Raw genomic sequence first — 55715 nt, 5'->3', positions numbered from 1 at the left:
GGATATAAAATCCCCTAAAATTAAAGCAATTTTTTTAATATTTTTATTTACCAAATAAAGAGCCGAGCAAGCCCCTTATGAGTTTTTGGCCGGTACTTCCTCCTAAACTGCGTGCAGCACTTTTGGCAAAAGTTCCCACAATGTCTTGTGTGAGTTTAGCTCGTTCACGGGCTGCCCTTTCTTCCTCTTTTAATTGCTCACGTGCCAAACGTTCCTGCTCTTTAGCTTGCTGTTTTGCTAAAGTTTCTTGTTCTTTAGCTTGTTGTTTTGCAAGTTCGGCGTCTTGCTGCTGTTGTTCGCGTTCAGCAACTTTATTCTGTAGCATTTCATAGGCACTATCACGATCTACAGCTTGTTCATAAACCCCAGCAATAATACTTTGCGAGATTAAAGTCTGACGCTCTTCTGGAGTGATCGGTGTAAATGCAGAGTACGGAGGCATAACCCAACCACGTTCTACAATCTGTGGTGTACCTTGCTCATCTAGACAGCTAATGAGTGCCTCACCAACACCAAGTTGGGTAATAGCTTCATCAACTTTAAACTCGGGATTAGCACGGAAAGTGTCTGCTGCGGTTTTTACAGCTTTTTGATCTTTAGGGGTGAATGCACGTAATGCATGTTGAACGCGATTACCAAGTTGACCAAGAACGCTTTCGGGTAAATCGAGTGGGTTTTGAGTAATAAAGTAGATACCCACCCCTTTGGAGCGGATTAAACGTACCACTTGTTCAATTTTGTCTTGTAGAGCTTGGCTGGCATTATCAAATAACAAGTGAGCTTCATCAAAGAAAAACACGAGTTTAGGCTTATCCATATCCCCCACTTCTGGTAGCTGTTCAAATAACTCTGAAAGCATCCATAAGAGGAAAGTGGCATATAACTTAGGTGTATTCATGAGCTTGTCAGCAGCAAGAATATTGATATAACCGTGTCCGTTTGCATCGGTTTGGATAAAATCCAGAATATTTAAAGCTGGTTCCCCAAAGAACTGTTCTCCACCTTGGTCGGCAAGTGCTAATAAATTGCGCTGAATAGCGCCTAGGCTTGCTGGAGATAAATTGCCATATTCAGCTTTAAATTCAGCTGCATGTTCACTCACAAAAGTGATCATGGCTTTTAAGTCTTTAAAATCGACTAAAAGTAAACCTTGGTCATCTGCAATACGGAATACAGCAGATAGAACACCTTCTTGGGTATCATTTAAGTTTAGTATGCGTGCTAATAAAATTGGCCCAATTTCAGAAATGGTGGTTCGGATAGGATGGCCTTGCTGACCAAATAAATCCCAAAAAACAACTGGATTCGCTGAGAATGGAACACTATCAATTTGTAAAAGTTTTAAGCGTTCATTAAATTTATCCGAAGCTTCACCAGCTTTTGCAAGACTCGAAACATCGCCTTTAGCATCGGCAAGAAATACCGGCACACCGATTCGAGAGAAACTCTCTGCTAGAACTTTTAACGTAACTGTTTTACCTGTACCTGTGGCGCCTGCAATAAGTCCATGACGGTTAGCAAACTGGGGAAGTAAAACAATTTCTTTTGATGTGTCCTTAATATTTTTAGCAATAACAATCGGTGTACCCATATATTTTTATCCTATGGTTTGAGTCACTATAATCTTGTCGTTTTACAGTTTTTTCAGTGCATTTTCGATATCTTGTATCAAATCTTGCGGATCTTCTAGTCCTATACAGAATCGAACCAATAATCCTTGTTGTAAATGTGTATTCTCAAGTTTTCTCATCATTTTTAAATCATAAAGCATAGTCAGGCTAACGGGTCCACCCCAGCTAAAGCCGAGCTTAAATAACTCTAATGCATCGCAGAAACGACGTACTGCTGTAATGTCATATTCAGATTTAAAAATAACACTCACTAAGCCAGCACTTTGACCGTCTATGCAGATTTCTTGCCAATATTGATGGCCTGGTGAGGATTCATCACTTGGGTGTAGAACTTGTGCAAATTGAGGCTGGTTCTTTAGCCATTTAAGTAGATTGTGAGCATTAGCTGACTGTTGTTCATAGCGTAAAGACATATGAGCAAGGCTGCGTTGAACTTGAGCTGCATCATCTCCAGAGATTGCGATGCCCAAAATAGCATGCGTACGGAATAAGCGGTGATGAAGTTTCTCATCACGAGTTACAATGCTACCCATTAAAATGTCACCACCACCACTTGGATATTTGGTTAGTGCGTGAACGGTTAAATCAACAGATAGATGTTCATCAGAAAAATTGAAAGCATTAAACGCAAGCCCCGCTCCCCAGGTGTTATCTAGAGCAGTCAATACACCATTTTTTTTAGCTTTTTTGACTAGATTTTTAAGATCAGGGAATTCTAAAGTAACTGAACCTGCAGCTTCTAACCATAATAGTTTACTTCTTTCGGTGGGTTGAAAACTTGCAGCGTCAATGGGGTTATATACTTTAACAATAATGCCATATTGACTTTGTAGATAAGTTAAATGTTCTAGATTTGGACCGTAAATATTGTCTGGAACCCATACTTCGTCATTAGTGCTTAAAAATGCTGAGTTCACAATATTAATTGCGGATAGGCCACTCGGTGCAAGTAAACAATGCAAGCCACCTTCAATTTGCGCAATATTGTCGCCTAAGGTGAATGTGGTAGGGGTGCCATGTGTTCCATAGCTATAGTCATACTTATCAGTCCAGTGACGATCAAAAAGGTGCGAAGTTGATTTGAAAATAATAGTTGATGCGCGAAATAAGGGAGGTTGCACTGTTTCAATGAATTGCGGAGCCTTTCTTGGGGCATGAATGAGTCGAGTCTGGAAATCGTTATGCTTTTTCATAGTGCGTTATGTTTTAAATGATAAAGTTAGATTAAGAGAAATTTAAATTCTTCGCTAGATTTATAAAGTTTTGTAAGACGTTTCGTTACAGTAGACCTATAAAACAAAAACTTGGCTTTATTTTTGCAAAGACCACTACAACATTCTAACAACAATAGGTTTAAGCGCATGAAGTCGCATTTAAGAGTTCATTATTTTCAACATATCGCGGGTGAGGGTTTTGGGAGTTGTTATTCATTTTTAAAAGCTCACCACGCGACTATTAGTTCTACGGAGTTTTTTGCACTTCCGGTTGATCGGTCACTTGAAATAGAAGCTTTACCACAAATTGATGAGGTTGACTTATTATTAGTCATGGGTGGCACCATGAGTGTAAATGATGAGGCGAATTATCCATGGCTTAAGATAGAGAAAAGATGGTTGCGTCGTTACTTAGCAGCTGGAAAGCCTGCAATAGGCCTCTGTTTGGGTGGGCAGCTAATTGCTAATGCACTTGGGGCGGCAGTTAGTCGAAACCGCTATCAGGAACTTGGCTGGTCGACAGTTCAAAGAGTAGCAAATTTACCTCAAGACAGCTTTCCTTTACCTGAAAAGATAAAGGTGATGCAGTGGCATAGCGAGACATTTGAAATACCCAAAGGTGCTATACACTTAGCCGAGAATATAGCTTGTCGTAATCAGATGTATCAAATTGGAAAAAATGTGCTCGGTTTTCAATTTCATCCAGAAATGACACCAGCAACGTTAGAACTGTTGCTTGAAAATGAAGAAGAGCTATCTATTTTTAATGGGGAATATGTTCAGCCTGTGAGTGAACTACAATATTCAGAAGCACAAAAATTTGAACAAGGTAATCAACTCTTAAATAAAGCGATTGAGTTTGTCATAAATGCCTAGATGAATTATGAATGCTAGGTTAAAGCACGTTTTGAACAAAAAATAGAAAAAGAGAATTGCATAAGACTTAAACAATCGTTATAATGGGCGACCCTCAAAAGGAGGGGCATTTACTGCGAAGAAAGTAGTAAATGTGCATTACAGTCGTGGCATCGATCATGACCTTAGTGATTTTCACTGCCTTTGACACTTACCAATGGGTGAGATGCGTCAAGGGTGATTCTTTATATGTTTGGCTTGGAGTTTACTGGTATGTCTAACCAGAGAATTCGTATCCGTTTGAAGTCTTTTGATCATCGTCTGATTGATCAATCTGCTCAAGAGATCGTAGAAACCGCTAAGCGTACTGGCGCACAAGTCTGTGGTCCAATTCCGATGCCTACTCGCATCGAACGCTTCAACGTTCTTACTTCACCGCACGTTAACAAAGATGCGCGTGACCAGTACGAAATCCGCACCTATAAACGTTTGATCGACATCGTTCAACCTACAGATAAAACTGTTGATGCATTGATGAAATTAGATCTTGCGGCTGGTGTTGATGTTCAGATCGCTTTGGGTTAAGGCTTTCGGTTGATTAACTTCTAAGTTAATTAGGCCGCTTTTTTAGAGGTTTATGCACATGGCTATTGGTTTAGTCGGTCGCAAATGTGGTATGACTCGCATCTTTACAGATGCAGGTGTTTCTGTACCTGTTACAGTCATCGAAGTCGATCCAAACCGCATTACGCAAATCAAAACACTTGAAACTGATGGTTATCAAGCTGTTCAAGTAACTACTGGTGAACGTCGCGAATCTCGCGTAACTAACGCTCAGAAAGGTCACTTCGCGAAAGCTGGTGTTGCTGCTGGTCGTTTAGTTAAAGAGTTCCGTGTTACTGAAGCTGAGCTTGAAGGCCGTGAAGTTGGCGGTACTATTGGCGTTGATTTGTTCGCAGTTGGTCAAATTGTTGACGTAACTGGTCAATCAAAAGGTAAAGGTTTCCAAGGTGGTGTTAAACGTTGGAACTTCCGTACTCAAGACGCTACTCACGGTAACTCAGTTTCTCACCGTGTATTAGGTTCTACAGGTCAAAACCAGACTCCTGGACGCGTGTTCAAAGGCAAGAAAATGGCTGGTCACTTAGGTGACGAACGCGTAACAGTACAAGGTCTTGAAATCGTATCTATTGACGCTGAACGTTCTGTTTTAGTTGTTAAAGGTGCAATTCCTGGTGCAACTGGCGGTGACGTGATTGTACGTCCTACCATCAAGGCCTGAGGGGAAATACCGTGAATTTGAAAACTGTTTCCGGCTCTGCTGTTGAATTGTCTGAAGTTGCTTTCGGACGTGAATTTAACGAAGCTCTTGTACACCAAGTTGTTACTGCTTACTTAGCAGGTGGTCGTCAAGGTACTCGTGCTCAGAAATCACGTGCAGACGTTTCTGGCGGTGGTAAAAAGCCATTCCGTCAAAAAGGTACTGGTCGTGCTCGTGCGGGTTCTATTCGTAGCCCTATCTGGGTTGGCGGTGGTAAAACTTTTGCTGCTCGTCCACAAGATTGGTCTCAAAAAGTAAACCGTAAGATGTACCGCGGTGCAATGCAATGTATCTTAGCTGAACTTGTTCGCCAAGATCGTCTTGTATTAGTTGAAGAGTTTGCAGTTGCAGCTCCAAAAACTAAAGAATTGCTTGCAAAGCTTAACGACTTAAATGCTGCTCGTGCATTAATCGTTACTGACGCTGTAGATGAGAACTTATATCTTGCAGCACGCAACCTTCCGCATGTAGATGTGGTAGATGCAACTGCAATCGATCCTGTAAGCTTGATCGCGTTTGATAAAGTTGTGATGTCTGTAGCTGCTGCTAAGAAAATTGAGGTAGAACTCGGATGAACAACGAACGTATCTATCAAGTCCTAAAAGGACCAGTCTTCTCAGAAAAGGCACAAGTATTAGGTGATACTGTTGGTGTTCAAGTATTTAAAGTAGACATCAATGCTACTAAACTTGAAATCAAAAAAGCAGTTGAAAAACTTTTTGGTGTAGAAGTTGTTAAAGTTAACACAACTATTACTAAAGGTAAGACTAAGCGCTTTGGTCGTACATTGGGACGCCGTTCTGATGTTAAAAAAGCATACGTCACCCTGAAAGCTGGCCAAGATGTTGAAATGGCTGACTTGGGCGATACCGCTGAAAGCGCAGCGGAATAAGGACGAAAATTATGCCGATTCAAAAATGTAAGCCAACGTCTCCAGGACGTCGCTTTGTAGAGAAAGTGGTTCATGACCATCTTCACAAAGGCGCTCCTTACGCACCGTTGGTTGAAGCTAAAAAACGTACTGGTGGTCGTAATAACAACGGTCACATTACTACTCGTCACGTTGGTGGTGGTCATAAACAACACTACCGTATCGTTGACTTCAAACGTAACAAAGACAGCATCCCAGCTGTTGTAGAGCGTATTGAATACGATCCAAACCGTACAGCACATATTGCTTTGTTGAAATATGCTGATGGTGAGCGTCGTTATATCATCGCACCTAAAGGCTTACGTGCTGGCGATAAAGTACAATCTGGTAACGATGCTCCAATTCGTCCAGGTAACTGCTTGCCACTTCGTAATATGCCGATCGGTTCTACACTTCATAACGTTGAACTTAAAATTGGTAAGGGTGCGCAATTAGCGCGTTCTGCTGGTGCTTCTGTTCAGTTGTTGGGTCGTGATGGTTCTTACGCAATTATTCGTCTTCGTTCAGGCGAAATGCGTAAAGTACATGTTGAATGCCGCGCTGTAATTGGTGAAGTTTCTAACCAAGAAAACAACCTTCGTTCATTGGGTAAAGCTGGTGCTTCGCGCTGGCGTGGTGTTCGTCCTACCGTACGTGGTATGGCGATGAACCCGATTGATCACCCGCACGGTGGTGGTGAAGGGCGTAACAAAGGTATTCAACCTGTAAGCCCATGGGGTCAAAAAGCTAAAGGGTACAAGACACGTACCAATAAGCGTACGACTAAGATGATTATTCGCGACCGTCGCGTCAAGTAAAGGAATCTGACTAATGCCTCGTTCTCTGAAAAAAGGCCCATTCGTCGATGCGCACTTGTTCGCTAAGGTTGAAGCGGCTGTTGCTAGTAACTCTCGCAAGCCGATTAAAACTTGGTCTCGTCGTTCGATGATCCTTCCAGATTTTGTTGGTTTAACAATTTCTGTTCATAATGGTCGTAACCACGTTCCAGTAATTGTTACTGAGCATATGGTTGGTCATAAACTCGGTGAATTCGCGCCAACTCGTACCTATCGTGGTCACGGTGTTGACAAGAAATCTAAACGTTAATAGGTGTCATGATGGAAGTAACTGCTAAATTACGCGGTGCCGCTATCTCGGCACAGAAAGCACGTTTGGTTGCAGATCTTATTCGCGGCAAATCTGTTGCGCATGCTTTAAATATCTTAAACTTCAGCAATAAAAAAGCTGCTGTTTTGGTAAAAAAAGCATTGGAATCTGCGATTGCAAACGCTGAACACAATAACAGTTTAGATGTTGACGATCTTAAAGTATCTACGATTTACGTTGACGAAGGCATGAGCCTTAAACGTATTATGCCACGTGCTAAAGGCCGTGCAGATCGTATTACTAAGCGTACTTGTCACATCACCGTTAAGGTAGGGGTTTGATATGGGTCAGAAGGTTCATCCAATCGGTATCCGCCTAGGTGTTGTGAAACGTCATAACGCTAACTGGTATGCGAATCCGAAACAATACGCTGAATACTTGCTTAAAGATCTTCAAGTTCGTGAGTTTTTAACTAAAAAACTTAAGAATGCGATGGTAAGCAACATTCTTATCGAACGTCCATCAGGCGCTGCTAAAGTAACTATTAGCACAGCTCGTCCTGGTATCGTAATCGGTAAAAAAGGCGAAGATATTGAGAAATTACAGCGCGAACTTACCAGCATTATGGGTGTTCCAGCGCAAGTAAGTATCAACGAAATTGATCGCCCAGACTTAGATGCGCGTTTAGTTGCTGAAGCAATCGCTTCTCAATTAGAAAAGCGTGTAATGTTCCGTCGTGCTATGAAGCGTGCGGTTCAAAACACTATGCGTGCTGGTGCTAAAGGTATCAAAGTTGAAGTGTCTGGCCGTTTAGGTGGTGCAGAGATTGCTCGTACAGAATGGTATCGTGAAGGTCGTGTACCTTTACATACGCTACGTGCAGACATTGACTATGCAACTATGCGTGCAGAAACAACTTACGGTACGATTGGTGTTAAAGTTTGGATTTTCCGTGGCGAGATTTTAGGTGGCATGAAACAAGTCATGAACCCTGCTCCTGCTGAAGATCGTCCAGCTAAACGTGGTCGTGGTCGTGGTGAAGGTCAAGAGCGTCGTGGTCGTCGCGGTGACCGTGCTGCTGACAAGGGAGAATAATCCATGTTGCAACCTAAACGTACCAAATTCCGTAAGGTGCACAAAGGCCGTAATACTGGTCTAGCGCATCGTGGTAGTACAGTATCATTTGGTTCGATTGCAATCAAAGCAACTGAACGTGGTCGTATGACTGCTCGTCAGATTGAAGCTGCACGTCGTACTATTAGCCGCCGTATTAAGCGTGGTGGTAAAATCTTTATTCGCGTATTCCCGGATAAACCAATTACTCAAAAGCCTCTTGAAGTGCGTATGGGTAAAGGTAAGGGTAGCGTGGAGTACTGGGTTTGCCAGATCCAACCAGGTAAGATCCTGTACGAAATTGAAGGTGTGAACGAAGAATTAGCGCGTGAAGCATTTGCTTTAGCTGCTGCTAAACTTCCGTTTAAAACCACTATCGTGACTCGGACGGTAATGTAATGAAAACTAAAGATCTACGTGAAAAATCGGTAGAAGAGTTGAAAGCTTTGCTTGATGAGCAACAGCTTAATCAATTCCGTCTTCGTATGGCGAAAGCAACTGGTCAGTTGGGTAAATCGCATGAAGTGCAAGTTGCTCGTAAGACAATTGCTCGTATTAAGACACTCCTTACCGAAAAACAGGGGAACGGACAATGAGTGAAAAAACAGTCCGCACGTTAACCGGCAAAGTAGTAAGCGACAAAATGGACAAGTCTATTGTTGTTCTTATCGAACGCCGCGTTCAACACCCGTTGTATGGCAAATCAATTCGCCGTTCAACTAAGTTACACGCTCATGATGAGAACAATGTTGCTAAACTTGGCGATGTTGTGACCATTAAAGAAAGCCGCCCAATTTCTAAAACTAAAGCTTGGACTTTAGTGGAAGTAGTTGAAGCAGCTGCTGAGTAATTCGACGTTCTTGTTGCATCATCGGTCAATTTCGAGTACTCTTTGAGCCTTTCGAAATTGTGACCGGTGATGCTCGGTTTTGGAGTAGGGCAATGATTCAAACCGAAACTATGCTCGACGTAGCAGACAACAGTGGTGCTCGCCGCGTACAATGTATTAAAGTACTTGGTGGTTCACATCGTCGTTATGCTTCTGTTGGCGACATTATTAAAGTTACTGTAAAAGAAGCAATCCCACGCGCACGTGTTAAAAAAGGTGACGTGATGAATGCGGTTGTAGTTCGTACTAAATTCGGCATTCGTCGTCCAGATGGTTCTGTGATCCGTTTTGATGATAATGCTGCAGTTATCCTGAACAACAACAAAGCTCCGATTGCTACTCGTATCTTCGGACCAGTGACTCGTGAACTTCGTACTGAACAGTTCATGAAAATCATTTCATTGGCTCCTGAAGTTCTATAAGAGGCAATCATGGCTAAGATTAAAAAAGGCGATCAAGTTATCGTGATCGCAGGTAAAGAAAAAGGCAAACAGGGTACTGTATTGTCTGTTTCTGAAGACCGCGTTAAGGTTGAAGGCCTTAACTTAGTGAAGAAGCATCAAAAGCCGAATCGTGTAACTGGCGCTGAAGGCGGTATCGTTACTCAAGAAGCTTCGCTTCATATTTCAAACGTGGCAATTTTAAATGCTACAACCCAGAAGGCTGACCGTGTTGGTTACCAAGTGATTGATGGCGTGAAAACTCGCGTTTATAAATCAAATGGTGAATCAGTGGCGGTAGCGAAGTAATAGGTTGAAAAGGCAATGGCCAGACTTAAAGCACGTTACAACGAAGAACTTAAAGCGAAGTTACAAGAAGAACTTAGCATTAAGAACGTGATGGAAATTCCACGCATCACAAAAATTACCCTAAACATGGGTGTAGGCGCAGCTGCAACTGATAAGAAATTATTAGATGGCGCTGTAGTCGACATGCAATTAATTGCTGGTCAAAAACCAGTAATTACACTTGCTCGTAAATCTATCGCTGGTTTCAAAATCCGTGATGGTTGGCCGATTGGTTGTAAAGTTACTTTACGTGGCGACCAAATGTACGAATTCTTGGACCGTTTGATCTCGATCGCAATCCCTCGTATCCGTGACTTCCGTGGTTTCTCTTCGAAATCATTTGATGGTCGTGGTAACTACTCAATGGGTTTGAAAGAGCAAATCGTTTTCCCTGAAATCGATTTCGATAAGATTGATCGTATTCGTGGTATGGATATTACTATTACTACGACTGCTCGCACCGATGACGAAGGCCGTGCGCTTATGCGTGCATTCGGCTTCCCGTTCAAATAAGAGGTCGATATGGCTAAGAAAGGTATGATTAATCGCGAATTGAAACGCGAAAAAACAGTTGCTAAATACGCTGCAAAACGTGCTGAATTAAAAGCTACGATTGCAAACGTAAATGCAAGTGAAGAAGAGCGTTTCGAAGCGATGTTAAAGTTACAAGCATTGCCACGTAATGCATCTCCGGTACGTCTTCGTAACCGTTGTGGTTTAACTGGTCGTCCTCATGGTTACTTCCGTAAGTTCGGTTTAAGCCGTAACAAATTACGTGACACAGTAATGCAGGGTGATGTGCCAGGCGTTGTTAAGGCAAGCTGGTAAGGAGCGACTAAATGAGTATGCAAGATACCGTTGCCGACATGCTAACACGTGTTCGTAACGCACAAATGGCTAAGAAACAAACTGTTTCTATGCCTTCTTCTAAGTTGAAAGTTGCAATTGCAAACGTACTTCAACAAGAAGGTTATATTTCAAATGTAGAAGTTGCTCAAGAAGAGACAAAATCTACTTTGACAATTACTTTAAAATATTTCGAAGGCAAACCAGTTATCGAAATGGTTAAACGCGTAAGCCGTCCAGGTCTTCGCCAATACCGTGGTAAAGATAAACTTCCAAGCGTTAAGCAAGGTTTAGGTATTGCAATTGTTTCTACAAGCAAAGGCATCATGACTGATCGCGCTGCACGTGCTGCGGGCGTTGGTGGTGAAGTTATTGCTTTTGTTTCTTAATAGGTGATTCCTCATGTCTCGTGTGGCTAAAGCCCCAGTAACTGTACCTAATGGTGTAGCAGTTACTCAGAACGGCCGGCAGGTCGAAGTGAAAGGCAGCAAAGGTACATTGTCTTTCAACCTGCATGCGCTGGTCGAGCTAAAACAGGAAGAAGGTAAACTTCAACTTGCTCCAGTTAAAGAATCGAAAGATGCTTGGATGCAAGCTGGTACTGCTCGCGCTGTATTGAATAACCTTGTTAAAGGGGTTAGTGAAGGCTTCGAACGTAAGTTGCAGCTAGTTGGTGTTGGTTATAAAGCTGCGGTTAAAGGTACTGTTGTAAACCTTAACCTTGGTTTTTCACACCCAATTGACTACGCTTTACCTGAAGGTGTAACAGCGGAAACTCCAACTGCTACTGAAATCATTTTGAAATCAGCAAACAAGCAGTTGTTAGGTCAAGTAGCGGCAGAAATCCGTGCATATCGTTCTCCTGAACCATATAAAGGTAAAGGTGTTCGTTATTCGGATGAAGTCATTCTTCGTAAAGAAGCTAAGAAGAAATAAGGCGCGAGGTTCTTATGAACGAAAAGAAACAATCCCGTTTGCGTCGTGCGAAAAGCACACGCTTGCACATTCGTGCATTGGGTGCGACTCGTTTGTGTGTAAACCGCACTCCGCGTCACATCTATGCTCAAGTTATTTCAGCAGATGGTGGCAAAGTTTTAGCGCAAGCTTCAACTTTGGATGCATCTTTACGTAGCGGTACTACAGGTAATGTAGACGCGGCTACTAAAGTAGGCGCTTTAATCGCAGAGCGTGCGAAAGCAGCTGGTGTAACTAAAGTTGCATTTGACCGTTCTGGTTTTAAATATCATGGTCGTATCAAAGCCTTGGCTGATGCTGCTCGTGAAAACGGCTTGGAGTTCTAATCATGGCTAAAGTTGAACAAAACGAAGGTCTTGTTGAAAAGCTGGTTGCCGTTGATCGTGTAGCCAAAGTTGTTAAGGGTGGTCGTATCTTCTCTTTCACAGCATTAACTGTTGTGGGTGATGGTAATGGTCGTGTTGGTTTTGGTCGTGGTAAAGCTCGTGAAGTTCCAGCTGCTATTTCTAAAGCACTTGAAGCTGCACGTCGCAACATGATTACTGTAGACCTTGCAGGTACTACTTTACAACACCCTGTGAATGCTCGTCATGGTGCAAGCCGTGTATATATGCAACCTGCTTCTGAAGGTACTGGCGTAATCGCTGGTGGCGCTATGCGTGCCGTTCTAGAAGCTGCAGGTGTACATAACGTACTTGCTAAATGTTATGGTTCTACTAATGCTGCAAACGTAGTAAACGCAACTTTCAAAGGTTTGCGTGATATGACTTCTCCTGAGAAAGTCGCTGCGAAACGTGGTAAATCAGTAGAAGAAATTCAAGGGTAATCAATCATGAAAACGATTAAAGTTACCCAGACTAAATCTTCTTCACATCGCTTGAAAAATCACAAGCTTTGCTTACAAGGTTTAGGTCTGCGTCGTATTGGTCATACTGTAGAAGTGCAAGATACGCCTTCTAACCGCGGTATGATCAACAAAGTCTACTATATGGTTAGTGTAGAGGAATAAGCCATGACTCTGCGTTTAAATGAACTTGCGCCTGCAGAAGGTGCAAAACGTGAACACCGTCGTTTAGGCCGTGGTATCGGTTCTGGCGTTGGTAAGACTGGTGGCCGTGGTGTCAAAGGTCAAAAATCACGTAAAAGTGGTGGCGTTCGTCCAGGCTTTGAAGGCGGTCAAACTGCGATTTATCGTCGTTTACCTAAATTCGGTTTCACTAGCCAAATCGCTTTAAAAACTGCTGAAGTACGTTTATCTGAGTTAAGCAAAGTTGAAGGCGACATCGTTAGCCTAGAAACTTTGAAAGCTGCGAATGTTGTTCGTCGTGACCAAATTCGTGCTCGTATCGTACTTTCTGGTGAAATCACTCGTGCATTCACTGTTCAAGGTGTTGCATTGACTAAAGGCGCTAAAGCTGCGATTGAAGCAGCTGGCGGTAAAGTCGAGGAGTAATCTCGAGTGTCTATGTCTCCTAGTTCTTCAGGTCATGTCAACATGATGAAAGGTCAGCCATTTCATGTGAAATACCGTGAAATTATTCGCCGGATGAGTTTTCTAATCGGTGCATTGCTGGTCTTTCGACTAGGAGCGCATATTCCAGTACCAGGCATTAATAATGCTGCGTTAGAAAATTTATTTCATGCGAACCAAGGAACTATTCTTGGGCTATTCAATATGTTTTCTGGCGGTGCTTTAGAGCGAATGTCTATTCTTGCTTTAGGGATTATGCCGTACATTTCTGCGTCAATTATTGTGCAGTTAATGTCTACTGTAATTCCATCACTTGAAGCCTTGAAAAAGGAAGGTGAGCAAGGTAAGCGTAAAATTAATCAGTATACGCGTCAGGGCACATTGTTGCTTGCAGTGGTTCAAGCAGTTGGTATGTGCGCAGGTTTGATTGGTCAGGGTATTACTCTGTCAGTTGGTCTTGCGTTTTATATCCCAGCAGTAACTTCACTTGTCGCTGGAACTATGTTCTTAATGTGGCTAGGTGAGCAAATCACTGAAAGAGGTATTGGTAACGGTATCTCAATGATTATTTTTGCAGGTATTGTTGCTGGTTTGCCTAAACTAATTATGCAATCAGTTTCTTCTGTAGATAATGGTCAGACAAGTTTAATTGGTCTTGTAATTTTTGGTCTTTTGTCTTTAGGTGTATTGGCAGCTATTGTGTTTATTGAAAAAGCACAACGTCGCATTCCAGTAAACTATGCGCAAAAGCAACAAGGGCGTCGTATATTTACAGCACAGCAGACGCATTTGCCATTAAAAATTAATATGGCCGGTGTTATTCCTGCGATTTTTGCAAGTTCTTTACTCTTGTTCCCAGCAAGTCTTGGTCAATGGGTGGGAAGTGCAGATCCAAATGCTGGTTTTATTAAAAGCAGCTTACAAGATTTAGCTTTAGTATTGTCGCCTGGACAGCCTTTGTATTTGGTGCTCTTTGGTGCGTTAATTATCTTTTTCTGTTACTTTTATACGGCTTTAGTATTTAGCCCTAAGGAAGTATCAGAAAATCTAAAACGCAGCGGAGCTTATGTGCCTGGTATTCGCCCAGGTGAGCAAACTGCTCGTTACTTAGATCATATTCTTAATCGTTTGACGTTTATTGGTGCGATTTATATTACGGTCATTTGTTTAATGCCAATGATTCTACAAAGCTCTTTTGGGATTCCATTCTATTTGGGTGGTACCTCATTATTGATCGTAGTTGTCGTGGTTATGGACTTTATGGCTCAGCTACAAGCGCATTTAACATCTCATCAATATGATAATCAAACATTAATGAGAAAAACGACTGCTCATCCTAAGGGATAAGCGCACTTAGAGGTTTCATCATGAAAGTACAAGCTTCTGTAAAGAAAATTTGTGGTAGCTGTAAAGTTATCCGTCGTAATGGGGTTATTCGCGTAATTTGTAGCGCAGAACCTCGTCATAAGCAGCGTCAAGGTTAATCTAATCAAGACCTGTTGATTTCAGTAGGCGAATTGGGTTAATATCCGCCCCTCAAGATTTTTGTGGGGCGGTTGATTATCTCTACTGCCTTTTTGGAGAAAGTGAATGGCTCGTATTGCCGGTGTAAACATTCCGGATAACAAGCATGCTGTTATCTCCCTCACTTACATCTTTGGTATCGGTCGCCACACTGCTAAGAATATCTTAGCTGCAGTTGGTATTACTGAAACTACTAAGATCCGTGAGTTGGACGATGCTCAGCTTGATGCGATTCGTGCAGAAGTTGCTAAGGTTCCTACCGAAGGTGACTTACGTCGCGAAATTTCCATGAACATTAAACGTTTAATGGATTTGGGTTGCTACCGCGGCCTTCGCCATCGTCGCAGCTTGCCTGTCCGTGGTCAACGCACCAAAACTAACGCACGTACCCGTAAAGGTCCGCGCAAACCGATTAAAAAGTAAGATTTCTGGAAGCTAAAAGATGGCTAAAGATACTCGCACACGCAAGAAGGTCACTCGTACCGTCTCTGAAGGTGTTGCACACATTCACGCGTCTTTTAATAACACCATTGTTACGATTACTGATCGTCAAGGTAATGCATTGGCTTGGGCCACCTCAGGTGGACAAGGCTTCCGTGGTTCACGTAAATCAACTCCGTTTGCTGCTCAGGTAGCTGCTGAAGTTGCTGGTAAAGCAGCTTTAGATTACGGTTTGAAAAATCTGGACGTCCTTGTAAAAGGTCCTGGTCCAGGTCGTGAGTCTGCGGTTCGTGCATTAGGCGCAGTGGGTTATAAGATTAACAGCATTACCGATGTGACTCCAATTCCTCACAACGGTTGCCGTCCACCTAAAAAACGTCGCGTGTAAGGAGAAACATTCATGGCTCGTTATATTGGTCCAAAATGCAAACTCTCTCGCCGCGAAGGGACAGACCTGCAACTTAAATCTGGCGTTAAACCATTTGACGTCAAAACTAAAAAAGCTAACAAAGCACCTGGTCAACATGGTCAGGCACGCGGTGGTAAGCAATCTGAGTATTCACTACAATTACGTGAAAAACAAAAAGTCCGTCGTATTTACGGTGTGTTAGAACGTCAATTTAGTAACTACTATAAAGAAGCAGCTCGTGTTAAAGGCGCAACAGGTGAGAACTTGTTGAAATTGCTTGAAAGCCGTCTTGATAACGTTGTTTATCGCATGGGTTTTGGTTCTACACGTGCAGAAGCTCGTCAGTTAGTAAGTCACCGTAGCATTACTTTGAATGGTCGTCGTGTAAACATCGCATCTATTCAAGTTAAAGCTGGTGATGTAATTGCGGTTCACGAAGGTGCTAAACAACAATTGCGTATTAAAAACGCGATTGAGTTAGCTGCACAACGTGGTATTCCAGCTTGGATCGAAGTTGATCATTCTAAGCTTGAAGGTACGTTTAAAGCTGCACCAGATCGTTCTGATTTACCTGCTGAAATCAACGAAAGCTTGATTGTAGAATTGTATTCTAAATAATCCTTGAGGTAGCAATAATGACGCGTACTGCAAACGAGTTTCTAACTCCGCAAGCGATCAAGGTCGAAGCGGTAAGCGGGACCTCGGCAAAAGTGATTCTAGAACCTTTAGAGCGTGGTTTTGGCCACACTCTAGGTAATGCTTTACGTCGCATTCTATTGTCTTCTTTACCTGGCGCTGCTGTGGTTGAAGTAGAAATAGAAGGTGTCGAGCACGAGTACAGTACTTTAGAAGGCTTGCAGCAGGACATCGTCGAGCTCTTGCTGAACCTAAAAGGATTGTCTATTAAGCTGTTCGATCAAAATGAAGCATATTTAACATTAGAAAAACAAGGTCCTGGCGATATTACTGCTGCTGACCTTCGTTTACCTCATAATGTTGAAGTGGTTAACCCAGAACATTTAATCGGTACTTTAAGTGCTTCAGGCTCATTAAAAATGCGCTTGAAAGTTGCTCAAGGTCGTGGTTATGAAACATCTGATTCTCGTTTCCCTGAAGGTGAAACACGTCCTGTTGGTCGTTTGCAATTAGATGCTTCTTATAGCCCGATTAAGCGTGTTTCTTACACCGTTGAAAATGCGCGTGTAGAACAACGTACTGATTTAGATAAACTGGTAATCGACCTCGAAACAAATGGAACGGTTGATCCTGAAGAAGCAATCCGCAAAGCGGCAACAATCTTGCAACAACAAATTGCAATTTTTGTTGATCTTCAGAAAGACCAAACTCCAGTTGCTCAAGAGCCTCGTGAAGAAGTTGACCCAATCTTGCTTCGCCCAGTAGATGATCTAGAGCTTACTGTTCGTTCTGCTAACTGTTTGAAAGCAGAAAATATTTACTACATTGGTGATCTTGTTCAACGTACTGAAGTTGAGTTATTAAAAACTCCTAACCTTGGTAAAAAATCGTTAACAGAGATCAAAGATGTTTTGGCATCGAAAGGCTTACAACTCGGTATGCGTCTTGAAAACTGGCCACCAGCTAGTCTTCGTATGGACGACCGTTTTGCCTATCGTAGCCGTTAATTAAGTAGGACTATCACCATGCGTCATCGTAATAGTGGTGTGAAATTAGGCCGTACAAGCAGCCATCGTAAAGCGATGTTCCAAAACTTGGCTAATTCTTTATTTGAACACGAGTTGATCAAAACAACTGTGCCTAAAGCTAAAGAATTACGTCGTGTTGCTGAGCCTTTAATCACTCTAGCAAAAAACGATACTGTAGCAAATCGTCGTTTAGCATTTGCTCGTACTCGTAATGCTGCAACTGTTGGTAAATTATTTACCGTACTCGGCCCTCGTTACAAAGAACGTAACGGCGGTTATCTACGTGTTCTTAAAGCGGGCTTCCGTGCTGGTGATGCAGCACCGATGGCTTACGTTGAGCTTGTAGATCGTGAAGTAAACACTTCAGCTGAATAATTGATTTTATTCAAAAAAGACCGGTTTTATACCGGTCTTTTTTATTTCTAGTCACAAAATAAATTATAAAAATGTCCTCAAGTGACATAAAAAAGCAGATAAACGGTCAAACTTGACATTGTGTATTGTCAAAATTGTGTTTTAATAAACTTATATTCTCAACAATGGGTATAAAAATAAAATGGAAAAGCAAGTTGATATTTTAATCATTGGCGCAGGTATTTCAGGAATCGGAATCGCTGCCCATTTATCAAAAAATTCACCACAACGACAATTCGAGATTTTAGAACGTCGCGAGTCTTTTGGTGGAACATGGGATCTTTTCCGTTATCCTGGCATCCGTTCAGATTCAGATATGTCTACCTTTGGTTTTAACTTTAAACCATGGTGTAAAGCGAATGTATTAGCTGATGGTGCTTCTATTAAAGGATATTTAGGTGAAGTAATTAATGATTTTAAATTAAAAGAAAAAATTCATTTTGGTCATCGCGTACTTTCTGCTAATTATGATTCGGCTTCAAAAAAATGGCAGGTTGTAGTCGAAGATAGCAATAAAAAACAGCAGACTTGGATTGCCAATTTTGTTGTAGGTTGTACAGGTTACTATAATTATGATCAGGGTTATGCACCTTCTTTCCCAAATCAAGAAGCATTTAAAGGGCAACTCATTCACCCACAGCATTGGCCTGAAAACTTAGATTACACAGGTAAAAAGGTGGTTATTATCGGTAGTGGTGCAACAGCGATTACTTTAGTACCAGCAATGGCTAAAGGTGGGGCAGGTCATGTGACCATGTTGCAACGTTCACCAACGTATATTGCTAGCGTTCCTTCTATCGATTTCATCTATGAAAAAACGCGTAAATTTATGTCTGAAGAGGCAGCTTATAAATTTACCCGCGCACGTAACATTGGTATGCAGCGTGCTATTTATGCGTTGTCTCAGAAACATCCTAAAACTGTACGTCGTTTACTTTTAAAAGCAATTGAAGTGCAGCTTAAAGGTAAGGTTGATATGAAGCATTTTACGCCTTCATACAATCCTTGGGATCAGCGTTTATGTGTAGTGCCAGATGGTGACTTATTTAAGATTTTACGTGAAGGCAAAGCAAGTGTAGAAACTGATCAGATCGAGAAATTTACTGAAAAAGGTATTTTACTTAAATCTGGCAAACATCTTGATGCTGATATCGTTGTTTCTGCAACAGGACTACAAGTTCAGATTATGGGTGGAGTTCAGGCAACTCTTGATGGGAAACCAATTAACTCATCTGAACATATGCTTTATAACGGCATAATGCTAAGTGATGTGCCGAATATGGCTATGATTATTGGCTATGTGAATGCCTCATGGACACTCAAAGTAGATATCGCTGCCGAATATATTTGTCGCTTATTAAACTATATGGACAAAAATAGTTATGATGAAGTGATTCCATCGGGTGATAAGACTGTGATGGAAGAAGATACAGTAATGGGTAAACTATCTTCAGGTTATATTAACCGTGCAGCACATGAACTTCCTAAACAAGGTAAGCGTGCTCCATGGCAGGTGACTAATAACTATTTAGAAGATAGAAAGTCTTTGAAAAATGCAAAATTTGAAGATGGCATTCTTCATTTCCATAAGCGTTCTGAAGCAAATGAGCGTAAACCAAAATTAGTATCTTAATTCGTATGAAATAAGAAAAGGGGCGTAATGCCCCTTTTCTTATGAAACTATTAAAGTGTTCTTGAAATTAATTCTTTCATGATTTCATTTGTACCTGCATAAATTCGATTTGCTCGATGATCAATGTATGCACGTGCAATTGGATATTCAAGCATATAACCATAACCACCATGTAATTGAAGACATTCATCTACAATCTTCGAGAACATATCAGAAATTTTATATTTAGCAGCTGCGGCAGCTTCTACACTCAATTTTTCTTCAAGTTGTAATTCCATACAACGATCTAAATAAGTACGGCAGAAATCGATTTCTGCTCTGAGTTCAGCAAGTTTAAAACGCGTATTTTGAAATGCGCCAATAGGTTTACCAAACGCCTTACGATCTTTTGTATATTGAACAGTATGTGCAAATGCTGCTTCAGCACCTGCCTGACAAATAATAGCAACTAACATTCGTTCCCATGCTAATTCTTTCATGAGCATGATAAAGCCCATACCTTCCATTCCTAAAAGGTTTTCTTTAGGGACGCGCACATTGTCAAAGAATAATTCGCAAGTATCCTGTCCTTTCATTCCAATTTTGTTTAGAGGTTTACCTTTACTAAAACCAGCACGATCTGCTTCTACAATAATTAAGGATAAGTTCGCCGAACCTTTATCACTATTGCCAGTCTTACAAACGACTACGGCCATATCGCATAAGTAGCCATTTGTAATAAAAATTTTAGAGCCATTAATGACATATTCATCACCATCAAGTACGGCGGTTGTTCTTACCGCTTGTAAATCTGAACCAGTGCCTGGTTCCGTCATTGCAATAGCAGTAACAACTTCTCCAGTTGCCATTTTGGGTAACCATTTTTGTTTTTGCTCTTCATTACCAAAATTATTGACGTAATTAGCAACAATATCAGAATGTAGAGAAAAACCAGTACTTGAGTCCATTGCATACGCTTGTTCTTCGATAAGAATCATACTGTATAGACGATCTACTCCAGAACCACCATACTGCTCTGGCATTGTGGTGCAAAGAAGACCTAATTCTCCAGCTTTATTCCAAAGATCTCGGTCAACATGTTGCTGTTTTTCATATTTCTCTATATTGGGAACGACTTCCTTTTCATAGAATTTACGCACTGTCTCACGGAAGGCTTCGTGTTCTTCATTGAATAATTGTCTCGGTAACATATTTGGAATAGGACGGATGGCACCAGATTGCATTTGTATTTCTTCCTTGGTTCAGGTGTGATGTTATGCCCTAAACATACGTAAGCATTTCATGCCCCACAATGTGATGAATGCTCAATTATGCGGACAAGATGATAAATTTGGTCAATTTGATATTTTTAGCGATCTTTAGGATGTGATCAGGTAAACTAGGCGCACTATCAACACAGATGGGGACGTAAATGTCTGACGAAATGACCTTGGAAGAACGTAAAGTAATTTATCGAGCACGCCGCGGCTTAAAAGAAATTGACGTCTATTTTGACCCGTATGTAAAAAATTATTATTTAAAAGCTGATCCAGCAGAAAAAGCATTATTTGCAGAGCTAGTTGATCAAGAAGATCCAGATTTATTAGATTGGTTCATGGAAGTTTCTGAACCTCCACGTACTGAGTTACGTGAATTTATTTATAAACTAAAACAGTATGTGCATGGCTAAACTGTTTTGATAAAAGAATTAAATTTTGAGCTGAAATATAGCCGTGTCTCGGTAATATTTCAGCTTTTTGTTGGTTTGGGTTTAGCAATCCTGCTTTATCAATTATTAACACCGATATGGTGGCTATGTGCTGTCATTCTTCTATTTATTGGTTTTATTTTCTTTCTAAAGCAAGCACAAATATCTCAAATTGAATATTTAGATCAAAAATTATGGTCGATTGCATATTTTTCGAAAAAAGAAATTTACCGTGGGGAAATTACTAAAATAATTGATTATCAGTTATTTGTAGTTATTTATTTTGAAGAAACTCCTACGAATATAGCTATTGTTTGGTTCGATCAGCTTCCTATTCAGCAGTGGAAAAGATTAAAAGTTTTAGAAAAACTCTATTAATTGTTAGACAATTCTACAATTGTATGTTTATTTAAAATACATAAAAAACAAAAACTTAATAATTATTTTCTTTATTAAACTTCGGATTGTCTAATTAAAATATAGAAAAAAGCCAAGGAAAGACAATTGTCTGACAATTTCGCCTATGGGTAGCTATTTGATCGGTTAAAGTACAAACACCAACGTAAAGTGTGTCGGAGGTCTCAAAATGGAGATGCCAACATGGTCGTTCTTGGTCATTGCTATAATTCTGGCAGTGGTGATAGGAAGAGCAGGAACTTTACTCAGGGAACATCTTAACAAAGTTAGTTTTAACAAGGTTAAGAGACAGAGGATGCAAGGTCGTCGATCAGTCAATTATTAAAATTGGTTAATCGATTAATTTCATCAAGTGTCCAGTTTATAACTGGGTGCGATTGTAGTAAGGAGGTCTCTCATGGAGATTTCAATGTGGATGTTTCTGTTAATTGCAGTCGTTATGGCTGTAGTAGTAGGAAGAGCAGGAACTTTACTTAAGGATTATATAGAACAAAAATAATATAAGCCGTTAAAAGCTTATCCCAGTTAATAAGTAGCATGTGCTGAACCGTCGCAATGCTACTTTTTTTTGCCTAAAATTTCTTTTTCCTCGAAAAACTGTCAATTTTATCTGCTGTGAAGTGTGTCAAAGTATAAGCGCTACAATTAGAGTAATTACTCTTTTATTCAAGATATGCATCTGCTAATGTACATCTGAAAAGGAAAAAACAAATTACATAGAGGACAGGAAGATGTCTAAAGTCCAAAAAATAAGCCAAGGTTTGGCGGTAAGTTTTCTTGCAGCTTCAGTTTTATCAGGTTGTTCATACGTCGTGAAAACCGGAGCAAATGTTGCTCTAGGTTTTACGGAAAAGCACGTCGTTCCACCTATTTTGGCAATGCAAGATGCTGAAATGGTATGTAATACTGGTAGTGCGTTAACACCTGCCATCATGTCTACTAAAGGGATGGGTGCAGATCCGACACGTGTTGCAGTATTAATGTATGCAGCATCAGGTGTATGTGCGGAAAATCAAGCTTTAGAACAAGAACTGCGTTATTTACGTGCTTCAAAAGCAGGTCAAGTGACAGAAGCCCAAGATGCACGTATTGCACAGAAGCGTTGGGCAGCAATTGCAGCTGAACGTCAGTATACAGGCTATAAGTTATTTGCTGATCGTTGGGAATCTAAATATAAATACCACTTAGGTGACTCTTGCCCAACGATGCGTAATGATACTGATCAAACCGTTTATTTACTTGGCATGATCAGTGGTCTTCAGGCTGTGACCAACGATATTAACTCAGGCGGCGCAGTCAATGTTCCTAAAGATATCGCTGCTATTGTAGAGCGTGGCATGGTTTGTCTAGATAATGAAAAATTCTGGGGCGCCCCTAACGCAACACGTGCTGTTATCTGGACTTTATTGCCAGGTGCTGATGAAGGGAAGCCTGATCCATACCAAACTTTAAAACAGTCAATTCAGATTGGTGAGAAAAAAGGTGTTCGCCTATCTCATGCCTTATATGCGGTAGCTGCTCAAGCAAGTGGTGATGATGCAAAAATCCGTGATGCATTAAGATCTTATGCTGCGTCTCAAGCTGATGACAAACCTGTTAATCCTAACTTTAAGTTAATCGATAGTATGGCTGGCCTTATTGTACGTGGTATCTCTGACCGTTACTGGACTGAACATACTGGTGTACGTACCGGAGATGATGGTATGTCTCATTTCTGGGATGATAAGAATGAAGGTGCAGCAGAGCTAGATGAGTTGTTTGATGGGGGAGCCGCTTCTGAAGTTCCTGCTGATTCATCTGCTCCACCAGCAGCGCAGTAAAGAATATTTGAAAGGCTAACTTCTTGCGAGTCTATTGTTAAGTTCTACAATAATCGTAAGAAGTTTAATTTCAAGGAGTGTGCCATGAAGGATCATGTACTGAATAGTAAAGTGCTTCTGGTCGCAGTGTGCATTTCCATATCTGCTTGTCTACAGGTGTTTCCTGATACTTTTATTTATTGGCGCGAAAGTTTACTTGGCGAATTCTGGCGTTTATGGACTGCACATTGGGTACACGTTGGATGGGTTCATTTCCTTTTAAATATGATGGCATTCGCCTGTTTACCCTTTATCTTTCCGCATACAAAAGCATGGCATCTTCTAAGTCTACTTTTGCTATTGCCACCTTTTATTAGTTTGGTGTTCTACTTTTATTTACCTTATATCGAAGCTTATGCGGGCCTATCTGGTGTCTTACATGGGCTATATACAGCGGTTGCTTTAGTCTATCTGCAATATCGTAAAGAGCGAAATTTTGCTTTGCTAGTTTTAGGTTTAATTATTGCCAAACTTATATGGGAAAACACTTTTGGGCAAACAGGGACCGCCCAGTTAATAGGGAGTCCAGTTTTAACTGAAGCTCACCTATATGGAGCAATTGGTGGCGCAATCTTTGGAGGATGCTATTGGCTTTTCCAGAGATTAAAAAAGAAACATTGACAATACAAACTGTTAAAAAAGAGATTTTAGTCATTCTTTATTAACAAAGTTTGATGCAAATTTGATCGTTGAATAAAGGGATTGGTAGAAGGGGGATGGATTTAACCCCTGACCAAGAAAAATTGCATGACTCAATTCTTTAATTTTTAGGGACTTGAGAGAACAAAATTGGAATATTTATGCAAGAACATCAAGAAAAAAGATCTGGATTAGGTCTGCTGGGTTATATCTGGAACGAATGGATCTCAACATTCGTCATCCTCATTCTGCTATTAATGACGCTAATTATTGGTACCGGGGAAATGATCCACGGACAATTATTACGTATCGGGGAACGTCTATATGGCGACCCTGCTACAGGTATGCAATATTCTTTTTTGCGTGCTGAGCCTGAAAAGCCAACTTGTGATCGACATCCAAATATCGAGGCTCAAGTAAAAGAACAAATGAAAGCGAATGCGTCTGATGATTTCGCGAGTTTCTTTGGTGCAGCATCGGAAAGTGATGTTCGTGCATCACTACTCGCAGCGCAGCAACAATGTGATGAAAAATATCAGGCATATGATAAAACTATTAAATATATCGAAGCTAACCCAGGGGTACGTACTTACCGTGCTATCGAGACTGGTTTCTTTGGTATTTTTAAATTTGGTACAGAAAACCGTGCCATTTTACTGGTCTTTATGGTTCTGATTTCTGCGATTACTGCATCGTTGAAATATCACCATATTGGCTTGCGTAACCCAGCAACAAAAATAGATTACAAAGTGTATTCCCTGTTTATGTTGATTGGTAATGCGCTGCTTAGTACCTCTGTCATTAGTCAGTATCGTTCAGTCATAAATTCTGGGGTAACACCTACCTATGAAACAGTAACGATTTACTGGATCTGGATGATTCTATTTGTTGTTCTGACTTTAATTAGTTTGTATCAATTATTTGTTTCACCTCCACCAAAGCGTGAAGGCGGGAATATAGGCTTAGCCTTATTATCAGTGCCTTTATATGCTTACATGGCCCTAATTACAGGCATCGTATTTACGTTCTTTATGGATTACCCAATGGGGCAAGGTATTTACCTTGGTTTATTGGTTGAGTTCTCGGGTATCTTCTTAAACCTTGCCTTGTTTATTTGGGCAGGTATGCTTTTAACTCAAACACGCGTTATGGACTTGTTCCTTAATGTGCTTCGTCCATGGAACTTGGCGCCAGAAACCTTAACTTGGTTAATTCTAATTGCTGCTGCTGTACCAACAGCTTATACAGGTGCATCTGGTATTTTTGTTATCGCAGCAGGTGCAATTATTTATAAAGAAGTCTGGAATGCGGGTGCTCGCCGTCAATATGCTTTGGCTGTGTCTGCAATGTCAGGTTCTTTAGGGGTAGTTGTACGTCCATGTCTACTGGTCGTTTTAATTGCAATGCTTGATAGCCGTCATGTTACGTCGGATGAGCTATTTGGGCATGGTATTTATGTATTTTGGTTAACTGCATTTATTTTCTTGGGTGTTTCACTACTTTTAGCTGAAGAAAAATTCCGTGTGAATTCACCAAAAGTTGCGATTCCGGGCATGATGCGTGCCTTTGTACCTGTAATTCCATACATTCTGATCACTGCTGTTGTTCTTGCGATCTATAAATATGCATTAGATACAGGAATGAACGAGTTTACTGCACCAGTAATTTTGCCATTAGTTCTGATCGCAATGATCTTGTACGACAAATTGGTTGCGACCAAAGAAGCGCCTGCAATCAATATTCATGAAGCGATTGTTCGTGAACACGAACAAAAATCACCATTCTTGCGTGCACATGATCCGCATAGCTCTCAATACCGTCTTGGTTTTGGTGGAGCACTTCGATTTGCGACCTCAGAAACTGTAGGTCATATCGGTGCTTTAATTATCTTGATGGCATTGTCTGCAAGTGTAGGTGGTTTAATTGAACGCTCTGAAGTGGTCGAATTATTACCGACTCATTTGGGCAGTATTTACATTTCACTTGCATGTATTGCGCTATTACTTGCCATTATTGGTATGTGTACAGATCCATTTGGTGCTGTAATTTTAGTTGCTGCAACTATTGCACCTGTAGCATACGAAAATGGTATCCATCCAATTCATTTCTGGATGATTGTGTTGGTTGCATTCGAATTTGGTTACGTAACACCACCAGTTGCCTTGAACCATCTACTTACGCGGTTGTCCGTCGGAGATGATGAAGTGAATGCTGCTGATGCTGAAGCGAAAGAGAAATATACAAGCTTCTACTTCCGTTATGAGCGCTGGTTGCTACCAATTATTGTCTTGTTCTCATCATTGGTATTAGTGACTTATGTGCCATATGTATTTAAGTTATTCGATTGGTATAAATAACTTAAATCAAAGTATTGGTTATACAAAAAAGCCTTCCTAAATGGAGGGCTTTTTTAATAAGTAGATTGAGTAAATTTAAAACAAGATGATTAGAATTATTTAAATCCGAACAAAAAAGCTAAAGATGGATAGCTTTAGCTTTTTTAAGAGCTCGTTGAAAAATTATTGCTGTTTAAGCTGAGCTTCCAGCAATTTAACTTGTTCTTCTTTGAGTTTGGTTAATTGATCCGCATCTGCATGCTGAGCTTTTAAGGTTGCTTCCTGATCTTTTAGCTGCCGATGAATATCTTCAAGTTTAGATACTTCTTCTTTTGCTAAAGACTCTTGGGCAGGGACAGGCTCTTTAAGCACATTTTCACTAACAAGTTGCTGAGAACTTGCATTTTCAGCTAAAGGTTCAGAACTTGGTAATGGCTCAGCTGGTTTCGGTTTAGCAGGAGCAGGAGTCGAGACAGGTTGTGGATCAACCAGTGGTGCTGACGACTCGGTTTTTTTAAAAAACCATTGCGCTGCAAAAAAAAGCACTACGAGAATGCTTAAGCCCCCAATTAAAATCCATAATAATTTTGAGTTTTGTTTTCTTTGTAGTGGCATGTTTAAGACCTTTAGTCGGGACGACGTGGCTTGAACTGTATTACCCCAATTTCATCCGGTTCAGCAGGTGTTTCAGGCTCATCAACATGAGTCGGACGATTTTCGCTATAACCGCATTCGATACATTCAATCCATTCGTCTTCTGCGGTGGTTAGCATGATAATCCGATCCATGGCTTCACATTTTGGACATTTTGCCCCAGCAATGAAACGTTTTTTCATCTTTATCACCCTAACCACACGATCAATTTAGGCCCATAGTTTAAGCGGTTTTGTTATCATTCGTCCAACCTTGATGACGTAACAATGCGTCAATTTTAGGCTCGCGTCCACGGAAATTAACAAATGCCTCAAGCGCAGTGTCTTTTCCACCCACAGCTAGAATTGCCTGACGGAATTCTTTACCCGTTTGAGTGTTAAAAATGCCTTCATTTTCAAAACGATCAAATGCATCGCTCGCTAAGACTTCTGCCCATTTGTAAGAGTAATAACCTGCGGCATAACCGCCCGCAAAAATATGACTAAAACTATGTTGGAAACGGTTGTAGTCGACAGTAGGAACGACCGCATATTGCTTACGAATATCGTTTAAGGTTTGCTGAATTTGCTCACTGTTCAGGGCAGGTGTTTTTGTGTGAATGGTCAAGTCAAATAATGCAAATTCAAGCTGACGTAAAGTTTGCATACCAGATTGAAAGAATCGGGCATTTAATAATGCATCTAGTAATTCTTGTGGCAAAGTCTGTTTACTATCGATGTGTTCACTTAATACATCTAGACTTTCTTTATCCCATGACCAGAATTCCATAAACTGGCTTGGTAGTTCTACTGCATCCCAAGCAACACCATGAGTTCCTGCAACCGAGATATTATCTACTTCGGTCAACATATGATGTAAACCATGTCCGAACTCATGGAACAAAGTAATCACTTCGTCATGAGTCAATAAAGCAGGTTGATCACCTACAGGAGGAGTGAAATTACACACCATATAGCAAATTGGTTTTTGTAAACCATGAAGTGTTTGCATGCGCGAGCGGAAGCCATTCATCCATGCGCCACCACGTTTGCCTGTACGTGCATAGATGTCAAAGAAGAAGCCACCAATCACTTGGCCTTGATCTTCTAATTCAAAATAACGTGCATCTGGATGCCAGACAGGTGCTTGTCTTTCAATAATATTAATGCCGTATAGACGCTGCACAATCTGGAATAATCCCTGAAGAACTTTAGGGGCAGGGAAATAAGGTTTTAACGCTTCTTGAGACAGGTTGAATTGTTGCTGTTTAAGCTTTTCAGAATAGTAAGTTGTATCCCAAGGTTTAAGCTCATCCACACCATCTTGTTTAGCAATATCTTGAAGTTCGGCAACTTCTTGAAGTGCAGGAGCGCGCGCATGCTCTGCTAGGTCAACCAAAAACTCATGTACTGTTTTTACGTCCGGTGCCATTTTACTTGCCAGAGAATATTCAGCATAGTTATTGAAACCAAGTAGTTTCGCCATTTCCTGACGAAGACTCAAAATTTCTTCCATAATTTTGCTGTTATCAAACTCAGTTTGTTCAGACTGATCAGAGGCACGAGTCACATAAGCTCTATAAAGCTCTTCACGTAATGCACGGTCATCTGCATAAGTCATGATTGCAAAATATGCTGGGAAATCTAGGGTTGCTACAGCTTGGTCAAGTTCACGTTGTTTGCCGTACTGTTTTAATAACTCAATATTACTTTCTGGAAGACCTTTTAGCTGATCTTCGGTAAGTGGTTTAAAGTAAGCTTGTGTTGCATCAAGTACGTGGTTTGAAAAATCAGAAGAAAGCTGTGAAAGACGCGCAGAAATCTCTGCATAACGTTTTTTCTCTTCACCCTCTAAAGCTACACCTGAAAGTTTAAAGTCACGTAAAGCTAGACGGATAGCACTTTGCTGTGCAGGGCTAAGAGAGCTATAACCTTGACCATCATGGATGTGTTGATAGGTTTGATAAAGCGCCGTGTGTTGACCAAGCTGAGTGTAATATTCACTTAATGCTGGTAATAAAGATTGATAGACTTCTCTCGTTTCTGCATTGCTCATTACAGCGTTTAAATGCGATAAAACGCCCCATGATTCACTTAGATTATTTTCAAGCGTATCGACTTGCTCAAGTACGGCAAGTTGCTGAGCTGCATCTGTAGGTGCAGCCGTAAGAGTATTTAAAAATTCCTGACCTGCTTGGATCGCTTGCTGGATGTCTTGTTTTAAATTTTCTAATTTAATTTGGTCAAAACGCGGAGTTGGTAAAGTCGCTTGCTGTAAAGTCATTGCTAATAGCCACATTATTTTTTAAACATGGTATTAGATGTAGGTCCTCTCAGGCTGGAAATCAAGCTTAATGTGTAAAATAACCCTTTTTAAAAAGAAATAAGCCTCCTATTGGAGACTTATTTCTGAAGTGTGATAATTATTTACTCACTATTCAGCCTTTGATTTTGCATTCGACTTTTTCTTTTTAGGCTTAGATTTTTTCTTCACCTTTTCTGATTTAGTCTCGGCTTTTGCTGAGGTTTTCTTACCAGATTTTTTGGTGTAAGAACTTGGCTTACTTTTTTCTTTCTTTTTGTGAACAGGTCGCTCACCATCACTACTGACAGTTGGTTTACTGAAAACTTCTTCAGTCGCCTGCGTAGTAGTTTTAGTCGTACGCGGCGCACGGCTACGAACTACTCGGCCTGCATGGGTAACTTGCTTAATGAGCTGAAAGTCAATTTTACGTTCTTCCAGATTGACACCAGCAACCTGAATTTTAACTTCATCGCCCAAACCAAAGACTTGACCACGATTTTGACCTACTAGATTTTGACTCGCTTGGTCATAAATAAAGAAGTCATCGCCGAGTTGGCTAATATGAATCATACCATCGACATATAAATCTTTCAGTGTCACGAATAAACCGAATTCGGTCACCGCACTTACAATACCAATGAATTCATCACCTAGATGCTGCTGCATGTAGTGACATTTCAACCAAGTTGTTACGCTACGAGAAGCTTCATCAGCACGGCGCTCTGTTTGAGAGAAATGTTCACCTGCATCATCTAGTGCAGCACCAGAGAGTGGATAAGGCTTTTGTTTCAAGTGAGCTTTAATGGCACGGTGTAATAATAGGTCTGGGTAACGACGAATTGGCGAAGTGAAATGCGTATAAGCTTCATAAGCCAAACCATAGTGCCCTGCATTTTTTGCGCCATAATAAGCTTGCATCATTGAGCGTAATAAGACGGCATGAATACTAGGAGCATCAATACGATCTTTAGTTGCTTCAATTACTCTTTGATAGTCTGCTTGAGTTGGTTGGTCAGGGAAGGGTAGACCCAGTAATTTAACAAAGTCTTTTACTTTCTGAATACGTGAGAACTCTGGAGCTTCATGTACGCGGTATAACATTGGAACATCATGTTCTAATGCATATTCAGCCGCAGCAACGTTAGCAAGTAACATGCACTCTTCAATGAGCTTATGTGCTTCATTACGTGTACGTGGCAAAATTTCTTTAATCCCGCCTAGCTCATCAAAAGTCATGTAAGTTTCAATGGTTTCAAATTCCATTGCATGACGATCAGCACGTAAATTTTTCAAAATCTGATAAAGCTGGAAAAGCGTATTTAAAGATTTATGAATATCACGATCTTTTGGAATTGCATCTGTTGCGCCGTCAAAATATTGTGCTACCTGTGTATAGGTCAAACGCGCTTTTGAATGCATCACTGATGGATAAAAATCGTAACCAGTTACACGGCCTGTACGAGAGAGTTTCAAGTCACAGACCATACATAAACGGTCTACATGAGGGTTTAGAGAGCATAAGCCATTTGACAATGCCTCTGGTAGCATCGGTAATACGAAATGCGGGAAGTATACCGAAGTACCACGTTCCTCAGCTTCTTCATTGAGGGCTGAGTCTAAGCGTACATAATGGCTAACATCAGCAATTGCGACTACTACACGATAACCGCCACCTGGACGTTTTTCAGCATAAACCGCATCATCAAAATCTCGAGCATCTTCACCATCGATCGTAACTAATGCTAAATCTCGTAAATCAATGCGGCCTTCACGGTCTTGAGCAGATGGTTCTTTAAAGCTTTCAGCTTCTTTTATAACTTCATCTGGAAATTCGTAAGGTAAGCCAAACTCAAGAATAGTCTGCGGAATAATAATTTCTGTATCAGCTTTGTCGGCCATAGACTGAATAATATGCGCCGTCGCAAATTCTTCACGAGTCGGATAGCTGTCTATTGCGACACGTAGCATATCGCCAACATTTGCTTCAGCATGTGTTACCAGTTCTTTTTCTAAAGGAATAGGTTGGTGCTGATTTGGATTGTTGGGCTGAATAAAATATTCGCCATCGTGAACCGACAATTTACCAATTAATTGTTTAACACGATGTTGTAAAACTTCTGTGATAAATCCCCAAGGTTTGCCTTTACGATCAACTGAAGTCTGTCGCACTCTAACTCGGTCACCGTTAAAGACTAAACGTAATTCACGTTCAGGCAGTAAAAGGTCACTTTGACCATCAATATGCGCTGTGCCTAAACCTTTACTATTGATATAAACAGTTGCTTCATAGGTCGGTTGATCTGCCACCAACTGAAATTTAAACCCGTCTTTCATGATTTGACCGTCACGAACCATAGCACTTAAGCGGTGACTGAGTGCTTCAATACTTTTTTGGTCATGAATATTAAAATGATCGACAAATTCTGCATGAGATTGCGGTGTCTGCAATTGTTCCAATGTATCTAAAATAAGAGTACGGCTTGGAATAGGATTGTCATAACGTTCAGCTTCAGCTTTCGCTTCGGGGTCAGCCCAGTTTTTTGTCATGTCGTTTGGTTTCACGCTTGGCAGATAAGTTTAGCATAAGTCATGCAGACCCGAACTGCACGTTTAGGTTTGCAATAATGTGTTATGCACTACAGTATTTTGATGAAGAAATAATATCTATCTTAACAAGCGTTTGATCGAAAAAGACGAAAATAATGAGAAAATTGCTTAAAAAATAATTCATTGAACTAAAAAACAAGAAAATTTCACTATGATGACTTGAACAATAGGGTTTTAGTTTGTATTATGGCGGCTCGTTCCGGTGAGGTGGATGAGTGGCTGAAATCACTTCCCTGCTAAGGAAGCATACCTATTACTGGTATCGAGGGTTCGAATCCCTCTCTCACCGCCATTTACTTAATGCGCTCATAGCTCAGCTGGATAGAGCACTTGGCTACGAACTAAGGGGTCGGGAGTTCGAATCTCTCTGAGCGCACCAAGTAAAATAGAACGAATCGCTGAAAGGCACACAAGTTACGCGCTCATAGCTCAGCTGGATAGAGCACTTGGCTACGAACTAAGGGGTCGGGAGTTCGAATCTCTCTGAGCGCACCAACTTGAAGAATTAACCGCTTTTATAGCGGTTTTTTTGTGCCTGTTTTTTAGTACTTTAAAAAATCTAAATTTATAACTTTTTAATTATATTAGAGATAATCATAAATGAACTTAGCTTTATTTGACTTTGATGGCACGATCACTCATAACGATACATTCAGTCTATTCCTTAAATTTTCTTTAAATAAAAAAACTCAAATACTAGGTGGTATTCGACTTGCGCCTTATATAGCGGGTTATAAGCTTGGATGGGTAACCGATAAAACTATTCGAACTAAACTCTGCCAAGTGGGATACGTGGGCTATGATGCGGATTCCCTAAAATATATGGGACAAGAGTTTGCTAAAAGTGTCCTTCCTACCTGTGTGCGTCAAAATGCTTTGGAACGTATTCTCTGGCATAAACAACAAGGTGATCAGATTGTTGTTGTATCTGCATCATTAGGCGTTTATTTAGAAAGCTGGTGTCAATCTTTAGATTTAGACGTTATATGTAATCAACTTGAAATACGTGATGGTATTTTGACAGGTGATTTTATTAATGGTGATTGTGGTTATTTAGAAAAAGTAAATAGAATAAAAAATAAATATGATTTAACTCAGTATTCTACAATTTATGCTTATGGTGATACACCTAATGATTATGCAATGTTAGAGCTGGCGCATAAGAAATATTATAGATGGGAAGAAATGAATTAATATTTAAAGATATATTAATAAATAAAGCCACTTGTAATAAGTGGCTTTATTTTAATGACTTATATTAAACAGTATTGAAAGAGTTTTCTAAGAAGTTATCGGTAAGTAATGATGTAGGTATGATTGTATGCGTTGTATTAGTTACGCTTGATACTGTCGACGTTACACCACCGAGTAAGCTACCACCAGTTAATCCGCCTAGTAAATTAGAAATAACATCTAACCCACCTTCACCAGTCACACCGCCCGTTAAGCTACCCACGATATCTGTTACGATGCCGATAGGGTTGTCTGTACCGCCAGTAACGCCACCAGTTAAGCCGCCTAGAAGGTCGGTCACTAAGCCAAGAGGGTTATCACCATCTACGCTACCAGTTAAACCGCCAAGTAAATCAGTGACTAAGCCTAGTGAGCTATCCCCACCAGTTACCCCACCAATAGTTCCTGTCAATCCGCCAATGATTTCTGTTACTAAACCAGTAGCAGTTGTGCCATTTGTAATTAGCGTATCGAGAACACCAGTAGCAGATTCAGTAGCACCTTGAATGTCTCCACCCACTAGATCAGAAATGACTTCAAGCGTACCATTTACTGTGTCACGAGAAGTTTCGAAAGTTAGAGTACCAAGATCAGCAAGTTCAGAAACAGGATGTTCTGCTTGTGGAAGAATACTGATAATTGTATCTGCAACTGTATCAATGCCAGTGTTGATAATTTCAGTTTTTAGGCTTTCTACCCCCTGAAGAATATCAATACCGCCTTGAACAACATCAATCACTGGAGAGATTGGAGAAGTTCCACCACCGATACCGCCAGTTACACCGCCAATAATGTCAGTAATTACTTCAAGTGGATTACCATCAACACCACCAGTTACACCGCCAATAATGTCAGTAATTACTTCAAGCGGGTTACCGTCAACACCACCAGTTACACCGCCGATAATGTCAGTAATTACTTCAAGCGGGTTGCCATCAACACCACCAGTTACACCGCCGATAATGTCAGTCACGACTTCAAGAGGATTACCACTAACACCGCCAGTTACACCACCAATAATGTCGGTTACCACGCCAAGTGGGCTATCACCACTTGTTGCGCCGCCGATAATGTTATTAATAATTCCAGTAGCAGTTGACCCATTTGTAATCAGTGTATCGAGAATATCGGTAGCAGATTCAGTAGCACCTTGAATATCACCACCAACTAAATCAGAAACAACTTCAAGTGCACCGTTTACTGTGTCACGAGAAGTTTCGAAAGTTAAAGTGCCAAGATCTGCTAGGTCTGAAACAGGATATTCAGTTTGTGGAAGAATACCGATAATAGTATCAGCAACAGTTTCGATACCAGTATTGATGATCTCAGTTTTTAGACTCTCTACACCTTGTAGAATATCAATACCGCCTTGAACGACATCAATCACTGGAGCGATTGGAGATGTGCCATCACCGATACCGCCAGTTACGCCGCCGATAATATCAGTAATTACTTCAAGCGGATTACCGTCAACACCACCAGTTACACCGCCGATAATATCAGTAATTACTTCAAGTGGATTACCGTCAACGCCACCAGTTACGCCACCGATGATGTCAGTAATTACTTCAAGCGGGTTGCCATCAACGCCACCAGTTACACCACCAACGACATCTGTAATGCTTCCGACAACGTCAGTAACAATACCTGTCGCAGTTGTACCATTAGTGATTAATGTTTCAACGACACCAGTAGCAGACTCAGTTGCGCCTTGAATGTCTCCACCCACTAGATCAGAAATGACTTCAAGCGTGCCATTTACTGTGTCACGAGAAGTTTCGAAAGTTAAAGTGCCAAGATCAGCAATTTCAGAAACAGGGTGTTCAGTTTGAGGAAGGACACCAATGATAGTATCAGCAACAGTGTCGATACCTGTATTGATGATTTCAGTTTTTAGGCTTTCAACACCCTGAAGAATGTCGATACCACCTTGAACAACGTCAATAACTGGAGCAATTGGAGAAGTTCCAAGATCAATACCGCCAGTTACTCCGCCAATAATATTAGTTACTGTGTCTACAGGACTTGTAGAACCGATACTGCCAGTAACAGTACCAACGGCATCAGAAACAAGGCCTGTTGTGGTTGTTGTCAGGGTGTTGGTTACCGTTGAAATTACATTAGAGAGTAAACCTGATGTAGAGATATTTACATCAGAAATGTTTATATCAGAAACGTTTACATTAACAGCGGAACCTGTGTTTACGTTTGTGTTTACCGATACAATATTACCCAAATCTTGAGTAATTTTTGATATCGAAGATACGAGATTTGTTAGTAAGAACATGTTGGTCTATTTCCTATATAATTTTGTATTTTTAAGTAAGTATTATTTATTGCGCTACATAATTAATGAGATGTGTATCTCAATAATTGGAATTTAGTATTGGTTAGATCTCAAAAGCTGTCAATGTGTATTTTTAGTCACATTTTTTGTTATTTAATAATATTTAAAGAAATAATAATTTATTTAATTTAGACGTAAAAATAATAATAATTTTTATATTATATAATTTTAACTAACTATTTTTTTAATCATATTTTCACTTATTTGAAGCATTATCTTAGTTAAATTTTAAACAGTCTTATAATGGTTAGGTTCAACCAGAAATATATTATTTGTATAATGTTGACTAAAATAGTAGCCTTTATCCTCTAGATAGATGGCAAAATGCTTCAAAAAGTCTATAAAACTTAATTGAAAAAAAATATTTCAGATATATCTTTGGTGAGCGATGTTTCAATAATTTTAGCTACAAAGTTATGTAAACTAGAGCAATGGCTAATAACTAGACGTTTGATGACAGGAAGATGAAAAAAGGCTTCCTAAGCCTTAAAAAATGCGTATAATGCGCAACATCAAGTACGCGCTCATAGCTCAGCTGGATAGAGCACTTGGCTACGAACTAAGGGGTCGGGAGTTCGAATCTCTCTGAGCGCACCACTTGAAAAATTAACCGCTATATATAGCGGTTTTTTTGTATCTATTTTTTATTATTTCGATTTAAAAGCTAGTGCTCATGGCAACCAGCTCTTAAATGATTTGAAGTTGAAAAAATTAGCCAAATGTTTTAAAACGGCTTTCGTCTTCAATAAAAGCTTTTTCACCTGCTTCGCCTTCAATTGAACCAAATACTAATTGGGCTCTTAGTTTCCATTGAGCAGGAATTTCAAAAGCAGCATTAATTTTCTCATCGATAATTGGATTGTAATGTTGTAAAGAAGCTCCAATATCTTGTTCAGCCAATACATTCCACACTGCAAATTGTGCAATTGCTGTTGAGTGTTCAGACCAGACTGGGAAATTATCAGCATACAATTCAAATTGCTCTTGTAAACCTTTAATTACATCTTGGTCTTCAAAAAATAAAACTGTACCAGCACCCGCTGCAAAACTTTGAATTTTTTGTTCAGTTCCAGCCAGTGCTTCGGCAGGAACAATAGTTTTTAATACATCTAAAACAATATTCCAGAAATTTTGATGAGACTCATTAAATAAAATTACAACGCGAGATGATTGAGAGTTGAACGCTGAGGGGCTATGTTTGACCGCTTCTTGAATCAATTCTTCAATTTCCGAAGGTATATGCTTTAAATTTTTTCCAATCGAATAGATAGAACGACGTTTTTTAATTAATTCTAAAAAGCTTGGCTGATTGAAAAGAGGGGACTCTTGAGTGGCTTGAGTAACCACATCTTTTGAGACTGTTGCTTTTTGATTTAAGCCAAATAATTTTGCAAAGAAAGACATGAGACATTCCACTAAGAAGGTGATGCTCTTATTGTAGAAATTTTAAAAACTGAAATAAGCTCAAAAAATATGAATCTACGTTCTATATATGCAACGTAGTTGATCTTCGAATCTCATAATAAGCTCTACTTTTAAACAAAATAAAAAATAGCCTTTGATTCATTTTAAAGCTGAAATGAATATGCTCTAATAGTTTCGATTTATTGAGTATTGATGCAGTGCAATGACTGAGCAAAAAACAGCTTTATCTTTACGTTATTATATGAATTTAGAAGAGTCACAAGATGGATTTTCATTAGTGACATTTGGGAAAAAGCAATTTACCCGTTTTCTTACACCTGCAATTAGTATCGCAATTATTATTTGGGGATTTTATTTAGGTCTCTCTGGTGTTGGACGATATTATGTCGGGTTAGGCGTTTTTTTTCTGGTGATGCAAGGCCTGATGCGTTACTGGCTTTTACCTATGTTATTTAAGCGTCAATTTGTTCGTTACCAGTTTGGAAAGAGTGAGCAGGGAATCGACTTATATCAAGATTACTTTGAGCTTTATGCCAATGGTCGTAAGCAAGTGATGCAATATGCAGATGTACAAACTTTTGCTAAAGGCAAACTGACTTACATGCTTGAGCTAAAGAATAAAACTGTAATTATTGTACCAAAGCGTGCATTTGCACAGGTTTCAGATCAAACCATATTTGAAAATACATTTAAGAAATAAATTATTGGAATTATTAGCCGCAACAACAAAGGAAGCCTCATGAATATACGTCCTTCAAAAATCGTTTGCGTGGGCAGAAGTTACGCCGATCATGTCAAAGAATTAAATAATGCTATGCCTGACAACCCTATATTATTTATTAAACCACCGAGTAGTTTGATTGGTTTAAATGACGGTATTTCTTGGAATCCAGCGTGGGGCAGTTGCCATTTTGAATGTGAGTTAGTGTTACGTATTGATCAACCTTTGAAAGGTGAAACAGATCCTGAAAAAGCTTTAAAAGCGATTGGAGCAGTAACTTTAGGTCTTGATTTAACAATGCGTGATTTACAGAATGATCTGAAAAGTAAAGGCCACCCATGGGAGCGAGCTAAAGCTTTTGATGGTGCTTGTGTTTTGGCAGATTGGGTTGATACAAAAGAAATTACAAATTGGCAAGAGACCAAATTCACTTTCCATATTAATGATGAATTGCGTCAAGATGGTAATACTGCACTGTTAATGTTTACTATTGGTGAACTTTTAACTGATATTAATCAGGTTTTTTCACTAGAGCCAGGTGATGTGATTATGACAGGTTCACCTGCTGGGGTTGGACCATTACATGCAGGTGATCAGTTGAAAATGACATTAAAAGGTGCAACGCAAGATTTTGCATGGGAAACTTTTGTAAAAGCATAACCCACTCCTAAAATTGCCAATTTTTAACCCTATTATTTTTTTAATAATAGGGTTTTTTATTGGGTAGGAAAGAGTGTCTATACTATTGAAGAGTTCTACTTTCTTATTTCTCTTCAAAAATTGTTGAGAGCGGAATGGAAAGTTTTGCTGCTAAATAATCATTAGATTCGACCAAGGCGGGTCCTATTTTTTCCATCCATTCATCGTCATCGTGTACATTTAGAACATCTTCACGTAATGGTAAAGGGTATGGAAGAGCAGTGAAAAAGCTCCAGAAGTCAACTTGGGATAAATTGCGCGCGAGAACATATTCATCTTTATCGGTACGTTTAACCAAATTTTGCTCTTCAAGTAAAAGTACATAAGCTGGCCAGCGGCCAATTTCTCCGCGACCTAAAATTTCTAAAGCTTCTTTGTCACTTACACTTTCACCGAGTTTCTGTTTTTTATAAAACAGCTCGAGAATATCTAATAGCATTAAAACAGGATGACGTTTCTGCTCTTTACCCGAGTGAAAAGCAGTTAGAGCAAAACTTACTTCTACACCAAGTAAAATAATGTTCCATGACAGGAAGATCCATAGAAGGAAAATTGGCACTGCTGCAAATGCACCATAAATAATTTCATAACTAGTGAAATTTGACATCACAAAGCTAAAGAAATTTTTGAGTATTTCAAACAGTACAGCACTTAAACAAGCCGCTATTCCTGCTGCATAAACTGGGACTGTGCGATTGGGAATGGTCCAATATAAAATGAAGAAACCCAAAATAGTGAGGACAAAAGAAATTAGCCAGAGTAAAAATGCGCCATTAAGTTGATAACCTGTGAAGTTATTACTTAATAAGTTCATCGATGCAACTGTTGATGAAATAACAAATGCACTTCCTAAGATAATCGGACCTAAAGAAATGATAGTCCAATAACGCATAAAACCCATAATGCCACTGCGTGTTTCTTTTACTCGCCAAATACGGTTAAAGACGGTTTCAATTGAGGTCAGCATTAAGACAGTAGTAACGAATAAAAAAAGCACACCAATAACGGTTAAGTTGCTAGATTTTTCTGTAAAAGCATTTAGCGCTTTATCAAATGCGATCGTACTCTTTGGTAAAAAGTTACTATAGATTAAATGTTGCAGCTGTTGTCTTGCGGGTTCTAACGCTTTGATTGAAGAAATAATTACTAAAAAAACTGTTAACATCGGTACAACTGCGAATAGCGTTGTATAGGTGAGAGAGCCAGCTTGTTCACGGCACCGATCAGCTTCAAAACGCTTAAATACATATAAAACGAACTGAAACCAAGTTTTATTATAAAAAGGAAGTTTACTTAAAAAACGTTGTAACATGCGTCGTCTATCCCGATTTTTTTAATCATCATGTTGGGCGATTGATAGCTTATCAAAGTATGAGCTTAAGTACTCAAATCGTAGATTAAAGCAAAATAATAACTTATAGAATTAAAGTCGTTCTGTAAGTTTACTATGTGCTATAGAAAGAATTGTAGCCATAAACTTTTTTCAACAAAGTAGGCTTTCTGTTGTCTAAGCAAGGGTTTACCAAAAGTAGATAAACTTTTTACTCGATGAGTCCGAGAAATTTGCTCGTATTATCTTTTGTATTGCACCATCAATCACCTCTAGAATTTCATAAAATTGGTTGCGCCAAAAAAATAAAAAATCCCGTATAGTGTTCTTTTTAACAAAATTTATGAAACCGATGCAACCTTACATTCTTGTACTCTATTACAGCAAATATGGTTCTACTAAAGAAATGGCTCATTTAATTGCCAACGGTGTTGAGTCTGCGGGTATGTCAGTGAAAATTCGGACAGTACCAAATATTGCTCCAGCTGTCACAATAGCCGAACCAAGCATTCCGGAAGAAGGGGATATCTACTGTACGTTAGATGATCTAGCGAATTGTGCAGGTTTAGCGTTAGGTTCCCCAACTCGCTTTGGCAATATGGCAAGTGAAATGAAATATTTTTGGGATCAAACGACGAGTCTTTGGCTCAACGGGGCATTACATAATAAACCTGCTTGTGTTTTTACTTCTTCTGGTTCAATGCATGGTGGGCAAGAAAGTACTTTACTCACTATGTTACCGCCGTTATTTCATCATGGGATGATGATTATGGGATTACCAAATGCAATTCCAGCATTATCTAACACTAAAACAGGTGGAACACCTTATGGCGCAAGCCATGTAAGTGGACCGCGTCATGACCAAAACTTAAGTCAGGATGAAAAGATTTTGTGTGAAGCTCAAGGCAAACGTTTAGGAGAGGTTGCCAAAAAGCTTTTAGATTAATTTTGAGCAAATAAAAAAGAGCGGATATCCGCTCTTTTTTAGGTGTACATCTTATTCTTTTACAAAAGTAACTTTGCCATCTGTAAGAGAATGAACACGTGCTAATGATTCAACTCTATAGCCTTTTTCTAGCAATAAATCACGACCCGGTTGGAATGATTTTTCAATCACAATACCTACACCAACAACTTCTGCATTTGCTTGGTGAATTAAATCAATCAATCCTAATGCTGCTTGACCATTCGCCAAGAAGTCATCAATAACTAATGCTTTATCAGTTGAATGAAGGTGCTTATTTGAAATCGCAATAGTACTTTCAGTTTGTTTAGTAAAAGAAAATACTTTTGAACGATATAAATCATCTTTTAACGTCAATGATTGATATTTGCGAGCAAAAATTACAGGTACACCAAGTTCTAAACCTGCCATGATTGCAGGTGCAATACCTGATGCTTCAATGGTAATAATCTTGGTAATCCCTGCATCTTTAAAGCGAGCGGCAAATTCTTTACCAATCTGCTGCATTAATACAGGATCAATTTGGTGGTTTAAGAAAGCGTCGACTTTCAAGACTTGATCAGATAGAACGATACCTTCTGTTAAGATTTTCTGTTCTAGTGCGTGCACGGGAGAATCCTCTAGACGGATGCTTTTTAAAGCAAATGCGTATTTTAAAAAGCATCCAAAAAAATGCAAGCTTTAATTCGTCTTACCTGTATAACTTGTTAATAACAACCCATAAGAAGTTTTACCATCAATATGGCTTACTTTAACAGGTAAATAGTCTAATTTTGGTGCTAGCCAAAAGATTGTGCTGCGTTCAGGCTTTTTGTGTTGTAAAACGACTTTAATGGTATCAAATGTTCCATAAGAGGTTTTAATTTTCTCATTACCTTGTTTTACAAATCGACGATTTTCAACTTCTTTTGCATCTGCAAGTGGATAAGAGGACTTCAGTGAACCATTTTTTAAGTCTTCACGCAGTTGTAACTCTGCGTTTAACTCATCAAGAACGCCTGCCTGCCAAGCAAATGAACGAGCTTTATCATCTTTCTTGGTAGAGATAGTTTTGCTATTTGGATTAAAGTTAATACTCATGGTGTTGTTATGAATCAAAATTTTGCTGGTACGGCTAAAACTTTGAGACCCAATTTTACCATTGGTGAAACTAAATTTACTTGTTTCACTTGCGGACGCAATTCCGCCTGCTTTTGCAGTGAATTTATAAGTCCAGTTATTACCTTGCTGGCTTAAGGCACGTGTAGCCGACCCCATGCCTTTATTATTGTAAGTAAACTGATAATTCGCCTGAAATGGACTCATGGCAAGTGCATGGCTTGAGAAGCCTGCAAAAAGCAAAGTTGTTGAAATACCTGTTGCGATGCCAAATGATTTCAGAAATTTTGTTGCCATAAGTAAATATCCTTGTACAGACTAAAAAGTCAGTGCTGATGCATCTGTAACTTAAACATATTATGCCTGTTGATCATGGAGAAAAAATCAGGATTTATGCTAAATGTGTAATCTATTTGTGTTTTTTGGCAGTTAATTAATCTTCATTTATAAACCGTTTATTCATCTTTTTGCTGAATTGGCGTTATTTCAGAATCCGCGAATTCTTCTTCAAAATCGTCGTCCTGATCACGAGAAAGTAAGGCTGCTAAATTCACATTTCCAAATACAACTAACTCAGCTTCACGAACTCGTGCGTAATTTATATGTACTTTGCCTAATGTTTCGATGATGCTAGCTTTTTTGCCAAACCAACGGTTGAGATCAATAAATATAAGTTCATCGCGTTCTTCTGCTACATTAAAACGTTCAAGAATCATCCCCAAAGGGTCTTTTTTCAAAATTTTATGGTAATAAAAAATTGCGGCTTTTACGGCGATCTTTTGCAAAAAGTTTTTATATTTCGCTTCAATAATTTGTGTATTGCTAATTTGTTCAAAAACTAAAAGTTGCTGTTCTTTATTAAATTCCATCTGGATCAATTTTAAATCAACCGATAGTGTGGTTTCTAAACCTTTTACATGCATAGTTGCATATAATCTTAACCAGTCATGATAAAGATCTGCATGCAGGTCATCTAAAAACTCAACATTATTGGTGACATAACGTTGCAAAGTAGCATTCAGAAAGGTTTGCGATAATGTAAAATCTCTTTCTTCCTCAATGAATGCTTCTGCTTTTTTATAGACTTTTTGAAGGCGTCTGACTAATGAGGAAAATAGCGTTTGCATAAAAGAACTTCCAGAAGATAATTTACTAAAGAGCCCACACAATCTTTATTATGATAAAAAACGGGTTTTGATATTGCAGTGTAGCAAATTTACTTGATACATTTTGACAAAATGAAAATGGATAAAACCCTATATTTGAAGTGAATCACACTTTTATCCATATTTGAATATTAGTTTGTATTTTATTCGGTATTAAACCGTGGGGAAAAGGCATTTATATGCTTTTAAGATTATGTTGAACAAAAGAAGTTTATCCATAGAGCCTTTTCATCATTGGTGGCAAGACCGAGTCTTTATTGCTGCAACAATATTGGCAATCTTACTGCATATTTTTGTGTTGCTCATTCACTTTGCCATGCCTAGCCCATCAGAGCAATCTACTAAAGAAATTGCAATTTCAATTCGGCCAAGCAATGAGCCAGTTCATCAGGCAGATTTTTTGGCACAAGCAGATCAGCAAGGCTCGGGCGCATTTCGTGAAGCTCATCGGACTTCTAGTGATACTCCAAATCCGATGCTCAATGATGCTTCAACTGGAGATACTGAGTTAGAAAGTTTGCAAAAGATTCATCAACAAAGAGAGCTTAAATTTGAAGAAAAAGTTTTAATGACGGTTTTGAGTTGGCAGAAACAAGCGGATGCAAGCCAAAGAAAAAAAGAACTAGAACAACTACAAAGTCAATTTCAAGCAAAAGCTGCCATGGTTGCAAGCCTTGAAGCACAATATTTGCAACGCCAACAAGATTTCAGCCGTCAGCAAAAAATTAAAACAGTAGATGGTATTCAAGCAAAGAAAGATGCTTCAGCTATTTATTTAGATAAATTTCGTGAAAAAGTAGAGCTTTACGGTAATCGCTATTACCCTGAAGAAGCCAAACAGCAACAGCTAAGAGGTGAAGTGCGTTTAATGGTTATTTTGAATGCTCAAGGGGGAATTCGTGCAATCCGTCTGCTTGAAAGTTCAGGGCATTCAATACTAGACGAAGCAGCGAAGTCTTCAGTACGCCGCGGCGCACCATTTGGGCATTTTGATGCCAATATGAAAGATATTTCGGAGTTGCGTATTGTACGTACTTGGCGTTTTGACCCAGCTGAAGCTGAATTTGAGGTTCACTAATTAAAAAATGTGGATAACTTTTAGGATATCCACATTTTACTAATGATCACATTATTCCTGATAAGGGTTAGCAATATTGATTTTTGCTAAAATTTCAATTTCTAAGCCTTCCATCTCTTCTGCATCTTCATCACTAGTTTCATGGTCATAGCCAAGCAAATGTAAAACACCATGTACTAATAGATGTGCAAAATGATTTTGGGCAGTTTTTTTCTGTTCTAATGCTTCTTGTAATACCACTGGAATACAAATAACTAAATCACCTAGTGGTAAGGCATCTAGCATTGGTAGAACTTCTTCTGGAATATCACTTGGGAAAGATAAAACATTAGTTGGTTTATCTTTTTCTCGGTATTGCAAATTGAGTTGCTGGCTTTCATCCAGATCAACGCAAGCAACTCCAATTTCACAATCTTCTTTATAACCAACGTGGTGTAAAGTTGTCTCAATAATTTTTTTGAGTTGAGCTCGTTTGAGCTCTAACTCAGGTGATTGAAAGTCTTGTTGTAAACTTAAACTGATTTTCAAAATGAATCCTTAAGCATCCTGATGTTGCAAGTCTGCTGCTGTATCGTTTTCAGCAACTAATGCTTCTTGACGTGCTTTACGTTCAGCACGTGCTTCAGCATTAAGACGCTGTTGTTCACCATCCCAACCTTCATACGCTTCAACAATTTTTTGGACAAGTTGATGACGTACAACGTCACGGGAATGGAAACGGGTAATATGAATTTCTTTAATGTTCTCGAGTACACGTAGTGCATGTGCCAAACCAGATTGTTGGCCTCGAGGTAAATCTACTTGGGTAATATCACCTGTAATCACTGCACGAGAACCAAAACCTAAACGGGTCAAGAACATTTTCATTTGTTCAGGCGTTGTGTTTTGAGCTTCATCCAAAATTACAAATGAATGGTTAAGTGTGCGACCACGCATATATGCAAGAGGTGCAACTTCAATCACTTGACGCTCGATTAACTTGGCAACTTTTTCAAAGCCGAGCATTTCGTAAAGAGCATCGTAAAGAGGGCGGAGGTATGGGTCGATTTTCTGAGTTAAGTCACCCGGTAGGAAGCCTAGCTTTTCTCCAGCTTCTACAGCAGGACGTACAAGTAAAATCCGTTGGATTTCGTTACGTTCAAGCATATCTACTGCGGCGGCAACTGCCAAATAGGTTTTACCTGTACCCGCAGGGCCAACACCAAAAGAAATATCGCTTTGCAAAATACGCTGTACGTAGCGTTTTTGATTGGCACCACGGGGGTTAATACGGCCTTTTCGAGTTTGGAAATAGACATCCATTGGTGCATCATGTTCATCCATTTCTTCTCCAACTAACTCGAAATTACGTTCAGTTTGAGAAGATTGAATTAACAGATGCAACAGATCGGCACTGATTTGCTGGGATACCTCAGACTCTTCGTAGAGTCGTTGCAATAATGCTTCGGCTCTCCCAACAGCATCTATCTCACCATCGATATGAAAAACATCTCCACGATGAGTAATTTTGACATCTAAACGCTGTTCAATTTGCTTAAGGTGCCCATTATAGGCACCCAAGATGCTCTTTAAACGTTCCATTGAAATTTCAGGAAATGTTACGGTACGTCGAATCGCTGCAGTCAAGAGAAAACCTTTCAGTAGACTTTAGAATACCTCTACATTACGCCACGTCAGGCTCAAGATTCAAGAGCTCACCGTAAACTAAATTTAAAGTTTTAATTTCAGTAATCTCGATCTCTGCAAAACGACCTACCCAAGAAGCATCACCTACAAAAGTGACTAGACGTGTATTATCGGCTGTACCTAGTAAAATATTAGGGTCTTGGTCCGAAACTTTTTCAATAAGAACACGTTCAATTTTGCCAAGCATTGCATCAGTTTTTTCAATGCTAGACTGTTTAATCACTTTTTGAACTTGAGCTAAACGCTCTTTCTTAACGTGCTCAGGCGTAGTATCAGGTAAGTCTGATGCAGGTGTACCTGGACGTTTTGAATAAACAAAGCTATACGAGTGATCAAAATCTAAGTCTTTGATAAATTGAAGTGTTTCTGCGAAGTTTTCATCAGTTTCACCAGGGAAACCAATAATAAAGTCACTCGATAAGTGCATATCAGGACGTATTTTTCTTAATTTGGCAATCTTATCGATATAAACATCAATCGTATGATTTCGTTTCATTGCCTGTAAGACATCATTAGAGCCACTTTGAACAGGCAAGTGTAAATGTGACACCATTTGAGGTAAATCTTCATAGCACTGAATTAGCTCGTCAGAGAACTCAAGTGGGTGCGATGTTGTATAACGCAAACGTCCAATACCCGGAATTTCTGCAACGAGTCGTAACAATTCAGGGAAGGTACAGATGCCACCTTCGAATGTTTCACCGCGGTAACCATTTACATTCTGACCCAGAAGTGAAATTTCACGCACACCTTTTTCCGCAAGACCTGCAATTTCTGCAAGTACATCATCTAATGGACGAGAAACTTCTTCACCGCGTGTGTAGGGAACTACACAGAAAGAACAGTATTTAGAGCAGCCTTCCATAATAGAAACGAATGCTTTAAAGCCTTCTACACGTGGTTCGGGTAAAAAGTCGAATTTTTCAATATCTGGGAAAGAAATATCAACTAGTTTGATTTTATCTTTTTTAGGTTTTTCTACTTGAGCATTATGTTGATCAAGCATTTGCGGTAAACGGTGTAATGTTTGTGGACCAAAAATCATGTCTACATAAGGCGCACGTTTTTGAATGTTGTCACCTTCTTGAGACGCAACACACCCACCCACACCAATCACAAGATCAGGGTTTTTGTCTTTTAGTTTGCGCCAGCGACCTAATTCACTAAATACTTTTTCCTGCGCTTTTTCACGAATAGAACACGTATTCATGAGCAGAATGTCTGCTTCATTAGGGTTGGTCGTTAAAACGTAGCCGTGAGAATCCCCTAAAAGGTCTGCCATACGGTGACTGTCATACTCATTCATCTGACACCCTTGAGTTTCAATATAAAGTTTTTTTATTGAAACATCAGTGGTGTGCGTTGGCTGGGTAACAGTGTTTTCTGAGGCAGCTTTGGCACCATTGGGAATGAAGGTTTGAACCGTCATGCAGGCTCCTAACAGATCGATCTAAAAAAGAATAAATTGGCCCAAAATGGGTCAAACCATCTATTATAGCAGTATTTGAGCTGAACCGATAACAGTAAACTTTCAGAACATGACAAGGTTTTTGTGAAGTAAATTAGGTGAATTTTAATGATGTTGAATCATAGAGTTACATAACACAACAAAAGAAAGCACGAAGAATAATTAAACTATGCGTTGAAGGTGAATAGTCAGGGTTTAGCACATATATGAGACCAAGTAGAAAGAGCTCATCAATACATAGTCGTGTAATGAAAAATAAATATATGCATCGTAGCTGGTTAGGAGCTATGTGTTTACTTGGTTGTTCATTTACCTATGCTGCTGAAGAGCAGTTTAATGATGCACTAAATGCTGCAAATAGTGGTAATACCGCGTTATTAGACCAATATCAGCTTGCTATGCAAAATGATGTGTTGGGATACTATCCAGAATATTGGAAACTTAATACAAACCTTGGCTTTCAACCTACTGCCTCTATCGTAAGCTTTGCTCAACGCTATCCACAATCAGCAATGGCTGAAAAATTAGCAGCCGATTATGTTGAAGAAAAAGTTAAACAAGCTGACTTTGCATCTGCACAACCAGTCTTATCTTATGTCACCAATCCTGACCAAGCCGAAAATTGTGCTTTGGCACAGGTGCGGGCGAGAAGTGGTGATGCATTAGTTTTTGCTGAATATAAAGATGTTTGGTTAGCAACTGAGTCACAACCAGAATCCTGCTTAGGTTTAGGACGCATGATGTTATCTAGCCCTTTAATGAGCGCACAAGATAAACAACAGCGTCTATGGGTACAATTGCGTGCAGGTTTGTCGGGACAGGCGCTCGCGACAGCACAAACTTTGGGCTTGAATCTTTCTTTGGCCCAGCTTAACCAAATTCAGGCCAACCCACTCAATTATTTATGGAGTGCGCCTAAAACAAATGATGCAGATTATGCTTATTTGATTTTTGCGTTAGGGCGTTTAGCTAATAATGACTTAAGTAATGCTTTTTCAAATGTGCAGCGTGTTGCCCAAGGTACGCCACAAAATGTACAAAAATATTTATATCGTACGGTAGCCTATATTGGTGGCACCACGGTAATGAAAAATAATTTTAATCGTGAAGTTCTTCAATATTTTGATGCAAGTTATGGTTATCCATTAAGTCCGGAAGAAGCCGAAATTTATGCGCGTCAGGCGATTCGTTTTGGGGCGTGGGAAAGTTTAATTCGCGCTATTGATAGTATGACGGTAACCCAAAAGCAAGAAGATCGCTGGCAATATTGGCTTGCTCGTGCGTCAGAGCAGCGTGGTGATAGTGCTTCTAAAGCAACAGCACAACAAATTTATAGAAAACTAGCTCAGGCTGGTGATGACTATCATAACCTTTTAGCAAAAGATCGCTTAGGTGAACGTTATAACCATCAACCTTATGATGATCAGCCAACGGCAAGTGATTTAAGACGTTTAGATCAGAATATTCACTTTAATCGTGCTTTTACTTTAAGACGTATTAATGCAAATCCAACTTACACGAATCGAGAGTGGAATTGGGCAGTTCGTCAAGCATATCTTCAGCACGATGATGGTTTACTTTTAGCTGCGGCAAAGCGTGCTCATGACATGGGCTGGTATGACCGTGCAATTTATGCAGCAGATCGTACAACAAATAAGCATAATGATACTTATCGCTATGTGACTCCTCATAAGACTAATGTCGTAAGTCATAGTTACAATGCAGGAATTGATCCTGCATGGGCTTATGGTTTAATGCGTCAAGAAAGTCGGTTTGTTACTTCTGCGCGTTCTCACGTTGGGGCGGGCGGTCTTATGCAAATTATGCCTGATACGGCGAAGTTGATTGCACGTCAAATGGGTGAAACTTATAATCCGGCTGCATTAAATGAAATGAATACCAATATTCGATATGGAACATTTTATTTGTCGATGATTCAGGGACAATTAAGCAATAACCCTGTTTTGGCGACAGCAGGTTATAATGCGGGGCCTAATCGGGCTAGACGTTGGCAGCCGGACTATCAATCAATTTCGGCTGACCAATATACTGAGACAATTCCATTGTTAGAAACCAGAGACTACGTCAAGCACGTTATGACGAATGCAACACATTACGGCGTAATATTGGGGCAAGGCGCCCAGTCGTTATCGCAGCGTATGAAAGTCATTCCAATGCGTACGTCGCCTTAACTTTAAGGTAGTTGATGATGGATCTTCTTTTAATTGGCATATTCAAGTTTTAATTAAATGAAATATAGATATTTGGAACTTCGTTCAATTTTGCAACTTGCATGGTGGCTCATCTGTGCGGGAGTAGGGTTGGTGAGTTCCGTTTTACATGCCGAACCTGTTAATTTACAGGGGTATGTTATGCATGTGCAAATGACACCTGCCGCATGTGCATTAGATCCCTCTAAACAAAAACAACGTAAATGTCTTGAAGGATATTCACTGACAATTACAGGCCTCATGCCGGAAACAAACCAAAGTAACTGCTCAACAGACAGTTCTGCAACCTTGTCTCCATTGCAAGCCAAAGTCGTGGCTCGGGTTATGCCTGATAATAATGCTCGTGTACAGCTATGGAAAAGTGTAGGCGGATGCGTTCCTATGAATGCAAGCCAATATTTCCGTACGGTTATTAATTTTGCTGAACGTTTAAAAATTCCGGCTAGTCTCACAAGTTCAACAAATGTTGAAATGCAGCAATCCGCGTTAAGACAGCAGTTTGTACGTCTTAATCCGAGCTTACCTCAAAATGGTATCCGTTTTAGTTGTCAATTATCACGTTCGGATGTGGTCTTAACGGAAGTGAAAGTTTGTTACACGGTAAAGGGCCAATATAAACAGTGTGCAAATCATGTGGTATCGAATTGCCCTGGTGAAATCATGATTAAAGGTAGTTATTAAAGTTTACGAACATTTCGTAAGGAAATGCTGACCATACATTGAATCTATTTGTAAAGATTAATTTGTATTTTCTATCAGACTTTTGGTGAAAACGAGTCGCTTTTACATGCATCTGCCAAATCTTTAGAGTACAATCTTTGCCGTTTATGATGATTTGGTTAGATGGAATTCCTATTTAGCCCGATTAAGGACACTCATTGGAGACAATTACATGAAGCAACCCGTTCGTGTTGCCGTGACTGGCGCTGCAGGTCAAATTGGTTACAGCTTATTATTCCGTATCGCAAGCGGTGAAATGTTAGGTAAAGATCAACCTGTTATTTTACAATTGCTTGAAGTTCCAGTTGAAAAAGCACAACAAGCGCTTAAAGGCGTAATGATGGAACTTGATGACTGTGCTTTCCCTTTATTGGCTGGCATGATCGGGACTGATGATCCGAAAGTTGCATTTAAAGATGCTGACTACGCATTATTGGTAGGTTCTCGTCCACGTGGTCCTGGTATGGAACGTGCTGACTTGTTAAAAGTTAACGGTGAAATTTTCATCGGCCAAGGTCAAGCATTAAACGAAGTTGCTAGCCGTAACGTTAAAGTATTAGTTGTAGGTAACCCTGCAAACACTAACGCTTACATCGCAATGAAATCTGCTCCAGATCTTCCAGCGAAAAACTTCACAGCTATGTTGCGTCTTGACCACAACCGTGCGTTGACTCAAGTTGCTCAAAAAGCTGGTGTTGCAGTTGCTGACATCGAAAACTTAACAGTTTGGGGCAACCACTCTCCAACAATGTATGCTGATTACCGTTTTGCAACTGCAAATGGCGAAAGCTTAAAAGACAAAATCAACGATCCAGCTTGGAACAAAGACGTATTCCTTCCAACTGTTGGTAAACGTGGTGCTGCGATCATCGAAGCGCGTGGTTTGTCTTCTGCTGCTTCTGCTGCTAACGCTGCAATTGACCATATGCGTGACTGGGCGCTTGGTACAAACGGCAAATGGGTAACTATGGGTATTCCATCTGATGGTTCTTATGGTATTCCTGAAGGCGTTATGTTCGGTTTCCCTGTTACAACTGAAAACGGTGAATACAAAATCGTTCAAGGTTTAGAAATCGATGAATTCAGCCGTGAGCGTATCAACTTCACTCTAAACGAGCTTGAAGAAGAACGTGCAGCAATTGCTGACATGGTAAAATAATTCATCAGTTTGATGAGTTAAAAAAGCACTCTTTTAGAGTGCTTTTTTATTGAATCCTGAAAAAGCAAACACAAAAAGCAACAAGAAAATATAGACACTATCATGCAAGTAAAAACGTTTTATTGTTAGATTAGTTAATAGATGATTTAAAAGAAGTTATAGGAGAATAACAATGTTTGAACAGCAACCGACTTTAGAGCTTTTATTTGATCAGTTGGGTTTAGATTCTGATGAAGCTAGTATTGAAAACTTTATCAAAACACATCAATTGCCAGCCGAGCAAAAATTACATGAAGCATCTTTTTGGTCAAAAGGTCAAAGCGATTTTTTGAAGAGTCATTGGGAAAAAGATGATGAGTGGATTGTGGTTATTGATGAGCTTAATGAACAACTGCATGAAGACAGTGTGAAAAAATAAGTTCAAAAAATAAAGCCTGTTTTACAAGTAATATGTAAAACAGGCTTTATTACATGAAGAGTTTAATGTGTCTTTACTTTTAATTTATCTTTATACCATGGCTCATGACGTACAAGGTCAAATACGGGTTGGCCATGAAGCAATTCAAGATCACATGTAGACGTTGATAAATATTTAGTTAACCAATGTCGGGTTAATGCTGACTCTTGTCGTGCTGCTGACGCATATGCCAAGAAGAAATAGATATCAGCATGTTCATGATGTGCTAATGGCTTCAAAATTTGTTGAGTAATCAGCGCAAAACGTTTTTCTTTGTTTAGTTCAAAATAAAGCATATACGCTTTGGCTAAGTGTAAAGACAAATTAAGGTATAAGCTCAATGGCATTTCTTCATATTCCATACGAGCTTGTTCAAGCAAGACAATAGCTTCTTGTAAGAAATGAAGTTGTTCTTGGCGAACACGACTTAATACTACAAGTTGCATGCGTAACTCAGCACGCTCTAAAGCAAGCTCAGGCGTATTTTCAGTCAAATAAAGTTGGTCTGTTTCACCAATTCGGTTCACAATTGTTTTACTTTCAATAGACATACGCCATCACCTTTTTTAATCAATAGCTCTTATATCGGGTTCATTTACCAAATTTAAAGAGTAACCTTTAGACCCAAATGGAATTTCCACTACGAAGCCAGGCTGTAATAGAGAGTCTTTGTTGTTTTGAAATTAATACTTCATGTAATAAATCACTTTGAAATATTACCAGTCGATTGGGTTCAGGATTAACAATATGCCATTTCTCATTTTTATCTTGCAGTCGTAATTGTCCACCCCAATCTTCTTGCCATTCTGGATGTAGATAATAGACAGTTGAGATAATACGATCATTTTTTTGTTGAGGGTTGTCTCGGTGTAAAGCATAAAATTCACCCAAATTATAACGAGCAAAATGAGCTTCAACCTCCTTAATCCCTAAATAGAATGCTTGATTTAGACTTTGTGAAAATAAAGTTAAGGTTTCAATATGTTGCTGAGCAATATGGAGCTGATCATTAATCCAGAGAATATGGTCGCTACGAATATTGCTTACAACGCCGTTTTGAATGCCTGCTTCTCTAAATTCATCCATATGATGGCTACATTCTTGAGAAACCTGTGCGCGATATTGATCTGGATATGCTTGATTTATAATGGCAAAGCCATGCGCATTTAAATCATCTAAAATTTGATCCAAATTCCATGAATCAGGAAGTGAGTGAGAACGCATATAACCTCGAGTAGATCGTAAAAATATCAAGCAGCTCTATTTTAGATGATCACAACCTTACGAAAGAATATTTTTTTCATGTTAAACTATTTGTTGAATTGAGGAATTAAAGTCAACATGAATTACCGTCACCATTTCCATGCGGGCAACTTTGCAGATGTTATGAAGCATGTGCTTTTGCTACAGCTGCTCAACCGTTTAAATGCTAAAGATAAACCTTATCGTTATATCGATACGCATGGAGGGGCAGGCAAATATGATTTATCTCTGGCACCTGCACAAAAGTCTGGAGAGTTTCTCACAGGCATTCATCGTCTAGTTCAACTATCTGAAATGGAAAAGCGTCAGGCACCTGAAGCAATCCAGCAATATTTGAAGTTAGTAGAACAATTGCGTTCTGAAGAAGGTAAGGGGAGTTATCCAGGTTCTCCTTGGTTTGCTTTGCAAGGCATGCGTGAAATCGACAAGGCGACTATATTTGAAATGCAGCGCGATGTATTTCAGCAATTACGCCATAACATTCGTGATAAACGTGCAGGTTTACATGAGCGTGATGCATATGAAGGCTTGCTCGGTGTAATTCCGCCAAAAGAAAAGCGCGGTCTGGTTATGATCGACCCTCCTTACGAATTAGAACGTAAAGACTTTCCGCAATTAGTTGAACTTTTACAACAAGCTTATAAAAAATGGCCAACGGGTGTTTTTGCAGTTTGGTATCCAATCAAAGATCGAGCGATGATTGAACGTTTTGAAAAGAAAATGTTTAAAACGGGTATTCGCCGTCAGTTAGTTTGTGAAATTTGTGTATGGCCAGATGACACACCTGTAGGTCTAAATGGTTGTGGTTTATTAGTAATTAACCCACCTTGGCAGTTCTCTGAACAAGCAGACCAAGCACTACAGTGGTTATTCCCGCATCTTCGCATGCAAGAAACTGGTGGTCATGCTGCTGTTCGCTGGTTGGTAGGTGAGTAACAGTTAACTTAAATCAATGCACATGTTTGGAATAGAAAATAATGACAAATGCGCCTAAACCAGAGCAAGATTTAACTCATAATGAACATTCATTTGATGGGATTACATTTGAAGTGGTTGAAGAAGAAGATAATCCGGAAGGACAAAAAGTGAAGCGCCGAGGTATTTATCTTTGGCCTAACTTAATTACAACCGCTGCTCTGTTGTCCGGTTTCTATTCCATTATTGCAAGTATGAATGGGGATTTTAACCAAGCGATCTATGCCATTTTTATTGCAGCGCTATTGGATGGCTTAGATGGTCGAGTTGCTCGAGCGATTGGCGCACAAAGTGCTTTTGGCGAACAATATGATTCTCTCTCAGACTTGTTAGCTTTTGGTGTGGCTCCAGCAATGCTGATGTATAGCTGGAGTTTGCATGATTTAGGTCGTATTGGTTTAGCTTGTTGTTTTGTTTATACAGCCTGCGCAGCCTTCCGACTAGCGCGTTTTAATGTGCAAATAGGCGTTGTTGATAAGCGTTATTTTATCGGCATTGCAAGTCCACTCGCTGCTATTATCATTATTTCACTCGTCTGGGTTGCTCGCGATTATCCTTTCATTTTTGATTTACGTGATATTGCGATTCAAACTATTAATGCTGTTCTTATGGTAATTGTGGGATTACTCATGATTTCCAATATTAAATATTATTCTTTCAAGCAGATGGATCGTAAACGCGTTCCTTTTGTAGTTATGTTGCCAGTAGTACTGATTTTTGCGGCAATCACTTATAATATTCCAATGGGCATTTTGACAGTTTCAATTATTTATGCTCTATCTGGTTTTGTTACGACTTTATTTGCACGCAAGAGTAATGAAACACTAAAAACATAAAATAGAAGAGGTTCAGTATGCCTAAGTTGATAAGTGAAATTAATCAATTACAGCAGCTGGGCCCTAATGCTAAAGAGGGGGTTGTGTATCAACCTTCTCGTGGCTTTTTTAAAATTGTTTATCAAGGCTTGATCCTTCCAAATTTACCAACCCCACTTCGTTATTTTAATTATATTAGTTTAGTGGGACAGCCACGTATTCCTCTGTGTTATAACGCCCATAGCATTACAACTTCAGCTATCGACACTGCAACAGTGCTTGTAAGTAATAGCCAACATAGTGTGGGACATTTAAAAACATATTCTATTCGACGCCAATGCCAGTTTGATTCGACGCTATATCAATTTGATAAAACCGATCTGATTCAATGGCAAATTCCCGTGATTCGCCTTCAGAGATTAGACCCAGAAATGGGGTGTGATCTTACGATTCAGATTCCAGAAAATATATCTAATGCCTCTGCTTTGCAGTGGGGTGTTTCTGACTATTGGTCAACACTATGTGTATGTGAAGGTGAAATTTTTTATAAAGGACAGAAATATGAAATTGAAGGGTTGGGACGATTTAAACACGCGCGAGCTTTGCACTTGCCGTTCTTATCTTTATGTTTCTATACATGCCAAATTATTAACTTAAATGAAACGACGCAGCTTGCATTCTTACAAATAAGAAATCAGTGGAATATTATCCTATGTTCAAGATTAGATATTCAAGAATTTGGGAAGCCTGTTGAAAGTTTTACAGAAGACGTAAATTTACATATCCACCGAGTTTATCCAAAGGTTAAAACACCGAATGGTAAAGAGATGTACTTGCCAAGGGAGTTTTCTTGGCAATGTGAGAAAAATGGGAAAATAATTTTTGAGCTTTATGCACAAAGCCGTGGTGACTATAAGTTTGGTTTGGCGGCTGGATATGTGGGAAGCTTTCAATATCAATTAAGCTGGAATGAACAGTGTCTGCAAGGAGAGGGGGGATACTGTGAATATATTGATTGTCGTCCACTTAGATGGCAAGAAAAGAATCAAGACGAGAAAATTTTAGATAAATTGATGCTTTTACAACCATGTTTATATAAAAAATGACTATTTTTATCATTTTTGATTAAAAAGCGAACTGTTGTTGCACTAATATTAAAAAAGGTATTGCAAAGGGATCTTAATCATCTATAA

Annotated in this window: 64 protein-coding genes, 4 tRNA genes and 3 pseudogenes (1 of these 71 running past the window's edge); 52 read left to right on the top strand and 19 right to left on the bottom strand. The window is 39.6% G+C overall.

Annotation, left to right across the window (positions count from 1 at the left end; genetic code table 11):
• The 3 genes in view from AW165_RS19615 to AW165_RS03185 are tightly spaced (at most 42 nt apart) and all read right to left on the bottom strand, a layout consistent with a single transcriptional unit that may run on beyond the window.
• Positions 1-54, bottom strand: partial view of a hypothetical protein gene (locus AW165_RS19615; RefSeq protein ID WP_014207750.1) — the 5' end (the start) only. The gene continues 99 nt to the left of window position 1, outside the view; 54 of the gene's 153 nt are visible here — the first part of the coding sequence; it begins with the start codon at positions 52-54; the stop codon falls past the left edge of the window.
• The gene (locus AW165_RS03190) at positions 44-1591 is read right to left on the bottom strand and encodes a helicase HerA-like domain-containing protein (RefSeq protein ID WP_060464939.1); all 1548 of its coding nucleotides are present in this window, start codon (positions 1589-1591) and stop codon (positions 44-46) included. Before AW165_RS03190 ends, AW165_RS19615 begins: the two co-directional genes overlap by 11 nt.
• A gap of 42 nt (positions 1592-1633) precedes the next feature.
• On the bottom strand, positions 1634-2824 hold the full coding sequence (locus AW165_RS03185) for a PLP-dependent transferase (RefSeq protein WP_060464938.1): 1191 nt from the start codon (positions 2822-2824) through the stop codon (positions 1634-1636).
• A gap of 168 nt (positions 2825-2992) precedes the next feature.
• On the opposite strand from AW165_RS03185, the gene AW165_RS03180 reads away from it, so the two are divergent.
• The 30 genes and pseudogenes from AW165_RS03180 (at position 2993) to AW165_RS03035 (ending at position 19205) form a co-directional block, all read left to right on the top strand.
• Entirely contained in the window at positions 2993-3721 is a 729-nt protein-coding gene (locus AW165_RS03180) for a type 1 glutamine amidotransferase (RefSeq protein WP_002116949.1), read from the top strand.
• Positions 3722-3973: 252 nt separating this feature from the next.
• Positions 3974-4285 carry a 30S ribosomal protein S10 gene (gene rpsJ / locus AW165_RS03175; protein ID WP_000070912.1) on the top strand — a complete coding sequence of 104 codons (312 nt, stop codon included), beginning with the start codon at positions 3974-3976 and terminating at the stop codon, positions 4283-4285.
• A gap of 58 nt (positions 4286-4343) precedes the next feature.
• Complete coding sequence (gene rplC, locus AW165_RS03170; RefSeq protein WP_014207747.1) at positions 4344-4982, top strand: 50S ribosomal protein L3; 639 nt, start codon at positions 4344-4346, stop codon at positions 4980-4982.
• A gap of 11 nt (positions 4983-4993) precedes the next feature.
• Positions 4994-5596 (top strand): 50S ribosomal protein L4, encoded by a 603-nt coding sequence (gene rplD, locus AW165_RS03165; protein WP_002049755.1) that lies wholly within the window; start codon positions 4994-4996, stop codon positions 5594-5596.
• Positions 5593-5913 (top strand): 50S ribosomal protein L23, encoded by a 321-nt coding sequence (gene rplW, locus AW165_RS03160; protein ID WP_002049693.1) that lies wholly within the window; start codon positions 5593-5595, stop codon positions 5911-5913. The genes rplD and rplW overlap by 4 nt, the downstream gene beginning before the upstream one ends.
• 11 nt (positions 5914-5924) lie before the next feature.
• On the top strand, positions 5925-6749 hold the full coding sequence (gene rplB / locus AW165_RS03155) for a 50S ribosomal protein L2 (RefSeq protein ID WP_002049686.1): 825 nt from the start codon (positions 5925-5927) through the stop codon (positions 6747-6749).
• A gap of 13 nt (positions 6750-6762) precedes the next feature.
• Positions 6763-7038 (top strand): 30S ribosomal protein S19, encoded by a 276-nt coding sequence (gene rpsS / locus AW165_RS03150; protein WP_001138119.1) that lies wholly within the window; start codon positions 6763-6765, stop codon positions 7036-7038.
• A gap of 11 nt (positions 7039-7049) precedes the next feature.
• The gene (gene rplV, locus AW165_RS03145) at positions 7050-7379 is read left to right on the top strand and encodes a 50S ribosomal protein L22 (protein ID WP_001982638.1); all 330 of its coding nucleotides are present in this window, start codon (positions 7050-7052) and stop codon (positions 7377-7379) included.
• A 1-nt stretch (position 7380) separates the two neighbouring features.
• Positions 7381-8197, top strand: a pseudogene (gene rpsC / locus AW165_RS03140) (30S ribosomal protein S3).
• Positions 8137-8550, top strand: coding sequence for a 50S ribosomal protein L16 (gene rplP / locus AW165_RS03135; protein ID WP_002049688.1), 414 nt, complete (start codon positions 8137-8139; stop codon positions 8548-8550). Before rpsC ends, rplP begins: the two are co-directional and overlap by 61 nt.
• On the top strand, positions 8550-8747 hold the full coding sequence (gene rpmC, locus AW165_RS03130; protein WP_000849928.1) for a 50S ribosomal protein L29: 198 nt from the start codon (positions 8550-8552) through the stop codon (positions 8745-8747). The genes rplP and rpmC overlap by 1 nt, the downstream gene beginning before the upstream one ends.
• Positions 8744-9001: a 30S ribosomal protein S17 gene (rpsQ, locus tag AW165_RS03125; RefSeq protein WP_002116661.1), complete on the top strand. Its 258-nt coding sequence runs from the start codon at positions 8744-8746 to the stop codon at positions 8999-9001. Before rpmC ends, rpsQ begins: the two co-directional genes overlap by 4 nt.
• Before the next feature lie 92 nt (positions 9002-9093).
• A complete protein-coding gene (rplN, locus tag AW165_RS03120; RefSeq protein WP_001982634.1) occupies positions 9094-9462 on the top strand; it encodes a 50S ribosomal protein L14 in 369 nt (122 codons plus the stop codon).
• Between the two features lie 9 nt (positions 9463-9471).
• Positions 9472-9789 carry a 50S ribosomal protein L24 gene (gene rplX, locus AW165_RS03115; RefSeq protein WP_002116820.1) on the top strand — a complete coding sequence of 106 codons (318 nt, stop codon included), beginning with the start codon at positions 9472-9474 and terminating at the stop codon, positions 9787-9789.
• A 15-nt stretch (positions 9790-9804) separates the two neighbouring features.
• The gene (gene rplE / locus AW165_RS03110) at positions 9805-10341 is read left to right on the top strand and encodes a 50S ribosomal protein L5 (protein WP_002116961.1); all 537 of its coding nucleotides are present in this window, start codon (positions 9805-9807) and stop codon (positions 10339-10341) included.
• Between the two features lie 9 nt (positions 10342-10350).
• The gene (gene rpsN, locus AW165_RS03105; protein ID WP_002049689.1) at positions 10351-10656 is read left to right on the top strand and encodes a 30S ribosomal protein S14; all 306 of its coding nucleotides are present in this window, start codon (positions 10351-10353) and stop codon (positions 10654-10656) included.
• Between the two features lie 11 nt (positions 10657-10667).
• Positions 10668-11063, top strand: a complete 396-nt coding sequence (gene rpsH, locus AW165_RS03100; protein ID WP_002049732.1) for a 30S ribosomal protein S8 — start codon at positions 10668-10670, stop codon at positions 11061-11063.
• 13 nt (positions 11064-11076) lie between these two features.
• A complete protein-coding gene (gene rplF, locus AW165_RS03095; protein WP_002116801.1) occupies positions 11077-11610 on the top strand; it encodes a 50S ribosomal protein L6 in 534 nt (177 codons plus the stop codon).
• A gap of 14 nt (positions 11611-11624) precedes the next feature.
• Positions 11625-11975 carry a 50S ribosomal protein L18 gene (rplR, locus tag AW165_RS03090; protein ID WP_002049741.1) on the top strand — a complete coding sequence of 117 codons (351 nt, stop codon included), beginning with the start codon at positions 11625-11627 and terminating at the stop codon, positions 11973-11975.
• Between the two features lie 2 nt (positions 11976-11977).
• Positions 11978-12475, top strand: a complete 498-nt coding sequence (gene rpsE / locus AW165_RS03085) for a 30S ribosomal protein S5 (protein WP_001141025.1) — start codon at positions 11978-11980, stop codon at positions 12473-12475.
• Between the two features lie 6 nt (positions 12476-12481).
• Positions 12482-12658: a 50S ribosomal protein L30 gene (rpmD, locus tag AW165_RS03080; RefSeq protein WP_000849088.1), complete on the top strand. Its 177-nt coding sequence runs from the start codon at positions 12482-12484 to the stop codon at positions 12656-12658.
• A gap of 3 nt (positions 12659-12661) precedes the next feature.
• A complete protein-coding gene (gene rplO / locus AW165_RS03075; protein WP_002116985.1) occupies positions 12662-13102 on the top strand; it encodes a 50S ribosomal protein L15 in 441 nt (146 codons plus the stop codon).
• A gap of 45 nt (positions 13103-13147) precedes the next feature.
• Positions 13148-14467, top strand: a complete 1320-nt coding sequence (gene secY, locus AW165_RS03070) for a preprotein translocase subunit SecY (protein WP_014207743.1) — start codon at positions 13148-13150, stop codon at positions 14465-14467.
• 20 nt (positions 14468-14487) lie between these two features.
• A complete protein-coding gene (gene rpmJ / locus AW165_RS03065) occupies positions 14488-14604 on the top strand; it encodes a 50S ribosomal protein L36 (RefSeq protein WP_000867907.1) in 117 nt (38 codons plus the stop codon).
• 106 nt (positions 14605-14710) lie between these two features.
• Entirely contained in the window at positions 14711-15067 is a 357-nt protein-coding gene (rpsM, locus tag AW165_RS03060) for a 30S ribosomal protein S13 (protein ID WP_000090815.1), read from the top strand.
• Positions 15068-15086: 19 nt separating this feature from the next.
• Positions 15087-15473 carry a 30S ribosomal protein S11 gene (gene rpsK / locus AW165_RS03055; protein WP_001040166.1) on the top strand — a complete coding sequence of 129 codons (387 nt, stop codon included), beginning with the start codon at positions 15087-15089 and terminating at the stop codon, positions 15471-15473.
• Between the two features lie 12 nt (positions 15474-15485).
• Positions 15486-16112, top strand: coding sequence for a 30S ribosomal protein S4 (gene rpsD / locus AW165_RS03050; RefSeq protein WP_000135204.1), 627 nt, complete (start codon positions 15486-15488; stop codon positions 16110-16112).
• Between the two features lie 17 nt (positions 16113-16129).
• On the top strand, positions 16130-17137 hold the full coding sequence (locus tag AW165_RS03045; RefSeq protein WP_002116730.1) for a DNA-directed RNA polymerase subunit alpha: 1008 nt from the start codon (positions 16130-16132) through the stop codon (positions 17135-17137).
• Positions 17138-17155: 18 nt separating this feature from the next.
• A complete protein-coding gene (gene rplQ / locus AW165_RS03040) occupies positions 17156-17533 on the top strand; it encodes a 50S ribosomal protein L17 (protein WP_002049717.1) in 378 nt (125 codons plus the stop codon).
• A 181-nt stretch (positions 17534-17714) separates the two neighbouring features.
• A complete protein-coding gene (locus AW165_RS03035) occupies positions 17715-19205 on the top strand; it encodes a flavin-containing monooxygenase (protein WP_057068731.1) in 1491 nt (496 codons plus the stop codon).
• Positions 19206-19255: 50 nt separating this feature from the next.
• Here the strand turns inward: AW165_RS03035 and AW165_RS03030 are convergent, their stop codons facing one another.
• The gene (locus AW165_RS03030) at positions 19256-20428 is read right to left on the bottom strand and encodes an acyl-CoA dehydrogenase family protein (RefSeq protein WP_060464937.1); all 1173 of its coding nucleotides are present in this window, start codon (positions 20426-20428) and stop codon (positions 19256-19258) included.
• Positions 20429-20616: 188 nt separating this feature from the next.
• Here AW165_RS03030 and AW165_RS03025 point away from each other — a divergent pair, with 188 nt between their 5' ends.
• The 5 genes from AW165_RS03025 (at position 20617) to AW165_RS03005 (ending at position 26164) form a co-directional block, all read left to right on the top strand.
• Positions 20617-20874, top strand: coding sequence for a succinate dehydrogenase assembly factor 2 (locus tag AW165_RS03025; protein WP_002117064.1), 258 nt, complete (start codon positions 20617-20619; stop codon positions 20872-20874).
• A gap of 6 nt (positions 20875-20880) precedes the next feature.
• Positions 20881-21270 (top strand): hypothetical protein, encoded by a 390-nt coding sequence (locus AW165_RS03020; RefSeq protein ID WP_005804615.1) that lies wholly within the window; start codon positions 20881-20883, stop codon positions 21268-21270.
• Positions 21271-22040: 770 nt separating this feature from the next.
• Positions 22041-23129: a hypothetical protein gene (locus tag AW165_RS03015; RefSeq protein ID WP_014207738.1), complete on the top strand. Its 1089-nt coding sequence runs from the start codon at positions 22041-22043 to the stop codon at positions 23127-23129.
• 84 nt (positions 23130-23213) lie between these two features.
• Complete coding sequence (rrtA, locus tag AW165_RS03010; RefSeq protein WP_005078319.1) at positions 23214-23789, top strand: rhombosortase; 576 nt, start codon at positions 23214-23216, stop codon at positions 23787-23789.
• A gap of 179 nt (positions 23790-23968) precedes the next feature.
• Positions 23969-26164 (top strand): TRAP transporter large permease subunit, encoded by a 2196-nt coding sequence (locus AW165_RS03005; RefSeq protein ID WP_017400431.1) that lies wholly within the window; start codon positions 23969-23971, stop codon positions 26162-26164.
• Between the two features lie 162 nt (positions 26165-26326).
• Here the strand turns inward: AW165_RS03005 and AW165_RS03000 are convergent, their stop codons facing one another.
• The 4 genes from AW165_RS03000 to rnr form a co-directional block, all read right to left on the bottom strand.
• Positions 26327-26758: a hypothetical protein gene (locus AW165_RS03000; RefSeq protein ID WP_005067294.1), complete on the bottom strand. Its 432-nt coding sequence runs from the start codon at positions 26756-26758 to the stop codon at positions 26327-26329.
• An 11-nt stretch (positions 26759-26769) separates the two neighbouring features.
• On the bottom strand, positions 26770-26979 hold the full coding sequence (locus AW165_RS02995) for a YheV family putative zinc ribbon protein (RefSeq protein WP_002117042.1): 210 nt from the start codon (positions 26977-26979) through the stop codon (positions 26770-26772).
• Between the two features lie 40 nt (positions 26980-27019).
• Entirely contained in the window at positions 27020-29074 is a 2055-nt protein-coding gene (locus AW165_RS02990; RefSeq protein WP_060464936.1) for a M3 family metallopeptidase, read from the bottom strand.
• Between the two features lie 135 nt (positions 29075-29209).
• Positions 29210-31627: a ribonuclease R gene (gene rnr / locus AW165_RS02985; protein ID WP_060464935.1), complete on the bottom strand. Its 2418-nt coding sequence runs from the start codon at positions 31625-31627 to the stop codon at positions 29210-29212.
• A gap of 261 nt (positions 31628-31888) precedes the next feature.
• Here rnr and AW165_RS02980 point away from each other — a divergent pair.
• The 4 genes from AW165_RS02980 to AW165_RS02965 all read left to right on the top strand — a co-directional run bounded on the left by AW165_RS02980 (position 31889) and on the right by AW165_RS02965 (position 32881).
• A tRNA-Ser gene (locus AW165_RS02980) sits at positions 31889-31979 on the top strand.
• 10 nt (positions 31980-31989) lie between these two features.
• Positions 31990-32066: transfer RNA gene (locus AW165_RS02975), tRNA-Arg, on the top strand.
• Positions 32067-32105: 39 nt separating this feature from the next.
• Positions 32106-32182 (top strand) — tRNA-Arg (locus AW165_RS02970).
• A gap of 105 nt (positions 32183-32287) precedes the next feature.
• Positions 32288-32881, top strand: a complete 594-nt coding sequence (locus AW165_RS02965) for an HAD-IB family hydrolase (RefSeq protein WP_046813666.1) — start codon at positions 32288-32290, stop codon at positions 32879-32881.
• A 64-nt stretch (positions 32882-32945) separates the two neighbouring features.
• Here AW165_RS02965 and AW165_RS02960 read toward each other — a convergent pair whose 3' ends face one another.
• Positions 32946-35207 carry a beta strand repeat-containing protein gene (locus AW165_RS02960; protein WP_060464934.1) on the bottom strand — a complete coding sequence of 754 codons (2262 nt, stop codon included), beginning with the start codon at positions 35205-35207 and terminating at the stop codon, positions 32946-32948.
• A gap of 372 nt (positions 35208-35579) precedes the next feature.
• Here AW165_RS02960 and AW165_RS20040 point away from each other — a divergent pair.
• Together AW165_RS20040 and AW165_RS02955 are read left to right on the top strand one after the other, a co-directional pair.
• Positions 35580-35696: pseudogene (locus AW165_RS20040) on the top strand (hypothetical protein); the annotation flags it as partial.
• 91 nt (positions 35697-35787) lie between these two features.
• A tRNA-Arg gene (locus AW165_RS02955) sits at positions 35788-35864 on the top strand.
• Between the two features lie 114 nt (positions 35865-35978).
• Here AW165_RS02955 and AW165_RS02950 read toward each other — a convergent pair.
• Positions 35979-36671: a nitroreductase family protein gene (locus AW165_RS02950; protein ID WP_060464933.1), complete on the bottom strand. Its 693-nt coding sequence runs from the start codon at positions 36669-36671 to the stop codon at positions 35979-35981.
• A gap of 223 nt (positions 36672-36894) precedes the next feature.
• On the opposite strand from AW165_RS02950, the gene AW165_RS02945 reads away from it, so the two are divergent.
• Positions 36895-37392 (top strand): YcxB family protein, encoded by a 498-nt coding sequence (locus AW165_RS02945; protein WP_060464932.1) that lies wholly within the window; start codon positions 36895-36897, stop codon positions 37390-37392.
• A 39-nt stretch (positions 37393-37431) separates the two neighbouring features.
• A complete protein-coding gene (locus tag AW165_RS02940) occupies positions 37432-38073 on the top strand; it encodes a fumarylacetoacetate hydrolase family protein (RefSeq protein ID WP_060464931.1) in 642 nt (213 codons plus the stop codon).
• 103 nt (positions 38074-38176) lie between these two features.
• Here AW165_RS02940 and AW165_RS02935 read toward each other — a convergent pair whose 3' ends face one another.
• Positions 38177-39424: a YihY family inner membrane protein gene (locus AW165_RS02935; RefSeq protein WP_060464930.1), complete on the bottom strand. Its 1248-nt coding sequence runs from the start codon at positions 39422-39424 to the stop codon at positions 38177-38179.
• Positions 39425-39785: 361 nt separating this feature from the next.
• Here AW165_RS02935 and wrbA point away from each other — a divergent pair, with 361 nt between their 5' ends.
• Positions 39786-40388 carry an NAD(P)H:quinone oxidoreductase gene (gene wrbA / locus AW165_RS02930; RefSeq protein WP_212823819.1) on the top strand — a complete coding sequence of 201 codons (603 nt, stop codon included), beginning with the start codon at positions 39786-39788 and terminating at the stop codon, positions 40386-40388.
• A 51-nt stretch (positions 40389-40439) separates the two neighbouring features.
• Here the strand turns inward: wrbA and AW165_RS02925 are convergent, their stop codons facing one another.
• The 3 genes from AW165_RS02925 to AW165_RS02915 form a co-directional block, all read right to left on the bottom strand.
• Positions 40440-41015, bottom strand: a complete 576-nt coding sequence (locus AW165_RS02925; protein ID WP_002119547.1) for a xanthine phosphoribosyltransferase — start codon at positions 41013-41015, stop codon at positions 40440-40442.
• 72 nt (positions 41016-41087) lie between these two features.
• Positions 41088-41801, bottom strand: coding sequence for a DUF3108 domain-containing protein (locus tag AW165_RS02920; RefSeq protein WP_060464928.1), 714 nt, complete (start codon positions 41799-41801; stop codon positions 41088-41090).
• Positions 41802-41959: 158 nt separating this feature from the next.
• Complete coding sequence (locus AW165_RS02915) at positions 41960-42631, bottom strand: hypothetical protein (protein ID WP_060464927.1); 672 nt, start codon at positions 42629-42631, stop codon at positions 41960-41962.
• A 232-nt stretch (positions 42632-42863) separates the two neighbouring features.
• On the opposite strand from AW165_RS02915, the gene AW165_RS02910 reads away from it, so the two are divergent.
• Positions 42864-43748, top strand: a complete 885-nt coding sequence (locus AW165_RS02910; protein ID WP_005804631.1) for an energy transducer TonB — start codon at positions 42864-42866, stop codon at positions 43746-43748.
• Between the two features lie 51 nt (positions 43749-43799).
• Here AW165_RS02910 and ybeY read toward each other — a convergent pair whose 3' ends face one another.
• The 3 genes from ybeY to miaB are packed head-to-tail and all read right to left on the bottom strand — an operon-like array spanning position 43800 to position 46863.
• Positions 43800-44276 (bottom strand): rRNA maturation RNase YbeY, encoded by a 477-nt coding sequence (gene ybeY / locus AW165_RS02905; RefSeq protein ID WP_005804632.1) that lies wholly within the window; start codon positions 44274-44276, stop codon positions 43800-43802.
• A 9-nt stretch (positions 44277-44285) separates the two neighbouring features.
• A complete protein-coding gene (locus AW165_RS02900) occupies positions 44286-45374 on the bottom strand; it encodes a PhoH family protein (protein ID WP_002119513.1) in 1089 nt (362 codons plus the stop codon).
• A 37-nt stretch (positions 45375-45411) separates the two neighbouring features.
• Positions 45412-46863 (bottom strand): tRNA (N6-isopentenyl adenosine(37)-C2)-methylthiotransferase MiaB, encoded by a 1452-nt coding sequence (gene miaB / locus AW165_RS02895; protein ID WP_002119558.1) that lies wholly within the window; start codon positions 46861-46863, stop codon positions 45412-45414.
• A 287-nt stretch (positions 46864-47150) separates the two neighbouring features.
• Between miaB and AW165_RS02890 the strand changes: the two genes are divergently transcribed.
• From AW165_RS02890 to AW165_RS02875, 4 genes are all read left to right on the top strand, one after another.
• On the top strand, positions 47151-49094 hold the full coding sequence (locus AW165_RS02890) for a lytic transglycosylase domain-containing protein (RefSeq protein WP_005067327.1): 1944 nt from the start codon (positions 47151-47153) through the stop codon (positions 49092-49094).
• A gap of 57 nt (positions 49095-49151) precedes the next feature.
• Positions 49152-49814: a ribonuclease T2 family protein gene (locus AW165_RS02885; protein WP_060464926.1), complete on the top strand. Its 663-nt coding sequence runs from the start codon at positions 49152-49154 to the stop codon at positions 49812-49814.
• Positions 49815-50025: 211 nt separating this feature from the next.
• On the top strand, positions 50026-51012 hold the full coding sequence (locus AW165_RS02880) for a malate dehydrogenase (RefSeq protein ID WP_002119517.1): 987 nt from the start codon (positions 50026-50028) through the stop codon (positions 51010-51012).
• A 172-nt stretch (positions 51013-51184) separates the two neighbouring features.
• Complete coding sequence (locus AW165_RS02875; protein WP_002119522.1) at positions 51185-51430, top strand: DUF2789 family protein; 246 nt, start codon at positions 51185-51187, stop codon at positions 51428-51430.
• Between the two features lie 62 nt (positions 51431-51492).
• Here the strand turns inward: AW165_RS02875 and AW165_RS02870 are convergent, their stop codons facing one another.
• Positions 51493-52020, bottom strand: coding sequence for a hypothetical protein (locus AW165_RS02870; protein WP_002119538.1), 528 nt, complete (start codon positions 52018-52020; stop codon positions 51493-51495).
• Between the two features lie 67 nt (positions 52021-52087).
• On the bottom strand, positions 52088-52693 hold the full coding sequence (locus AW165_RS02865; RefSeq protein ID WP_060464925.1) for a 2OG-Fe(II) oxygenase: 606 nt from the start codon (positions 52691-52693) through the stop codon (positions 52088-52090).
• Positions 52694-52810: 117 nt separating this feature from the next.
• Here AW165_RS02865 and AW165_RS02860 point away from each other — a divergent pair, with 117 nt between their 5' ends.
• The 3 genes and pseudogenes from AW165_RS02860 to AW165_RS02850 all read left to right on the top strand — a co-directional run bounded on the left by AW165_RS02860 (position 52811) and on the right by AW165_RS02850 (position 55647).
• On the top strand, positions 52811-53668 hold the full coding sequence (locus tag AW165_RS02860) for a 23S rRNA (adenine(2030)-N(6))-methyltransferase RlmJ (RefSeq protein ID WP_002119552.1): 858 nt from the start codon (positions 52811-52813) through the stop codon (positions 53666-53668).
• A 41-nt stretch (positions 53669-53709) separates the two neighbouring features.
• A complete protein-coding gene (gene pssA / locus AW165_RS02855; protein WP_002119541.1) occupies positions 53710-54543 on the top strand; it encodes a CDP-diacylglycerol--serine O-phosphatidyltransferase in 834 nt (277 codons plus the stop codon).
• A 17-nt stretch (positions 54544-54560) separates the two neighbouring features.
• Positions 54561-55647: pseudogene (locus AW165_RS02850) on the top strand (DUF6670 family protein).
• The last annotated feature ends 68 nt before the right edge of the window (positions 55648-55715 follow it).

Origin of the sequence: Acinetobacter sp. LMB-5, from assembly GCF_001541635.1 — a bacterium.
Classification (GTDB): domain Bacteria; phylum Pseudomonadota; class Gammaproteobacteria; order Pseudomonadales; family Moraxellaceae; genus Acinetobacter; species Acinetobacter pittii.
This window is presented reverse-complemented; position numbering and strand designations above follow the sequence as displayed.

What these genes read in the sequence shown, in the direction of transcription:
- rplX (WP_002116820.1), top strand. Translation starts at nt 9,472, where the DNA reads ATGGCTAAGATTAAAAAAGGCGATCAAGTTATCGTGATCGCAGGTAAA.
- AW165_RS03030 (WP_060464937.1), bottom strand. Translation starts at nt 20,428, where the DNA reads ATGCAATCTGGTGCCATCCGTCCTATTCCAAATATGTTACCGAGACAA.
- AW165_RS02940 (WP_060464931.1), top strand. Translation starts at nt 37,432, where the DNA reads ATGAATATACGTCCTTCAAAAATCGTTTGCGTGGGCAGAAGTTACGCC.
- AW165_RS02990 (WP_060464936.1), bottom strand. Translation starts at nt 29,074, where the DNA reads ATGTGGCTATTAGCAATGACTTTACAGCAAGCGACTTTACCAACTCCG.
- rpsE (WP_001141025.1), top strand. Translation starts at nt 11,978, where the DNA reads ATGGCTAAAGTTGAACAAAACGAAGGTCTTGTTGAAAAGCTGGTTGCC.
- AW165_RS02885 (WP_060464926.1), top strand. Translation starts at nt 49,152, where the DNA reads ATGAAATATAGATATTTGGAACTTCGTTCAATTTTGCAACTTGCATGG.
- AW165_RS03180 (WP_002116949.1), top strand. Translation starts at nt 2,993, where the DNA reads ATGAAGTCGCATTTAAGAGTTCATTATTTTCAACATATCGCGGGTGAG.
- miaB (WP_002119558.1), bottom strand. Translation starts at nt 46,863, where the DNA reads ATGACGGTTCAAACCTTCATTCCCAATGGTGCCAAAGCTGCCTCAGAA.
- secY (WP_014207743.1), top strand. Translation starts at nt 13,148, where the DNA reads ATGAAAGGTCAGCCATTTCATGTGAAATACCGTGAAATTATTCGCCGG.
- rpsK (WP_001040166.1), top strand. Translation starts at nt 15,087, where the DNA reads ATGGCTAAAGATACTCGCACACGCAAGAAGGTCACTCGTACCGTCTCT.
- AW165_RS02910 (WP_005804631.1), top strand. Translation starts at nt 42,864, where the DNA reads ATGTTGAACAAAAGAAGTTTATCCATAGAGCCTTTTCATCATTGGTGG.
- rrtA (WP_005078319.1), top strand. Translation starts at nt 23,214, where the DNA reads ATGAAGGATCATGTACTGAATAGTAAAGTGCTTCTGGTCGCAGTGTGC.
- rplO (WP_002116985.1), top strand. Translation starts at nt 12,662, where the DNA reads ATGACTCTGCGTTTAAATGAACTTGCGCCTGCAGAAGGTGCAAAACGT.
- AW165_RS03045 (WP_002116730.1), top strand. Translation starts at nt 16,130, where the DNA reads ATGACGCGTACTGCAAACGAGTTTCTAACTCCGCAAGCGATCAAGGTC.
- AW165_RS02995 (WP_002117042.1), bottom strand. Translation starts at nt 26,979, where the DNA reads ATGAAAAAACGTTTCATTGCTGGGGCAAAATGTCCAAAATGTGAAGCC.
- rpsN (WP_002049689.1), top strand. Translation starts at nt 10,351, where the DNA reads ATGGCTAAGAAAGGTATGATTAATCGCGAATTGAAACGCGAAAAAACA.
- AW165_RS03000 (WP_005067294.1), bottom strand. Translation starts at nt 26,758, where the DNA reads ATGCCACTACAAAGAAAACAAAACTCAAAATTATTATGGATTTTAATT.
- AW165_RS03035 (WP_057068731.1), top strand. Translation starts at nt 17,715, where the DNA reads ATGGAAAAGCAAGTTGATATTTTAATCATTGGCGCAGGTATTTCAGGA.
- AW165_RS02965 (WP_046813666.1), top strand. Translation starts at nt 32,288, where the DNA reads ATGAACTTAGCTTTATTTGACTTTGATGGCACGATCACTCATAACGAT.
- AW165_RS02935 (WP_060464930.1), bottom strand. Translation starts at nt 39,424, where the DNA reads ATGTTACAACGTTTTTTAAGTAAACTTCCTTTTTATAATAAAACTTGG.
- rpsH (WP_002049732.1), top strand. Translation starts at nt 10,668, where the DNA reads ATGAGTATGCAAGATACCGTTGCCGACATGCTAACACGTGTTCGTAAC.
- rplV (WP_001982638.1), top strand. Translation starts at nt 7,050, where the DNA reads ATGGAAGTAACTGCTAAATTACGCGGTGCCGCTATCTCGGCACAGAAA.
- AW165_RS02880 (WP_002119517.1), top strand. Translation starts at nt 50,026, where the DNA reads ATGAAGCAACCCGTTCGTGTTGCCGTGACTGGCGCTGCAGGTCAAATT.
- rpsQ (WP_002116661.1), top strand. Translation starts at nt 8,744, where the DNA reads ATGAGTGAAAAAACAGTCCGCACGTTAACCGGCAAAGTAGTAAGCGAC.
- AW165_RS02960 (WP_060464934.1), bottom strand. Translation starts at nt 35,207, where the DNA reads ATGTTCTTACTAACAAATCTCGTATCTTCGATATCAAAAATTACTCAA.
- rplP (WP_002049688.1), top strand. Translation starts at nt 8,137, where the DNA reads ATGTTGCAACCTAAACGTACCAAATTCCGTAAGGTGCACAAAGGCCGT.
- rpsD (WP_000135204.1), top strand. Translation starts at nt 15,486, where the DNA reads ATGGCTCGTTATATTGGTCCAAAATGCAAACTCTCTCGCCGCGAAGGG.
- AW165_RS03185 (WP_060464938.1), bottom strand. Translation starts at nt 2,824, where the DNA reads ATGAAAAAGCATAACGATTTCCAGACTCGACTCATTCATGCCCCAAGA.
- wrbA (WP_212823819.1), top strand. Translation starts at nt 39,786, where the DNA reads ATGAAACCGATGCAACCTTACATTCTTGTACTCTATTACAGCAAATAT.
- rpsJ (WP_000070912.1), top strand. Translation starts at nt 3,974, where the DNA reads ATGTCTAACCAGAGAATTCGTATCCGTTTGAAGTCTTTTGATCATCGT.
- AW165_RS02860 (WP_002119552.1), top strand. Translation starts at nt 52,811, where the DNA reads ATGAATTACCGTCACCATTTCCATGCGGGCAACTTTGCAGATGTTATG.
- AW165_RS03025 (WP_002117064.1), top strand. Translation starts at nt 20,617, where the DNA reads ATGTCTGACGAAATGACCTTGGAAGAACGTAAAGTAATTTATCGAGCA.
- rplR (WP_002049741.1), top strand. Translation starts at nt 11,625, where the DNA reads ATGAACGAAAAGAAACAATCCCGTTTGCGTCGTGCGAAAAGCACACGC.
- AW165_RS02950 (WP_060464933.1), bottom strand. Translation starts at nt 36,671, where the DNA reads ATGTCTTTCTTTGCAAAATTATTTGGCTTAAATCAAAAAGCAACAGTC.
- AW165_RS02945 (WP_060464932.1), top strand. Translation starts at nt 36,895, where the DNA reads ATGACTGAGCAAAAAACAGCTTTATCTTTACGTTATTATATGAATTTA.
- AW165_RS02920 (WP_060464928.1), bottom strand. Translation starts at nt 41,801, where the DNA reads ATGGCAACAAAATTTCTGAAATCATTTGGCATCGCAACAGGTATTTCA.
- rplC (WP_014207747.1), top strand. Translation starts at nt 4,344, where the DNA reads ATGGCTATTGGTTTAGTCGGTCGCAAATGTGGTATGACTCGCATCTTT.
- AW165_RS02915 (WP_060464927.1), bottom strand. Translation starts at nt 42,631, where the DNA reads ATGCAAACGCTATTTTCCTCATTAGTCAGACGCCTTCAAAAAGTCTAT.
- rplN (WP_001982634.1), top strand. Translation starts at nt 9,094, where the DNA reads ATGATTCAAACCGAAACTATGCTCGACGTAGCAGACAACAGTGGTGCT.
- rpmJ (WP_000867907.1), top strand. Translation starts at nt 14,488, where the DNA reads ATGAAAGTACAAGCTTCTGTAAAGAAAATTTGTGGTAGCTGTAAAGTT.
- rplW (WP_002049693.1), top strand. Translation starts at nt 5,593, where the DNA reads ATGAACAACGAACGTATCTATCAAGTCCTAAAAGGACCAGTCTTCTCA.
- rpmD (WP_000849088.1), top strand. Translation starts at nt 12,482, where the DNA reads ATGAAAACGATTAAAGTTACCCAGACTAAATCTTCTTCACATCGCTTG.
- rplB (WP_002049686.1), top strand. Translation starts at nt 5,925, where the DNA reads ATGCCGATTCAAAAATGTAAGCCAACGTCTCCAGGACGTCGCTTTGTA.
- pssA (WP_002119541.1), top strand. Translation starts at nt 53,710, where the DNA reads ATGACAAATGCGCCTAAACCAGAGCAAGATTTAACTCATAATGAACAT.
- AW165_RS02875 (WP_002119522.1), top strand. Translation starts at nt 51,185, where the DNA reads ATGTTTGAACAGCAACCGACTTTAGAGCTTTTATTTGATCAGTTGGGT.
- rpsM (WP_000090815.1), top strand. Translation starts at nt 14,711, where the DNA reads ATGGCTCGTATTGCCGGTGTAAACATTCCGGATAACAAGCATGCTGTT.
- AW165_RS02890 (WP_005067327.1), top strand. Translation starts at nt 47,151, where the DNA reads ATGAAAAATAAATATATGCATCGTAGCTGGTTAGGAGCTATGTGTTTA.
- rpmC (WP_000849928.1), top strand. Translation starts at nt 8,550, where the DNA reads ATGAAAACTAAAGATCTACGTGAAAAATCGGTAGAAGAGTTGAAAGCT.
- rnr (WP_060464935.1), bottom strand. Translation starts at nt 31,627, where the DNA reads ATGACAAAAAACTGGGCTGACCCCGAAGCGAAAGCTGAAGCTGAACGT.
- rplF (WP_002116801.1), top strand. Translation starts at nt 11,077, where the DNA reads ATGTCTCGTGTGGCTAAAGCCCCAGTAACTGTACCTAATGGTGTAGCA.
- AW165_RS02870 (WP_002119538.1), bottom strand. Translation starts at nt 52,020, where the DNA reads ATGTCTATTGAAAGTAAAACAATTGTGAACCGAATTGGTGAAACAGAC.
- AW165_RS02865 (WP_060464925.1), bottom strand. Translation starts at nt 52,693, where the DNA reads ATGCGTTCTCACTCACTTCCTGATTCATGGAATTTGGATCAAATTTTA.
- rplQ (WP_002049717.1), top strand. Translation starts at nt 17,156, where the DNA reads ATGCGTCATCGTAATAGTGGTGTGAAATTAGGCCGTACAAGCAGCCAT.
- rplE (WP_002116961.1), top strand. Translation starts at nt 9,805, where the DNA reads ATGGCCAGACTTAAAGCACGTTACAACGAAGAACTTAAAGCGAAGTTA.
- AW165_RS03005 (WP_017400431.1), top strand. Translation starts at nt 23,969, where the DNA reads ATGCAAGAACATCAAGAAAAAAGATCTGGATTAGGTCTGCTGGGTTAT.
- AW165_RS03015 (WP_014207738.1), top strand. Translation starts at nt 22,041, where the DNA reads ATGTCTAAAGTCCAAAAAATAAGCCAAGGTTTGGCGGTAAGTTTTCTT.
- AW165_RS03190 (WP_060464939.1), bottom strand. Translation starts at nt 1,591, where the DNA reads ATGGGTACACCGATTGTTATTGCTAAAAATATTAAGGACACATCAAAA.
- rpsS (WP_001138119.1), top strand. Translation starts at nt 6,763, where the DNA reads ATGCCTCGTTCTCTGAAAAAAGGCCCATTCGTCGATGCGCACTTGTTC.